The 54,986-nt window shown below is 65.7% G+C and carries 56 protein-coding genes and 1 tRNA gene (2 of these 57 running past the window's edge); 40 read left to right on the top strand and 17 right to left on the bottom strand.

The features are described 5' to 3' along the window. A protein-coding gene (gene rpsB, locus QFZ41_RS05115; RefSeq protein WP_426287013.1) for a 30S ribosomal protein S2 crosses the window boundary here: on the bottom strand, positions 1-621 show its 5' portion. 228 nt of this gene lie to the left of the window's left edge; 621 of the gene's 849 nt are visible here — the first part of the coding sequence; the start codon lies at positions 619-621; the stop codon falls past the left edge of the window. A 376-nt stretch (positions 622-997) separates the two neighbouring features. On the opposite strand from rpsB, the gene map reads away from it, so the two are divergent. The 4 genes from map (at position 998) to QFZ41_RS05095 (ending at position 5,660) form a co-directional block, all read left to right on the top strand. Beyond that, positions 998-1,765: a type I methionyl aminopeptidase gene (gene map, locus QFZ41_RS05110; RefSeq protein ID WP_429197752.1), complete on the top strand. Its 768-nt coding sequence runs from the start codon at positions 998-1,000 to the stop codon at positions 1,763-1,765. Positions 1,766-1,831: 66 nt separating this feature from the next. After that, positions 1,832-4,489: a [protein-PII] uridylyltransferase gene (gene glnD, locus QFZ41_RS05105; protein ID WP_429197751.1), complete on the top strand. Its 2,658-nt coding sequence runs from the start codon at positions 1,832-1,834 to the stop codon at positions 4,487-4,489. Beyond that, positions 4,476-5,303, top strand: coding sequence for a 2,3,4,5-tetrahydropyridine-2,6-dicarboxylate N-succinyltransferase (dapD, locus tag QFZ41_RS05100; protein WP_429200185.1), 828 nt, complete (start codon positions 4,476-4,478; stop codon positions 5,301-5,303). Before glnD ends, dapD begins: the two co-directional genes overlap by 14 nt. 3 nt (positions 5,304-5,306) lie before the next feature. Next, positions 5,307-5,660, top strand: coding sequence for a Spx/MgsR family RNA polymerase-binding regulatory protein (locus QFZ41_RS05095; RefSeq protein ID WP_429197750.1), 354 nt, complete (start codon positions 5,307-5,309; stop codon positions 5,658-5,660). A gap of 21 nt (positions 5,661-5,681) precedes the next feature. Here QFZ41_RS05095 and QFZ41_RS05090 read toward each other — a convergent pair whose 3' ends face one another. Both QFZ41_RS05090 and QFZ41_RS05085 read right to left on the bottom strand, forming a co-directional pair. Beyond that, on the bottom strand, positions 5,682-6,989 hold the full coding sequence (locus QFZ41_RS05090; protein WP_429197749.1) for a hypothetical protein: 1,308 nt from the start codon (positions 6,987-6,989) through the stop codon (positions 5,682-5,684). Beyond that, positions 6,986-9,373 carry a hypothetical protein gene (locus QFZ41_RS05085; protein ID WP_429197748.1) on the bottom strand — a complete coding sequence of 796 codons (2,388 nt, stop codon included), beginning with the start codon at positions 9,371-9,373 and terminating at the stop codon, positions 6,986-6,988. Before QFZ41_RS05085 ends, QFZ41_RS05090 begins: the two co-directional genes overlap by 4 nt. Before the next feature lie 233 nt (positions 9,374-9,606). On the opposite strand from QFZ41_RS05085, the gene dapE reads away from it, so the two are divergent. Both dapE and QFZ41_RS05075 read left to right on the top strand, forming a co-directional pair. Next, the gene (gene dapE, locus QFZ41_RS05080) at positions 9,607-10,737 is read left to right on the top strand and encodes a succinyl-diaminopimelate desuccinylase (RefSeq protein ID WP_429197747.1); all 1,131 of its coding nucleotides are present in this window, start codon (positions 9,607-9,609) and stop codon (positions 10,735-10,737) included. 122 nt (positions 10,738-10,859) lie between these two features. Next, the gene (locus tag QFZ41_RS05075; protein WP_429197746.1) at positions 10,860-12,386 is read left to right on the top strand and encodes a hypothetical protein; all 1,527 of its coding nucleotides are present in this window, start codon (positions 10,860-10,862) and stop codon (positions 12,384-12,386) included. A 6-nt stretch (positions 12,387-12,392) separates the two neighbouring features. On the opposite strand, the gene QFZ41_RS05070 is transcribed toward QFZ41_RS05075, so the two are convergent. Beyond that, positions 12,393-13,205 carry a phosphodiester glycosidase family protein gene (locus QFZ41_RS05070; protein ID WP_429197745.1) on the bottom strand — a complete coding sequence of 271 codons (813 nt, stop codon included), beginning with the start codon at positions 13,203-13,205 and terminating at the stop codon, positions 12,393-12,395. A 103-nt stretch (positions 13,206-13,308) separates the two neighbouring features. On the opposite strand from QFZ41_RS05070, the gene QFZ41_RS05065 reads away from it, so the two are divergent. Beyond that, complete coding sequence (locus tag QFZ41_RS05065; protein WP_429197744.1) at positions 13,309-13,797, top strand: NUDIX hydrolase; 489 nt, start codon at positions 13,309-13,311, stop codon at positions 13,795-13,797. Between the two features lie 236 nt (positions 13,798-14,033). Here the strand turns inward: QFZ41_RS05065 and parC are convergent, their stop codons facing one another. Both parC and QFZ41_RS05055 read right to left on the bottom strand, forming a co-directional pair. Further along, the gene (gene parC / locus QFZ41_RS05060) at positions 14,034-16,274 is read right to left on the bottom strand and encodes a DNA topoisomerase IV subunit A (RefSeq protein WP_429197743.1); all 2,241 of its coding nucleotides are present in this window, start codon (positions 16,272-16,274) and stop codon (positions 14,034-14,036) included. 97 nt (positions 16,275-16,371) lie between these two features. Then, positions 16,372-17,409 (bottom strand): proline iminopeptidase-family hydrolase, encoded by a 1,038-nt coding sequence (locus tag QFZ41_RS05055; protein WP_429197742.1) that lies wholly within the window; start codon positions 17,407-17,409, stop codon positions 16,372-16,374. A 165-nt stretch (positions 17,410-17,574) separates the two neighbouring features. Here QFZ41_RS05055 and QFZ41_RS05050 point away from each other — a divergent pair, with 165 nt between their 5' ends. The 4 genes from QFZ41_RS05050 (at position 17,575) to QFZ41_RS05035 (ending at position 21,006) form a co-directional block, all read left to right on the top strand. Further along, positions 17,575-18,822 (top strand): acyltransferase family protein, encoded by a 1,248-nt coding sequence (locus tag QFZ41_RS05050; protein WP_429197741.1) that lies wholly within the window; start codon positions 17,575-17,577, stop codon positions 18,820-18,822. Positions 18,823-18,891: 69 nt separating this feature from the next. Continuing rightward, a complete protein-coding gene (locus tag QFZ41_RS05045) occupies positions 18,892-19,383 on the top strand; it encodes a nuclear transport factor 2 family protein (protein WP_429197740.1) in 492 nt (163 codons plus the stop codon). Between the two features lie 130 nt (positions 19,384-19,513). Beyond that, entirely contained in the window at positions 19,514-20,467 is a 954-nt protein-coding gene (locus tag QFZ41_RS05040; RefSeq protein ID WP_429197739.1) for an RHS repeat domain-containing protein, read from the top strand. Between the two features lie 11 nt (positions 20,468-20,478). Further along, positions 20,479-21,006 (top strand): hypothetical protein, encoded by a 528-nt coding sequence (locus tag QFZ41_RS05035; RefSeq protein ID WP_429197738.1) that lies wholly within the window; start codon positions 20,479-20,481, stop codon positions 21,004-21,006. Here QFZ41_RS05035 and QFZ41_RS05030 read toward each other — a convergent pair. Then, entirely contained in the window at positions 21,003-21,878 is an 876-nt protein-coding gene (locus QFZ41_RS05030) for an endonuclease/exonuclease/phosphatase family protein (protein WP_429197737.1), read from the bottom strand. The genes QFZ41_RS05035 and QFZ41_RS05030 overlap by 4 nt on opposite strands. Before the next feature lie 80 nt (positions 21,879-21,958). On the opposite strand from QFZ41_RS05030, the gene QFZ41_RS05025 reads away from it, so the two are divergent. Beyond that, positions 21,959-22,441 carry a hypothetical protein gene (locus QFZ41_RS05025; protein WP_429200300.1) on the top strand — a complete coding sequence of 161 codons (483 nt, stop codon included), beginning with the start codon at positions 21,959-21,961 and terminating at the stop codon, positions 22,439-22,441. A 17-nt stretch (positions 22,442-22,458) separates the two neighbouring features. Here the strand turns inward: QFZ41_RS05025 and QFZ41_RS05020 are convergent. From QFZ41_RS05020 to ftsY, 5 genes are all read right to left on the bottom strand, one after another. Next, positions 22,459-22,534, bottom strand: a tRNA-Phe gene (locus tag QFZ41_RS05020). 66 nt (positions 22,535-22,600) lie between these two features. Next, the gene (locus tag QFZ41_RS05015; protein ID WP_429197736.1) at positions 22,601-22,879 is read right to left on the bottom strand and encodes an oxidative damage protection protein; all 279 of its coding nucleotides are present in this window, start codon (positions 22,877-22,879) and stop codon (positions 22,601-22,603) included. Further along, positions 22,876-23,922, bottom strand: coding sequence for an A/G-specific adenine glycosylase (gene mutY, locus QFZ41_RS05010; protein WP_429197735.1), 1,047 nt, complete (start codon positions 23,920-23,922; stop codon positions 22,876-22,878). Before mutY ends, QFZ41_RS05015 begins: the two co-directional genes overlap by 4 nt. Then, complete coding sequence (locus QFZ41_RS05005; protein WP_429197734.1) at positions 23,919-24,968, bottom strand: membrane assembly protein AsmA; 1,050 nt, start codon at positions 24,966-24,968, stop codon at positions 23,919-23,921. Before QFZ41_RS05005 ends, mutY begins: the two co-directional genes overlap by 4 nt. A gap of 29 nt (positions 24,969-24,997) precedes the next feature. Continuing rightward, positions 24,998-26,149 (bottom strand): signal recognition particle-docking protein FtsY, encoded by a 1,152-nt coding sequence (gene ftsY, locus QFZ41_RS05000; protein ID WP_429197733.1) that lies wholly within the window; start codon positions 26,147-26,149, stop codon positions 24,998-25,000. Between the two features lie 64 nt (positions 26,150-26,213). Here ftsY and rsmD point away from each other — a divergent pair, with 64 nt between their 5' ends. The 8 genes from rsmD (at position 26,214) to QFZ41_RS04960 (ending at position 32,494) form a co-directional block, all read left to right on the top strand. Further along, positions 26,214-26,783 (top strand): 16S rRNA (guanine(966)-N(2))-methyltransferase RsmD, encoded by a 570-nt coding sequence (gene rsmD, locus QFZ41_RS04995; protein WP_429197732.1) that lies wholly within the window; start codon positions 26,214-26,216, stop codon positions 26,781-26,783. Positions 26,784-26,810: 27 nt separating this feature from the next. Next, on the top strand, positions 26,811-27,314 hold the full coding sequence (gene coaD / locus QFZ41_RS04990; protein WP_306851747.1) for a pantetheine-phosphate adenylyltransferase: 504 nt from the start codon (positions 26,811-26,813) through the stop codon (positions 27,312-27,314). 17 nt (positions 27,315-27,331) lie between these two features. Next, positions 27,332-27,835 (top strand): hypothetical protein, encoded by a 504-nt coding sequence (locus tag QFZ41_RS04985; protein ID WP_429197731.1) that lies wholly within the window; start codon positions 27,332-27,334, stop codon positions 27,833-27,835. A gap of 281 nt (positions 27,836-28,116) precedes the next feature. Then, positions 28,117-28,374 (top strand): YfhL family 4Fe-4S dicluster ferredoxin, encoded by a 258-nt coding sequence (locus tag QFZ41_RS04980; protein WP_429197730.1) that lies wholly within the window; start codon positions 28,117-28,119, stop codon positions 28,372-28,374. 64 nt (positions 28,375-28,438) lie between these two features. Beyond that, positions 28,439-30,154 carry a gamma-glutamyltransferase gene (ggt, locus tag QFZ41_RS04975; RefSeq protein ID WP_429197729.1) on the top strand — a complete coding sequence of 572 codons (1,716 nt, stop codon included), beginning with the start codon at positions 28,439-28,441 and terminating at the stop codon, positions 30,152-30,154. Beyond that, positions 30,151-31,002 (top strand): MBL fold metallo-hydrolase, encoded by an 852-nt coding sequence (locus tag QFZ41_RS04970; protein WP_429197728.1) that lies wholly within the window; start codon positions 30,151-30,153, stop codon positions 31,000-31,002. Before ggt ends, QFZ41_RS04970 begins: the two co-directional genes overlap by 4 nt. Positions 31,003-31,024: 22 nt before the next feature. Next, entirely contained in the window at positions 31,025-32,077 is a 1,053-nt protein-coding gene (locus QFZ41_RS04965) for a TMEM43 family protein (RefSeq protein ID WP_429197727.1), read from the top strand. 18 nt (positions 32,078-32,095) lie between these two features. Then, positions 32,096-32,494, top strand: coding sequence for an MAPEG family protein (locus QFZ41_RS04960; protein WP_429197726.1), 399 nt, complete (start codon positions 32,096-32,098; stop codon positions 32,492-32,494). A 7-nt stretch (positions 32,495-32,501) separates the two neighbouring features. Here the strand turns inward: QFZ41_RS04960 and QFZ41_RS04955 are convergent, their stop codons facing one another. The 5 genes from QFZ41_RS04955 to QFZ41_RS04935 all read right to left on the bottom strand — a co-directional run bounded on the left by QFZ41_RS04955 (position 32,502) and on the right by QFZ41_RS04935 (position 36,696). Continuing rightward, entirely contained in the window at positions 32,502-33,782 is a 1,281-nt protein-coding gene (locus QFZ41_RS04955; protein ID WP_429197725.1) for an EAL and HDOD domain-containing protein, read from the bottom strand. Between the two features lie 54 nt (positions 33,783-33,836). Further along, a complete protein-coding gene (locus tag QFZ41_RS04950) occupies positions 33,837-34,280 on the bottom strand; it encodes a flagella synthesis protein FlgN (RefSeq protein WP_429197724.1) in 444 nt (147 codons plus the stop codon). Beyond that, entirely contained in the window at positions 34,277-34,585 is a 309-nt protein-coding gene (flgM, locus tag QFZ41_RS04945; protein ID WP_429197723.1) for a flagellar biosynthesis anti-sigma factor FlgM, read from the bottom strand. The genes QFZ41_RS04950 and flgM overlap by 4 nt, the downstream gene beginning before the upstream one ends. Positions 34,586-34,690: 105 nt before the next feature. Next, positions 34,691-35,392: a flagellar basal body P-ring formation chaperone FlgA gene (gene flgA / locus QFZ41_RS04940; protein WP_429197722.1), complete on the bottom strand. Its 702-nt coding sequence runs from the start codon at positions 35,390-35,392 to the stop codon at positions 34,691-34,693. Further along, positions 35,389-36,696: a methyl-accepting chemotaxis protein gene (locus tag QFZ41_RS04935; RefSeq protein ID WP_429197721.1), complete on the bottom strand. Its 1,308-nt coding sequence runs from the start codon at positions 36,694-36,696 to the stop codon at positions 35,389-35,391. The genes flgA and QFZ41_RS04935 overlap by 4 nt, the downstream gene beginning before the upstream one ends. A 157-nt stretch (positions 36,697-36,853) precedes the next feature. Here QFZ41_RS04935 and QFZ41_RS04930 point away from each other — a divergent pair, with 157 nt between their 5' ends. From QFZ41_RS04930 to fliF, 20 genes are all read left to right on the top strand, one after another. Beyond that, on the top strand, positions 36,854-37,771 hold the full coding sequence (locus tag QFZ41_RS04930) for a chemotaxis protein (protein WP_429197720.1): 918 nt from the start codon (positions 36,854-36,856) through the stop codon (positions 37,769-37,771). A gap of 187 nt (positions 37,772-37,958) precedes the next feature. Continuing rightward, complete coding sequence (flgB, locus tag QFZ41_RS04925; protein WP_429197719.1) at positions 37,959-38,378, top strand: flagellar basal body rod protein FlgB; 420 nt, start codon at positions 37,959-37,961, stop codon at positions 38,376-38,378. Further along, positions 38,375-38,788 carry a flagellar basal body rod protein FlgC gene (gene flgC / locus QFZ41_RS04920; RefSeq protein ID WP_306851719.1) on the top strand — a complete coding sequence of 138 codons (414 nt, stop codon included), beginning with the start codon at positions 38,375-38,377 and terminating at the stop codon, positions 38,786-38,788. Before flgB ends, flgC begins: the two co-directional genes overlap by 4 nt. 8 nt (positions 38,789-38,796) lie before the next feature. Beyond that, positions 38,797-39,447: a flagellar hook assembly protein FlgD gene (locus tag QFZ41_RS04915; RefSeq protein WP_429197718.1), complete on the top strand. Its 651-nt coding sequence runs from the start codon at positions 38,797-38,799 to the stop codon at positions 39,445-39,447. A 20-nt stretch (positions 39,448-39,467) separates the two neighbouring features. Next, positions 39,468-40,694 (top strand): flagellar hook protein FlgE, encoded by a 1,227-nt coding sequence (flgE, locus tag QFZ41_RS04910; RefSeq protein WP_429197717.1) that lies wholly within the window; start codon positions 39,468-39,470, stop codon positions 40,692-40,694. Between the two features lie 30 nt (positions 40,695-40,724). After that, entirely contained in the window at positions 40,725-41,465 is a 741-nt protein-coding gene (gene flgF / locus QFZ41_RS04905) for a flagellar basal-body rod protein FlgF (protein WP_429197716.1), read from the top strand. A gap of 62 nt (positions 41,466-41,527) precedes the next feature. Continuing rightward, positions 41,528-42,313, top strand: coding sequence for a flagellar basal-body rod protein FlgG (flgG, locus tag QFZ41_RS04900; protein WP_371022166.1), 786 nt, complete (start codon positions 41,528-41,530; stop codon positions 42,311-42,313). Positions 42,314-42,321: 8 nt separating this feature from the next. Continuing rightward, complete coding sequence (gene flgH, locus QFZ41_RS04895) at positions 42,322-43,002, top strand: flagellar basal body L-ring protein FlgH (protein WP_429197715.1); 681 nt, start codon at positions 42,322-42,324, stop codon at positions 43,000-43,002. A 23-nt stretch (positions 43,003-43,025) separates the two neighbouring features. Continuing rightward, positions 43,026-44,126 carry a flagellar basal body P-ring protein FlgI gene (locus QFZ41_RS04890; RefSeq protein ID WP_429200184.1) on the top strand — a complete coding sequence of 367 codons (1,101 nt, stop codon included), beginning with the start codon at positions 43,026-43,028 and terminating at the stop codon, positions 44,124-44,126. 1 nt (position 44,127) lies between these two features. Beyond that, a complete protein-coding gene (flgJ, locus tag QFZ41_RS04885) occupies positions 44,128-45,129 on the top strand; it encodes a flagellar assembly peptidoglycan hydrolase FlgJ (protein ID WP_429197714.1) in 1,002 nt (333 codons plus the stop codon). A gap of 37 nt (positions 45,130-45,166) precedes the next feature. Beyond that, positions 45,167-47,041, top strand: coding sequence for a flagellar hook-associated protein FlgK (gene flgK / locus QFZ41_RS04880; RefSeq protein ID WP_429197713.1), 1,875 nt, complete (start codon positions 45,167-45,169; stop codon positions 47,039-47,041). A 5-nt stretch (positions 47,042-47,046) separates the two neighbouring features. Next, the gene (gene flgL, locus QFZ41_RS04875; RefSeq protein WP_429197712.1) at positions 47,047-48,243 is read left to right on the top strand and encodes a flagellar hook-associated protein FlgL; all 1,197 of its coding nucleotides are present in this window, start codon (positions 47,047-47,049) and stop codon (positions 48,241-48,243) included. A gap of 294 nt (positions 48,244-48,537) precedes the next feature. Then, entirely contained in the window at positions 48,538-49,980 is a 1,443-nt protein-coding gene (locus QFZ41_RS04870) for a flagellin (RefSeq protein WP_429197711.1), read from the top strand. 139 nt (positions 49,981-50,119) lie between these two features. Next, positions 50,120-51,478, top strand: coding sequence for a flagellar filament capping protein FliD (fliD, locus tag QFZ41_RS04865; protein ID WP_429197710.1), 1,359 nt, complete (start codon positions 50,120-50,122; stop codon positions 51,476-51,478). Between the two features lie 23 nt (positions 51,479-51,501). Continuing rightward, positions 51,502-51,918 (top strand): flagellar export chaperone FliS, encoded by a 417-nt coding sequence (fliS, locus tag QFZ41_RS04860; RefSeq protein WP_429197709.1) that lies wholly within the window; start codon positions 51,502-51,504, stop codon positions 51,916-51,918. Then, positions 51,915-52,211 carry a flagellar protein FliT gene (locus tag QFZ41_RS04855; protein WP_429197708.1) on the top strand — a complete coding sequence of 99 codons (297 nt, stop codon included), beginning with the start codon at positions 51,915-51,917 and terminating at the stop codon, positions 52,209-52,211. The genes fliS and QFZ41_RS04855 overlap by 4 nt, the downstream gene beginning before the upstream one ends. Positions 52,212-52,239: 28 nt before the next feature. Next, complete coding sequence (locus QFZ41_RS04850) at positions 52,240-52,821, top strand: PilZ domain-containing protein (RefSeq protein ID WP_429197707.1); 582 nt, start codon at positions 52,240-52,242, stop codon at positions 52,819-52,821. Between the two features lie 285 nt (positions 52,822-53,106). After that, on the top strand, positions 53,107-54,525 hold the full coding sequence (locus QFZ41_RS04845; RefSeq protein WP_429197706.1) for a sigma-54 dependent transcriptional regulator: 1,419 nt from the start codon (positions 53,107-53,109) through the stop codon (positions 54,523-54,525). Between the two features lie 67 nt (positions 54,526-54,592). Further along, positions 54,593-54,922: a flagellar hook-basal body complex protein FliE gene (gene fliE / locus QFZ41_RS04840; protein WP_429197705.1), complete on the top strand. Its 330-nt coding sequence runs from the start codon at positions 54,593-54,595 to the stop codon at positions 54,920-54,922. 37 nt (positions 54,923-54,959) lie between these two features. After that, on the top strand, positions 54,960-54,986 hold the start of the coding sequence (fliF, locus tag QFZ41_RS04835) for a flagellar basal-body MS-ring/collar protein FliF (RefSeq protein ID WP_429197704.1). The gene runs 1,680 nt beyond the window's last position; 27 of the gene's 1,707 nt are visible here — the first part of the coding sequence; its start codon is at positions 54,960-54,962; its stop codon lies off the right edge, out of view.

Below are 54,986 nucleotides of genomic sequence, written 5' to 3'. Positions count from 1 at the left end.
GATGGCGTCGTCGTTACCCGGGATGGCGTAGTCGACGAGGGCCGGGTCGTAGTTGGTATCGACGACGGCGACGACCGGGATGCCGAGCTTGCGGGCTTCCTGGACGGCGATGTCTTCGTGGCCGATGTCCACGATGAAGAGGGCGTCCGGCAGGCGGTTCATGTCCTTGATGCCGCCCAGCGAGTTCTGCAGCTTGTCGCGCTCGCGGCGGCGGGCCAGCACTTCGTGCTTGACCAGGCGCTCGAACGAACCGTCGGTCTCGGCGGCTTCGAGTTCCTTCAGGCGGGCGACCGATTGCTTGACCGTGCGGAAGTTGGTCAACATGCCACCGAGCCAGCGGGCGGTGACGAACGGCTGGCCGGCGCGCGCGGCTTCCTCGGCGAGGGCTTCACGGGCCGAACGCTTGGTGCCGACGAACAGGATGGTGCCGCCCTTCTGGGCCAGGCCCGAGAGGAAGTTCATCGCGTCGGTGAAGAGCGGAAGCGTCTTCTCGAGGTTGATGATGTGGATCTTGCCGCGGGCGCCGAAGATGTACGGAGCCATCTTGGGGTTCCAGTAGCGGGTCTGGTGGCCGAAATGGACGCCGGCTTCCAGCATCTCGCGCATGGTGACTTGTGCCATGGAATTACTCCTGGGCGAACCGCTCGAGCGGTTCTATGGGGGTTGGGACCTCCACGCATCCCCGGCTTCGACCCGGCCTACCCGCGGCGCCTTTCGCGACGACGGGAGGACGGGCACCCCGAAGGCGGTGCCGATGCGTGTGTGGCGTTAAAAGCGAATGCCTTGCGCCGGGCCAAGGGTGGCTTCGTGCGGTTACAATCGCGCTTCGATTCGCCGCCGCGGTCATCTGAGAATGACTTCGCCGGACAGCAAAACTCGCTAATTGTAGCCCCTGGACCCGCCCGGCCGCAAGCCAAGGGTGGATTTCCAGCGGGGTCGCCGCCACCTCGGGTGGCAGGCCCAATACCCTGAGGGCAAAGGAAAAAGAGAACCCATCATGGCAGTCGTACCGAAGACCCCCGAAGAAATCCAGGCCATGCGCGAGGCCGGCCGCCTGGCCGCCGAGGTGCTGGCCATGCTCGTGCCGCACGTGAAGCCGGGCGTCACCACGGAATACCTCGACCAGCTTGCCCACGATCACATCGTGAACGTACAGAAGGCGATTCCCGCCAACGTCGGCTACCGGGGCTACCCGAAAACCACCTGCACGTCGGTCAACCACGTGATCTGCCACGGCATTCCCAGTCCGAGCAAGGTCCTGAAGGACGGGGACATCGTCAATATCGACGTCACCGTGATCAAGGACGGCTGGCACGGCGACACCAGCCGCATGTACTTCGTGGGCACGCCCAGTGTCCTGGCGAAGCGTCTGGTGGACACCACGTTCGAGGCGATGATGAAGGGTATCGAGGCGGTCAAGCCGGGCGCGACGCTGGGCGACGTGGGCGCCGCGATCCAGAAGCATGCCGAGTCGGCGGGTTTCTCGGTGGTACGCGAGTACTGCGGCCACGGCATCGGCAAGGTTTACCACGACGAGCCCCAGGTGCTGCATTACGGGCGTCCGGGCACGGGTCTGGAATTGAAGCCGGGCATGACCTTCACCATCGAGCCGATGGTCAACGCGGGCAAGCCACAGACCAAGTCCTTGCCTGACGGCTGGACGGTGGTCACCAAGGATCATTCGCTGTCGGCGCAGTGGGAGCACACGATCGCGGTGACCGAGGACGGCTTCGAGATCCTCACGCCTTGGCCGGACGCCGCCTGACGCGCCACCGGCGGAGGCCTGCCTGGCCTTCGTCCGTTCCACCCATCCACCACAGAGGGCCCCGACGTGACGCTGCCATCGCTTCCGCGCCTGCCCGCCGTGGTACCCCGCTCGGGTGTGTCGTCCGAAGCGCGGCGTTCGCTCCGGCAACTGCTCGGCGACGTCGACCGTGCGCTCACCGTCGCCTTCCACGACGGTGAGGATGCGTCCGCGCTGGCCCGCCGCCGGGCCGAGATCGTCGAACGCATCGTCGTCCACACCTGGGGCGCCTGCCTGGGCGACATGGCCGCCGCGGCGCTGTTCGCCGTGGGCGGCTTCGGCCGCGGCATGCTGTTTCCCCGATCGGACGTGGACTTGCTCGCGCTGGTCGGCGAAAGCTCCCCCGCGCTTTACCGCGCCCTGGAAAATTTCTTCGCCTGTCTGTGGGATATCGGCCTGAAGCCAGGGCACGCCGTGCGCACGACGGAACAGTGCCGTGAGCTGGCGGCGCGCGACCTCAGCGTCTTCACCAGTCTCCTGGATGCGCGGCGGCTGGCGGGCTGGCCCATCCTCGGCAACGAACTCCGCGGCATCCTCGACGACCCCGCGGTCTGGCCGCCCCGTCCCTACCTGGCCGCGCGCCTCGCAGAGCGCGATGCGCGGCACGCGCGCTACGACGACACGGCGCAGAACCTCGAGCCCAACCTGAAAGACGGTCCGGGCGGATTACGCACGCTCGACGCCATCCGCTGGCTCGGACGACGATTGGCCGATGCGCCGGATTTCGACGCGATGGTGGCCGAAGGCCTGCTGGAACCGGTGGAGGCGGCCCGGCTGACCCGCGCCGAAGAGACCCTGCGCCGCTATCGCTATGCTCTGCACCTGGAGGCGGGGCGTGCGGAGGAGCGCCTGTTGTTCGATTACCAGCGCGCGCTGGCCGCGCGGCTCGGCTTCGAGGACGAGCATGCGAAGAACCTGGGCGTCGAGCAGTTCATGCAGGGCTACTACCGCGCCGCCACGCAGATCGAGCGCTCCGGGACGCAACTGGTGGAGCGCTTCGAGGAGATGCTCGACCCGGTGATGGAACCCCTGCCGGTCGGCAGTGATTACGTACGCTATGGCGCGCGCATCGCACTGCGCAATCCGCACCTGTTCATACGCCGGCCTTCGGCGCTGGTGGAAATCTTCATCGCGCGCCTCGACGAACCAGGCATCGCCGGGTTCACCGCGGAAACCATGCGGCGCATCCAGCACGCGGTGTCGGCGCATGGTGAATCGTTGGCGGACGATCCGCAGGTGCTCAGCGCCTTCCTCTCGCTGCTCCGCCGCGGCGCGCCCGCCGTGGAAGCATTGTGGCGGATGAACCGTCATGGCCTGCTGGCAGCGGTGCTACCAGCCTTTGGCAAGGTCGTGGGGCGCATGCAGTACGACCTGTTCCATGTCTACACCGTCGACGAACACACGCTGCGCGTGTTGCGTAACGTCGCGCGCTTCGCCGACCCCGGCGCGCGGCGCGAGTTTCCCATCGCGTGCGAAATCTGGCCGCATGTGGAGAAACCGGAACTGTTGCTGTTGGCCGCGCTGTTCCACGACATCGCCAAGGGACGCGGCGGCGATCACTCCGTTCTGGGCGAGGAAGACGCGCGAGCCTTCTGCGCACGGCTAGGGCTTCCCGGGGAACAAGTGGAGCTGGTCGCCTGGCTGGTCCGCCACCATCTGCTGATGAGCACGACGGCGCAGCGCCAGGACATCACCGATCCGGACGTGGTGCACCGCTTCGGTGCCGTGGTGGAAGACTGGGAACACCTCGACCACCTCTACCTGCTGACGATCGCCGACATCATCGGCACCAGTCCCAAGCTGTGGAACGCATGGAAGGACCGCCTGCTCGCGGACCTCTACACGGCCACGCGTTTCGCCTTGCGCAGCGACCTCACGCCGCCCGGACACGCCGGCATGCGGGTGCGCGAATGCCGCGACCGCGCCCTGGGCATGCTGGTGGCCGAGCACGTCGCCGCGGACGACATCGCGAAGGTGTGGGCCGAGTTCCCCGACACGAGCTTCCTGCGCCACCGGCCGGAGCAGATCGCCTGGCAAACCGCGGCCATCCTGCGTGCTCACGGCGCCACCCCGCTGGTGGAGGTACACCCGTTCTCGGTGCGCGGCAGTACGGAACTCTTCATCTATACGCCCGATCGCGATGGCTTGTTCGCCACCGTGACGGCGGTGCTCGACCGCCTGCGTTTCTCCGTGGTGGAAGCGCGCGTTCTCGTGTCCAGCACGGGCAAGGCGCTCGACACCTTCCTCTTGCTCGAATCGGACTCGCAGGCGCCCGCGTCGCTGCAACGGTCCGAAGAGCTTCGCGCACGCATGCTGCGCGCGCTCGAACAACCGGCGGGGCAGGGGCCACCGAAGCGCAGCCTGTCGCGTCACTTGCGTCACTTCCAGATGGCGCCGCGCGTCGAGTTCGTCGATGCGGGCGAACGCACGCAGCTCGCACTGGTGTGCACCGACCGCCCCGGCCTGCTCGCCGCGGTGGCACAGGCGCTGGCCGAGGCTGAAGTGCGCGTGCATGATGCGCGCATTGCCACGTTCGGCGAACGCGTCGAAGATTTCTTCCAACTCACCGATCGCAACAATGCGCCGCTGTCGCCCGAACGCCGGGAGATCCTGCGGGCGTGCCTGTTGCGCCACATCGGTTCCGAAAGCCCCAGGACTCCCCACCATGCAGATGCAAACGCTTGAATCCCTGATCGACAGCGCCTTCGAGCGCCGCGCCGACCTGACCCAGAACGAGATCGAAGGTGACCTCCGTGAAGCCGTGGAGCAGGTGCTCAACCTCCTGGAATCCGGCGAGCGCCGTGTGGCCGAACCCGATGGCAACGGCGGGTGGAAGGTCAACCAGTGGTTGAAGAAGGCTGTGTTGCTTTATTTCCGCATGAACGGCAACCAGGTCGTCGACGGTGGCCCTTCGAGCGCATTCGACAAGGTGCCGTTGCGCTTCACCGAAGGCGACGCGACCGAATACGCGGCGCTCGGCGCGCGCGTGGTGCCGGGCGCGTTGGTGCGGCGTGGGGCGCATGTCGCGAAAGACGTGGTGCTGATGCCGAGCTACACCAACATCGGTGCCTATGTCGGTGCGGGCACGATGGTCGATACCTGGGCCACGGTCGGTTCCTGCGCCCAGATCGGCGCGAACGTGCACCTGTCAGGCGGCGTCGGCATCGGCGGCGTGCTCGAGCCGTTGCAGGCCAACCCGACGATCATCGAGGACAACTGCTTCATCGGCGCACGTTCTGAGGTGGTCGAAGGCGTGGTCGTGGAGAAGGGCTCGGTGATCGGCATGGGCGTGTTCCTGGGCCAGTCCACGCGCATCTACAACCGCGCCACGGGAGAGATCAGCTACGGGCGCGTGCCCGCGGGCAGCGTCGTCGTCTCGGGTAGCCTGCCGGCGAAGGACGGCAGCCATAGCCTCTACGCGGCGGTCATCGTGAAGCAGGTGGATGAGAAGACCCGCTCGAAGACCGGCATCAACGAACTCCTGCGCAGCGGCGACTGATCCATGACGATCACGGTATATGGCTTGCCCAGCTGCGACACCTGCAAGAAGGCGCGAAACTGGCTCGCCCGCTTCGACGTGGCGCACGAATTCGTCGACTACCGCGCGAACCCGGTGCCTCCCGCCATGCTCAAGGCGTGGGCGGTGAAGCTCGGCGGTTGGGAGAAATTGGTCAACAAGGCTTCGACGACATGGCGCACGCTCTTGCCGCAGCGCAAGGACCCGCGGTCCGACCCGGAGTGGACACTCTTGCTGAAGGAATATCCGGCCTTGATCAAGCGCCCGGTAGTGGTGGAGGGCGACGAGGTGACGGTCGGCTTCAGTGACAATGCGTTCAAGAAGCGCTTCGGGAAGTAGCTTTCAGCCGCTCTTCCCACCTTACAAGCGCATGACCGGCCCGCTGCGCTGCATGGCCATCTGCTGGGACTGCTGCATCTCCTGCTGTTGTTGCTGGACCTGCATGGCCTGCTGGTCCAGCTGCATGGCCTGGGCGAGGCTCTCCTCCCTGGGCGGCGCGGGCGTGTCCATCGACACGGCGATCGGGCTGCCGCGGCGCGTGCCGTCGAAGACGATGTGGCGCTCCTCGATCTCCACCGCCGGGAGGCGGTCGGGCCGGTGGATGCCCGCGTGGCGGGCGCGCAGGGCGACCTCGGCGGCCTTGTCGTCGGAGACTTCCATCGGCAACTGGTTGCGGATCGCGGCGTAGAGCGGGTCGTCGCCCGGTTTCGGCAAGGTCGAGCGGGGCCTGTGTGCGGCCAGCGGGTGCGGGGACTCGATGTGCCGGCCGGGGTCATCCGGATGCATGGCCTCGCGGGCGGCGGCGCGTTCCTGGCGTAGCCGGTAGGTGTCTTCCAGGCGCTGCCGCACCGCCGGGTCGGTGACGTCGTCCATCTGGTCCAGGCGCACGCCGATCGTCGGCTGCGCATGGTGGATCTCCACCCAGGCGCCCTCGTGGTCGCGGGCGTAGTAGTGGTCGGTGCGGCCGATGAGGTTCGGCGCGGCGTGCGAGCGTTCGTTGAACGCGCCCAGATAGGCGGCGCCCATGTCGCGCGCGTAGGCGGCGCGTTCGGCCACCGGCATGTCCTGCGCGGTGACGAGGTTCAGCAAGGTGTCCTTGCCGCGGTGCAGGCCGAGCGCGTCGTTGTTGAGCAGGCTCGACCAGACTTCTTCGACGTGGGCTTCGCGAAGGGTTTCGGTATCCACGACGTCGCCCGGGGCGGCGAACTGTTGCCGTCGTACGACCTCCACCTCGCCGGCGTGGCGGGCGGCTTCGAGCAGCTTGCGCGGGGTCCAGGCGTCGGCGTCGACCTCGATGAGGTTGAACGATTGCTCGTGGGCATCCTGGATCTCCTTGGCCGGCAGATTCAACGCAAGATGCGTCTGCCCCTTTTTCATCCATTGGGCGCGGTAAGCCAGGTCGTTCTGGATCAGATCGACACCGAAGTCGTCCCACTCCCGCTCGCTGAGCACCTTTCCGTTGTGCTCGCGGGCGTAGTTCTGCGCGTAGAGGTTCGCCGTCGCCCCGGGCATGTTGTCGTGGCGGACCACGCCCAAAGCGAGACGGCCGTAACCGTCGTTGCCCGGCAGTTCGGCCAGGTAGTTCCAGTACAGCTCGCGGTTCCTCTCTCTTGCGTAATGCTTGAGGATGTCCAGGTCTTTCTGACTCAAGCCCGAGGGCGCACTCATCGATCCATCTCCGCCTCATGCAACAAACGGCGGATGCGCGTCTCGATCCGTTGCCAGTCCGGCATCATCAGGCGCTGGTAGTGCAAGTTGACCATGGCCTTGTACTCGGGGATGAAGAACTCATGGCTACATCCAGCGCGCCGGAACACTCCGGGGATCTTGACCAGACGCCCGTTCTGCAGGCGCACCCCATCGGGGATGACTTGCGGCGAACACTTCAGCACCGTGCGCGGGAGGCCGTCCTCGCCCAGGTCGAGGTACCAGTCGTCGTTCATCGAGCTCTCCGGTTCGGCGGCGCGCGTGGCCGGACCGTACACCTCGATGTAGTAACGTCGCAGCTTGTCGAAATCCGTGTAGTACGGTGTCAACCCATGCACGGGTGCGCCCTTGATGCGCAGGTCGAGGTTGTCCGCCGGATCGGCCCGCTGCGCTGGGTCCGACGGATTGAACGGTTCGATGGATCGCCGTGGAAGCACCCGATACTGCTCGTCGCTCAGCCGGTCCAGGTACGACACGTTGATGCGCAGGGATGCAAGGAACCGATTGTTGTCCTTGTACATGTCGAAGCCATACGGCAGCGGCTCCAATGTCGGCCAATCCAGGACGAAGCCGAGTTCGGTGCGGCTCGCACTTGGCTGATGGTGACCGTTGAACAGCTTCGATAGCAGCCGGAACCGGTAGGGCCCGAGGCAGACGATCTTCGACCCTTCCGGATCTCGATCGGGGTTGCCCAAGCCGCAATCGCGGAATGGCGATGGTTCGGCGGCCACCTTCTGCGCCGGTACGGAGCACCCGGCGACCAACGAAGCCAGCAGCACGGCCAGGGGTTTCGGAAACGGCATGGGCTCTCCTTGAGCGGGAACGGGTGGCGCTGGCGCGATGTCGCGGGTCGCCATGACCCGGCAACGCATGGCATGCGACAGGGAGGGGGCGAACACCGCTTGCTCGCCCGCGCGCAGGGCCAGCAAGGCGTTGGCGTCCGCGCGGGGATAGAGCGGCCGGAACGCGCCGCATCGCGAGGCCGCGTGCCGGTCGATGGCGGTGGCCTCACGCACGGCCAGCGCACGATCGCACGGCGCCTGCACGGCGAGCATGCCGAACCGGTGCATCAGCGCCGCCGCGGTGCGTCCATAGGCGTCGTAGAGCGTGGCGAGGCTCCGGACCGAGGCCAGGCAACGGAAGTGGCCGTCGGTCCGTTGCAGGCACGGCAGCGGAGGAAGCAGGTCCAGGCCATGGATGACGATGACCGCGCGCCCGTCGCGCACCCGGTCGAGCCACTGCGTCACGAAGGCCTCGATCCACGGGACGGCGTCCTGTCGCCGGGCGTAGGGCACGTCCAGGTACACGGTGGTGCTTCCCGCCGAGGACAGCGGCCGCCGGGCACCGCGGGTGCCCGCGTCGAGGTCCGCGCCCGCGAAGGGTTCCAGCGGCGCGCGCAGCCGGGTACCGATGCGGCCCAGGGTGTCGCCGTCCAGCGCCGCCGCCTCGCGCAAGGCGTCCTGTGTCGCTGGCGTCAACGCCGGGTGGTGCGCGAGCACGGTGAGCACGCGGGAATCAAGCGACTCCCCGCTGACGGCGAGCAACCGCCACAGGTCGCCCGGCGCCGGTGGCACGGATTCGCCGGCCGCGCGCAGCACCTCGTCGAGGGCGGTCACCAGCGTACGGAACATGCCGCGCACGTGGCTGGCGTGCGCACGGTCGGTGCGATCGCGCTGCGGGTACCAGCACGCCGCCAGTGCATCGAGCGCCGACCGGTCCAGGCCCCAATCGGTCCAGGCGATCGCCAGCGGATTCCACGGGCGGCCGCCGCCGAACGGGGCGAGGCGATGCACGTCACCGAACGCCGCGCGCCAACCGGCCGTGGCGCCGTGCATCGCGCCGTCAAGGTCGATGACCAGCAGCGGCCCGCGGTTATCACGCACGGCACCCTTCAGCACCGCGTGGGTGGCGCCGTAGGCCGGTGCGGCCAGGAGCAGCGATTCGCCCGGGGGCAGGTGATAACGGCGTAGCCGGTGCGTGGTCAGGACCGGTTGTCCCGGTGCGCCCGGACCGCCGTGCGGCCAGTCCGCCGGCCCGAGGAAGGGCGGTCCGTTGGGCCGCGGGTAGCGCATGCGCGCCAGCCGCCAGAGGCGTACGACCCCGTACAACCAGACGGCCGGTGCCAGCGCCAGCCCGACGCCGCCCGCCCAGCGGATGCGCAGCGCGTACGGTGCGAAGGCGGGCAGGTCCAGCGCCTGCCAGTAGGCGCAGGCCAGGCCGAACCGCAGCGTGGTCAGTGGCAGGCCGAGCACCGCGAGGATGCACACGCCGGCCAGGTAAGGAGCGATCATCACCGCGCCCAGGCCTCCCAGGCCCGCTCCAAGGCGCCACACCAAAGGCATCATGCCGTTTCCAACACCGTCCGAAGCGCGGATGCTGCCACGATCGGTGACGAGAGATCAGGGGAGAGTCACGGAATGGCTTAAAACAAGTGGTTTCGACGCCGCCATGGTGTAGGCGCCGTCTTTTATCGGCTCCGGATTTTCGTAAACAGGCGACCGGTCGCAACTGTCGAAAAGGGTACGCCGCCGCGGTCCTCCGGGTAATCTTGACCGCCTGCCTCCGCGGTCACGGAACCATGTCCCCCGTCATTGCTCTCACTTCCGACCTCATACGCCGCCGTTCCGTGACACCCGACGATGCGGGATGCCTGCCGCTGATCGCGGCCCGCCTTGCTCAACGGGGGTTCCGCATCGAGCATCTCCGATTCGCCGACGTCGACAATCTTTGGGCAACCCACGGAAGTGACGGCCCCGTGCTGGCGTTCCTGGGCCACACGGACGTCGTGCCCACAGGCCCTGAGACGACCTGGCGCTCGCCACCGTTCGAACCGACCGAGCGCGACGGCATGCTCTACGGCCGCGGCGCGGCCGACATGAAGGGTTCCGTGGCGGCCATGGTCGTCGCCCTGGAGCGTTTCGTCACGGCACATCCGGATCATCCCGGCACCGTGGGCCTGCTGCTCACCAGCGACGAAGAAGGCGTGGCGCTGCACGGCGTGCGCGAGGTGGTCGATCATTTCGCCAGGACCGGCCAGCGCATCGACGCCTGTGTCGTCGGAGAACCGTCCGCGAAGGCGAAGCTCGGCGATCTCATTCGCGTGGGGCGTCGGGGTTCGCTATCCGGAACGCTGACGGTGCGTGGCGTGCAGGGGCACGTGGCCTACCCCGAGAAGGCGAAGAACCCGATCCATGCCCTTGCACCAGCGCTGTCGGCGCTGGTCGCGGAGTGCTGGGATGAAGGCAATGCCGACTTCCCTCCGACCTCGTTCCAGGTCTCGAACATCAACGCAGGCACGGGCGCGAACAACGTCATTCCCGGCGAACTGGTGGCCCTGATCAACTTCCGCTTTTCCACTGCGAGCACGGCCGAGGCGTTGCGGGAGCGCACCGAAACGATCCTGCGCGCCCATGGGATCGATTTCTCGATCGACTGGCATCTCTCCGGACATCCGTTCCTGGCCACGCCAGGGGGGCGCTTGCGCGAGGTCGTCGCCGGCGTCTGCCGCGACCTGTGTGGAATCGAGCCCGAGCAGAGCACGGGCGGCGGGACCTCGGACGGCCGCTTCATCGCGCCGATGGGCGCCGAGGTGATCGAACTCGGGCCGGTGAACGCGACGATCCACAAGGTGGACGAATGCGTGTCGGTCGCCGATCTCGAGCGCCTGCCGGATCTTTACGAGGCGATCTGCGAACGCATGCTGCGCTGAGAACCACGCCACGCGCATTCACGCCCATGGCCGACATCCCGCGGCCGTGATTGCCGACAGGCCGGCAAAGCGAGAAAGGCGAAGATCCCCCGGCTCGCTACGAGCGGCCCGAGGAACAGGCGATGGAATCATTCGCACGTAACGTCATGGCAACCTTGATCGCCGTCGGCGCGTGCCCGATGGCGTCGGCCATGACCCGGGATCGCACGAGCGTGGACGGCGTTCTGCTGCTCACCCTGGGCGATGAGGAAGACGTCGCCGAGGTTCGGCGGCTTCTCGGGGAATGGCTGGATGACGGGACACGGATCGCCCTGACCGGACCCGCTCCGGTGTTGGAACATGTCAGGCCAGACAGCGTCTATGCCTGGCCGTCGTCGAACACCATCGTGCTCGATCCCGGCGCCGGCCTCGGCATTTTCGGTGTCGACGCCCACGATACCGATCATCGGCTCGCGATCCTGATGAATTGGACATGGGTCGAGGCGGACATCACGGAACCCACGGCGCGCGTGCGCCGCGTCGTCGATAATTCCCTGCGAAAACTCGACGTGGCCTTCGACTTCTCGGCGGCGTCACCGTCTGCGGCATGCCGCACCGTTCGACGGAAGATGGCCTCGGTGCTGTTCGACGGACGCCTTGTCTCACGCGATGAGCAAAGAGCGTTCGCGAGCGAAATGAGGCGCTGGTGCCAGTACGGCGATCTTTCCGTGCATGTCGCGGCGCCACCCCAGTTCACCATTCAGCCTTTTCGTGGCACGGACGAGCCTTTGCTCACCCTCGTGACCGAATGGGCCTTGTTGCGTAATGAGGATCCGGTCCAGCCGGCGACGACGAGCTACCTCTTCTGGGTAAAGACGGTGAGCGAGGGCGGTGGTAGCGGATTCGGGCGTCGCGACGGCACCGAAGCCTATTTCGATGCCAGCGGCGGAGGACTGCACCGCTTGCTCGACGCATCCATTCACAGCGGGTGGGGCCCTGTCGCGCACGACGAATTGCTTACCGCGTGGCCACTCAACTCGACGTTCCCCAGCACCGGCAATACCCACGTCTTCGTCTGCGACGGCCCCGGTGAAGCGGGGTTGCCGAGTTGTCCGCGAAAGTTGCGGTTACGTACGTTGCGTCCCGCCGACTCCACCGATGGCGTGGTGACGGTATCGCTGGCCGAGCGGTTCATTGTCGGGGGCAACGCACAAGCAGGCATATCGGCCGATACGGCGGGGAAAATCACGCCAAGCATCAATTTCAGTCTTAATCTGGTGCGGGAGAGGATGGACGCGGGGCAATCGGAAATGCGTCTCGTGCAGACGAGGAGCAACACCGATACGGTGTTCTATCGAACCACGCGCTGGACGCCCGATGTTCCCGCGATCTACAGCTGGATCAACGCGCGTGCCCACCTAGGCAGCCTTGTCCAGGCCACGCCGCTGGCCTCGACACTGAACCCGCTCTACGAGATTCTCTGGGAGCTGCCGTTGCAAGATAATGCCGGGCGCAAACTTCCCTATCATGTGATTTACGAGGCCGGTTGGAACACCTGCTTCAATGGTCCCAACTGCGCGAATCACCTGCGTCCACCGGACCCTTCCTTGTCGGCGAAAGCCCGGGTCGCGTGGAAGGACCGCCTGGCGCTGATGATTCCCTACGATTGACGCGGGCTAGGGCCGTTTCGGAAACACCGCGATCATGCCCGCGTACGGCTTGGTCATGAACGCTGGCGCGCCGACGTAGCCGTCATCGGGCGTGTATGCCTGCGAAATCGTACCGTCGAGGAAGAGGGCATCGCGGCATCCGATCTCGTCGCGGAACAGGCGGGCGAAGCCGTGGAAGTTCACGGGCGCCCGGCTGACCACGAATACCACCTCGTGGGACGACTTCGCACAGACGCCGCTACGCCATTTCATGCTGTCCGAACCGTTGTCGAACTGCGTGTTGATCTCACCGTCGATCACCAGCATGGGACCGGACTGCGTGGCCCAGCGCGGTTTGCGGCCGGCGGCCCGGAACGCTTCGCTGGTGCGCACCTCGGCACTGCCGTCCTCGTACACGGCGAACACGCCGTTGGGTAGCAGCGAGAAGTTGCCCGATCGCGGGTTGCCATGGACGAGGTTCAGCGGAACGAGGGTCTTGCCATCTTCGACATACAGCCCGAGCGGCTTGAATTCGCGGTCGTAGATGCCGGCGTTGGTGGCGAACGCCAGATGGCGCCCCTTGGCTTCGGTCCACGCCTTCAGCGTTTCGAGGGTGCTGAAAGGTTGACCATTCTCCGGATTGCGCCAGTGAAGCTCGATGTCCTCGTCGCGCGTGTCCACGGTGACCACGAAATAGGACTGGCTGTCGAACACGACATCGCGGCCGTCGACGGCATCGGCCGGGTCCGCGCAACCGATCGCCAGTCCCGCGAGGGCTGCGAGGGCGAGGATGCGAAGGCCGACATGGCTGAACATTCGGGAGAGGAGAGGATGAAGCATCCACCGATGTTCGCCGGGGCGGCGGGGCAGTGCAAGGGCCGGTGACGCCGCTTTCGTGCGGACGGCGTAAACTTCGGCCTTTTACCCCGATCCCGTCACCGCCATGCCTTATACGCCTATCGTTGCCACGCTCGGCTACGTGTTGTCACCGGACGGCAAACGCGTCCTCATGATCCACCGCAACGCCCGCAAGGACGACCACCACCTGGGCAAGTACAACGGTCTTGGCGGGAAGATGGAGCCAGGCGAGGACATCGCCGCCTGCATGCGCCGCGAGATCAGGGAAGAGGCGGGCATCGAGTGCCTGGAAATGCGCCTGCGCGGCACCCTGAACTGGCCCGGGTTCGGCAAGCACGGCGAGGACTGGCTCGGCTTCATCTTCGTCGTGACCCGCTTCGAGGGAGCGCCGGCGGAGTCGAATCATGAAGGCGCGCTGGAGTGGGTGGCGCTGGAGAGTCTGCACGACCTTCCCATGTGGGAAGGCGACCGGCATTTCCTGCCGCTGGTGTTCGATGACGACCCGCGGCCGTTCCATGGGGTGATGCCGTATAAGGACGGCCGGATGGTGTCCTGGGATTTCACCCGGCTGTAGAAGCATCGCCGCTTAAGCGGCTTCCCACCCAGTCGCTGCACACACCGGATCTCAGTACCCCGAGTCGCTGCACACTGATATCAGCACCCTGAGTCGCGGGGCCCTGAATATCAGCACCCCGAGTCGCGGCACACTGAATATCAGCACCCTGGGTCGCGGCGCCTGGTGGGAAGCCGCTTCAGCGGCGATAGGCCCCGGCAGGGGCCCGTGCGAGGGCACTACCGAAGCCCAACGCCTCAGCCCGTTGTCTCGATCCGCTCCACGCGCCGCAGGCCACGCGGCAACACACCACCGCGGGTGGCGCGATTGCCGCCGTATTCGACCAGGTCGGCCCACCGCAGGGTGAGCTTGCGCTGCCCCGCGTACAAGGTGACCTCGCCCTTGCCTTCGGTGACCACGGCGACGCCGACCACGCGCTCTTCGCCCGAGGCCAGCTTGGTCTTGGGCACCTCGATGAGCTTGTTGCCCTTGCCCTTGTCCAGTTCCGGCAGTTCCGCCACCGAGAACATCAGCAGATGCCCTTCGCTGGTGACGACGACGATGCGGTCGCGCGAGGGATCGGCGGTGATCGCCGGCGCCAATACGCGCGCGCCGTCGCTAAGCGAGATGATCTGCTTGCCTGCCTTCTGGCGGCCCGTGAGCGCCTCGAAGCGGGTGACGAAGCCGTAGCCGAAATCGGTGGACAGGATGACGCGGGTATCGTTGTCCGCGGCGACCACGGCATCGAAGCGCGCGCCCGCCGGCGGACTGAACCGGCCGGTGAGCGGTTCGCCGTTGCCGCGGGCGGAAGGCAGCGTATGCGCCGGCGTGGCGTAGGCGCGGCCGGTGGAGTCGATGAAGGCCACTTGCTGCGTCGTGCGTGCACGCGCCACGCCGAGCAGGCTGTCGCCGTCGCGGTAGGAGAGCGCCTCGCCGTCGATGTCGTGGCCCTTGCCCGCGCGCACCCAGCCCTTCTGCGAGAGCACCACGGTGACCGGCTCGGACACGACCAGGGCGCTTTCGTCCAGTGCCTGGGCGGCGCTGCGCTCGATCAGCGGTGACCGGCGCTCGTCGCCGTACTTCTCGGCGTCGTTGCGCAGTTCGTCCTTGATGAGGCCCTTGAGCTTGGCCGGCGATTTCAGGAACACGTTGATGCGGGCGCGCTCTTCCTCGAGCTTGTCGCGTTCCTCGTTGATCTTGAACTCCTCGAGGCGCGCGAGCTGGCGCAGCTTCGTCTCGAGGATGTAGTCGGCCTGCTCGTCGTCCAGCTTGAAGCGCGACATCAGGATCGGTTTCGGCTCGTCCTCCGTACGGACGATGCGGATCACCTCGTCGATGTTGAGGTAGGCGATGCGCAGCGCTTCCAGCAGGTGGAGACGACGCTCCACGCGGCCGAGGCGGTGATTCAGGCGGCGGGTGACCGTGTCGGTACGGAAACGCAGCCACTCGCTGAGGATGACCTTCAGGTCCTTCACCTGCGGGCGGCCATCCAGGCCGATCATGTTCAGGTTGACGCGGAAGCTCTTCTCCAGGTCGGTCGTGGCGAAGAGGTGCTGCATCATCTCTTCCACGTCAACGCGGTTCGAGCGTGGCACGAGCACCAGGCGGATCGGGTTCTCGTGGTCGGACTCGTCGCGGAGGTCCTCGATCATCGGCAGTTTCTTCGCGCGCATCTGCGCGGCGATCTGCTCGAGGATCTTCGACGGAGAGACCTGGTGCGGCAGGGCGGTGATGACGATATTGCCGTCATCGCGCTCGTACACGGCGCGCGCGCGGATCGAGCCGGTGCCGTTCTGGTACATCGCCAGGATCTCGCGGCGTGGCGTGATGATCTCGGCCGTGGTCGGGTAATCCGGCCCGTGCACGTGTTCGCACAGGTCGGTGATCGTCGCGTCCGGGTCGTCGAGCAGGCGGATGCAGGCGCTGGCGATCTCGCGCAGGTTGTGCGGCGGGATGTCCGTGGCCATGCCCACGGCGATGCCCATGGAACCGTTCAGCAACACGTGCGGTACGCGCGCGGGCAGCCAGGATGGCTCCTCGAGCGTGCCGTCGAAGTTCGGAACCCAGTCGGTCGTGCCGTGGCCGAGCTCGGACAGGAGCACTTCGGCGATCGGCGTCAGGCGCGACTCCGTGTAGCGCATGGCCGCGAAGCTCTTCGGATCGTCCGGCGAGCCGAAGTTGCCGTGGCCATCCACCAGCGGGTAACGGTAGGAGAACGGCTGGGCCATGAGGACCATCGCCTCGTAGCATGCCGAGTCGCCATGCGGGTGGAACTTGCCGATGACGTCGCCGATGGTGCGGGCCGACTTCTTCGGCTTGGCCGTGGCGGCGAGGCTGAGTTCGCTCATCGCATAGATGATGCGGCGCTGCACCGGCTTCAGTCCGTCGCCCACGAAGGGCAGGGCGCGGTCCAGCACCACGTACATCGAATAATCGAGATAGGCCCGCTCGGCGTAGTCCTTGAGCGGGATCTGTTCGTAATTGGCTTGCAAATTCATGGGCTTGAGCATCCGGCTGGCGCGCCACGGCGCGTCGTTAACCGGACGATGGTGCCAGAAAGGCGTCTCAGGAGCGAAGACCGCGCCCGGACGCCCGTCAGTTCAACGGCTTGCCCGCATCCACGTCCTTCAGGAACTTGACCAGCCCGGCGAAATACGTCTTCTGGTCGTCGTACATCGCCATGTGCGAGCCCTGCGGGCAAAGCAGGAAGCGGGCGTCTGGCATCTTCTTCGCCATGGCCTCCATGTAGGCGGGGTCCATGGTGTCGTAGCGGGCGCCGATCACCAGGGTGGGCACCTTGATGGTCTTCAAGGCCTGGCTGCGGTCCCAGTGCAGCAGCTTGCCGCTGGCGCCGAGTTCGCTGGGGCCCTGCATGGTCACGTAGATCTGCTGGTTGAGCCGGGAGAACGCCCGCTCCACCGGGTCGGGCCACTGCGCCGCCGGCATGCGCAGGACGTGCTGCTCGTAGTGCATGGGCATGAGCAGGGCCATGTACGCCGGGTCGGCCGTCTTGTGCCCGGCTTCCAGGCGCTTCACCTCGGCGAGCTTCTTCTGGTCCATCGCGGGCATCAGCACCTTGCTGGCATAGGCGTTGTACGCCGGGATGCTGTCCATCATGTTCGAGATGACCAGGCCCTTGAGGTGCTGCGGGTACTTCAACGCGTACTCGATGGCCAGCACGCCACCCCAGGAATGACCGAGGAGATAGAAGTTGTCCTTGTCCAGGTGCAGGGCCGTGCGCACCTGCTCCACTTCGTCCACGAAACGGGGAATCTCCCAAAGCGACTCGTCCTTGGGGTTGTCGCTGAAGGCCGAGCCGAGCTGGTCGTAGTAGTAATACTCGATGCCCTCACCGGGAAAATAGCTGTCGAAAGCCTCGAAATATTCATGCGTGGCGCCCGGCCCCCCGTGCAGCAAGAGCACCTTGATACGGGGATTGTTGCCGACGCGCTTGGTCCACACGCGGAACTTGCCCTTGGGCGTGTCGATGACGATCGTCTTCACTCCACCCGAGAGGACGTCGTCGCGGCCGGTGTTGTCGAAGTAGGAGGAGGTCGTGGCGGTCGGCGCCGTGCCCGCCTGTGCGCCTAGTGCGACAAGGCAGACCATGAGGGTGACAAGTAGTCGTCGCATCGAAGTACCCCTTGAAGAGTGATGATCGTCATCGGCATATGGCGACGGCCTCCCGGGCCCTCACGCCACGCTCACTTTCCCGAAGCGTACCCGAACGAAATATCCTGCGTTCACCCGTGAGCCAAGACCGGGTTGTTCCCATGGTCGTTTTCGACGGGAAGGGCGATGGTCAAGGACATCTCGGCGGACGGCCTGCGGGGCCTCGCCGCCGCGAACGTATTGTTGTGCCACCTGTTCCTGGCCTTCCTGCCGGGTGGTTTCGCCTATATCTACCCGGATACGACGACGCCTGGGGCCATGCATGGGGTGGTCGACCATGTCATCGCCTTCCCGCCCCTGGCCGTGCTGTGGAACGGCCAGTTCGCCGTGTGCATTTTCTTCGTCCTGAGCGGCTACGTGCTCACCAAGGCGTTCCTGGAAACCGGGGACCTGTGCATCTTCCGCTTGCGTGCGTCGCGTCGTTACCTGCGCCTCGGCGTGCCTATCTTTGGCTCCGTCATGTTCGCCTGGTTCGTCATGCGCATGGGCTGGAGCCATGCCGCGGAGGCGGGCCGGCTGTCCGGTTCCACCTGGATCGCCGACTTCTGGAAGGAGCCGCACGATCTCGCCGAGGCGCTGCGGGACGGCACATACCGGACCATCCTGGGCGGCTGGTCGCATTTTAATCCCACGCTGTGGACGATGAAGATCGAGCTGCTGGGCTCGATGTTCGTCTTCGCCTACCGTTCGCTGAACCTGTCCGGGCGCCGCGGGGTGCTCGGTTTCTTGCTTGCCGTTGCTGGACTCGCCTGGTTCTTCCCGCACGACTGGCCGTACTACGTCGCGTTCCTGGCGGGAAGCCATGTCGGCGAGGCGCGCCTGACGACCTCGAGGCCGCTGATCGCGTCGGCTTTAGTGGTGGCGGTCGTTTGTGGCGGATTCGATGTCTCGTCCTGGTACGACTGGACACGCGTCCTGCCGCTGGCCGACAACGAGCGAAAAGCCTTCTTCAACGTGCTCGGGGGCGTGCTCCTGCTCTACGTGGTGAGGTGCGGCGTGTTCGACCGGATACTGCAAAGCCGCCCGGCGCAGTTCATGGGGCGCATTTCCTATGCGTTCTATCTCGTGCACCTGCCGATCCTGCTCAGCGTCTCGGCGTGGTTCTTCGTGACCATGAGCGAGCGACTTGCGCTCGATCCTGTCGCCGCCGCGATGCTCACCGTGCCGGCGACCTTCGCGATGGTGATCGCCGCGGCGGTGGTGTTCGACCGCAGCTTCGACCGCTGGGGCATCCTTCTGGCCCAGCGGGTCTTCCCGACGCCGCATACGCGCACGAAAACCGTCGCGGTGCTCGGGTCCGCCGGGGTGCGCAGGCGCGTGCGCTACCTGCGCCGCCGCCCGGCCGAGCGGCAGGCACGCCGAAGCGGAGGGTGACGAACGGGCCATGCGTGGGGATCGGCGCCGCCGGATGATCCGGCGACATCCCTGTGACGAGAGACGCTCATGTCGCTTTACAGAACGGCCCTGCTGTCCCTCGCATTCCTTCCCCTGGCCGGAACGGCCGCCGCCGCCGAGGTGACGCCGGAGGCGGCGGTTGCCCGCTACGTGAAGGCGGAACACGATTTCGACCTTCCCGCGCTGCGCGCGATCCTGCTGCCCGATTTCGTCGAGGTGTCGCCGCGCGGGGAAGTGGACGAGCACGATGCCGTGCTCGGTTTCTATGCTCCGGAAAAGAAGGGCGAGATGCCACCGACGTCGCTCGACGACGTGAAGGCGCGCGTCCACGGCAATAGCGCCTTCGTCACCGGCACCGTGGTCTTCACGGTGAAGGGCATGCAGCGGCGCCTGTCCCTCGGCGCGAGCGTCGTCAAGGGCGCCGACGGTTGGCGCATGGCATCGGCGCAGTACACGCCCGTGCCGCCGAAGACGCCGCCGTTGCCTCCCGTGGCGCCGCAACCGCCGGCGGCACCGCAGGCGCCGGTTCCTGGTGGGTGAGCCTAGTTATGTCCTTTCCAGGCCTGAAAGGTGTCCGAATAGCAATCTGCTATAGAAAAGGTTGATTGGGCGCAGCGGCACGGACAACAAATTTTATGTAACGATACCCAGACAAGGAACAGGGGGAGATATGGGTATCTCAAGGTCAAATTATTCAAGCGCATGTTGTTTGATTGTTGCACTGACGGTCGCGACGCCCGCATGGAGCGGAAAATCAGTTTCGTACTATTACTCCGATCCACAAGGAACCGTTCTGGCGGTCACCGATTCGAACGGCAACATAGTCTCTACTACGGACTATGCGCCCTATGGCGCTTCCGTGATGGGTTCAGTGTCAGATGGCCCAGGTTACACAGGGCATGTTGCCGATACTGATAGCGGCCTAATTTATGCGCAAGCTCGTTATTACGATCCCATCGTCGGTCGATTTATCAGTGTTGATCCAAGTCAGCCTACTCCGGGCGATGCTTTCTTGTTCAATCGCTTCAACTATGCGAACAACAGTCCGCTGGTGCATATTGATCCTGATGGCCGAACTGCGATCATTACATATAAGCAGGATGGGAGTATTTCCATCGCAGTCCCCGTCCAATTTTCCGGTCCGGCTTCAGCGAACTCGCAAGTAGTTTCAAATATAAAATCAAGCGTCGCCGCAAAATGGTCAGGCCTCTATAATGTCGCCGGCGCGATTACTTTGGTAAAAGTCGCCATAGTCGACGTTGACGCTACTACGCCCAAGAAGGCAATAAACAACATTACGCTAGTAAATGGTCCAACATCAGATTTGAATAGTTCGGGCGCTTCTTTTGTAAGTCAAGGTAATAAGGGTGAATGGAATGTCACATCCTCGGGTTGGTCCCAAGGGGAGGCAGAGCATGAGACGGGACACCTTATGATGGAGAGCGATCATTACTCCGAGACAAAGGATGCAAGTGGAAACCGTATGACGGTGGCAGACCCGGGGTATAAATCCAACTTGATGGGTGCACTCGGTAATAACGTGATTACGGGAAGTCAGAATATGGATGCAATCCTTAAAAGTAGGCAAAACATCACCATTAAAGAACCCCCTGCGAACCCATAGGAGGTATGCGCATGTTCAACTTCTCGAGCTCTTTGAAAATCTATTTAGGGTTCTTGCTTTTTATGGTATGCGGAATTGTTGTGGCGGCAAGTAATCAGGAGCAATCAGCCCAGGTAAAAGCGTCACGTTATATATATTGCAACGTGTACGCAGGCACGGTCTGCTTCGGCATCAGCGGAGGTGATGAACTGACGATGTCGTTGCCTATCGACTTTACGATATATGACCTGACTCTCCCGCATTCCGTGAAGGTTCGCGTTTATCTCGGCTACAACCCCAAAATGGACATCTTTGAATCAGCTAAGCCCTGCGGTTCCGAGGTAGAGGCGACTCAGTGTCGCTATGTGACTTCGACCTCTAAGTGGGACATCCTATATGCAGGGAAGGGTACTCAGCCTTTCGTTCATATTCATATCGAGGGGGAAGGTAACGACGCCAGGCAAGTCGTCCATGACTTCCTGGGCAACTTCCGCCCGTGTAGCCGCGAAGGCGCGAGTATTAAATGCACCGATAAGCGTATCTTCGCTGCGATCGATTAGAAGTTGAAATCAGCCTGCACCGGGAAATGATCCGAGGGATAGCGCCCATCCTTCGATGAGGTGACGGTCTTGACCGACGTCGCCTCGACACCGCGATAGAGAATCCAGTCGATCCGCTTGGTCGCCTTGCCGGTGAAATCGTGGAACGTCTCCGCGGGGCCTTCCTGCTTCGGCGCGGTGTTCCATGCATCCTTCAGCGACGCGGTGAGTGACTTGTGCGTTTCGCTCTCCGGGCCGGTGTTGAAGTCGCCGGTGAGGATCACCGGCACGTTGGCCGGCAGCTTCGCGATCCACGCGGCGATCTCGCGCGCGCTGCGCGAACGGGCGTCTTCGTCCTGGTCGCGATAGGGGAAATGCGTGTCCAGCAGGTAGAAGCGCTTATGGTCGCTGGTACGTTCGAACAGCGCCCAGTTCACCATGCGCGGGAAGACGTTGCCCCAGGTGATGCTTGCGACCTTGTCCGGTGTGTCCGAGAGCCAGAAGTCGCCGGACTCGACCACCTTCAGGCTGTCCTTCCGGTAGAAGAGGCCCATGTGCTCGTCGCCGTGCGCGCCGAAGCGGTCGCGACCGAACCATGCGTATTCCGGCAGGCGCTCGACGGTGTCGTCGCCTTGCTGCTTGTATAGCTCCTGCGTGCCGATGATGTCGGGATGCAATTGGCGGATGGTGTCGGCGAACAGGTCGCGACGCTTGTCCCAACCATTGGGGCCATCCTTGCCAGTCATCGTGCGGACGTTGAACGTCATCACTTTCAGGTCGGCCGCCGCGGCGGGGAAGACGGCCGCAGCGATGGAAAGGGCGAGGGCGATGCGGGGGAGAAGGGTCATGGCTACCTGCTTCTGCGGGACGATCGCCCGACTATAACGGGGCATCCGCGTCGGTGTCGTGACCTGTGTCGATAACGGGCGGGTGAGGCACAATGAGCGGCACCAGACGATTGGCAGAGACGCGCATGACCACGCAAGGCGACAACGCATCCGAAGGCGGACGCAATGGCCGCATGATCGCATTGATCGTGATCGCCGTGGCATTCATCGCCTCGGCGACGACCGCGATGCTCGCATTCACGGCGTCGCACCGTGCGCGCGAGGCCGATGCCAGGGCGTTGGAGGCCGACGGCAGCGACCTGCGTGAGATGGTTACCGATTGGCGATCGCTCCGGATCGACGCGGAGAAGGCGGCCCCCGAGGATCGCCAGCCGCGTGTCGATCGCCTGGTCATTCGCATCAACGCACTGTCCGATTGGAAACCGCGCACTCCCTGCGGACAGGAAACGCGCGATCGCTTGCGCGGTGTCATGGAAGATCGTGCGCGGCGATTGATGCGCGACGAGAGCGGGCAGGATGCAGGCACGCTACCCGTCGATGAAACGGACATATTGGCGTCGGCATGGCGACAATGCGCGGTCGAGCCGGGCAAGGACGTGAAGATCTGATGGGATAGAAAACGAGATGGTGGCCGAGGACGGAATCGAACCGCCGACACGGGGATTTTCAATCCCCTGCTCTACCAACTGAGCTACTCGGCCACGAGTGCCTGCAACGAGCGTTGCGGCGAGTGGAGCCGCGTATTAAATCCGCTGGGAGCGTCTGCGTCAAGCGTCCCGTTCGGGCGGAACATAGCCGGCCGGCTGGACCACGTCGCCGCCGAAGAAGTATTTCTCCATCTCGCCGCTGAGGAAGCTGCGCGTCTTCGGATCGAGCGGGGAGAGACGCATCTCGTTGATCAGCATGGTCTGGTGGGCGAGCCACTGGGCCCACGCTTCCTTCGAGACGTTCTCGTAGATGCGTTTGCCGAGATCGCCGGGCCAGGGGGCGAAATCGAGGCCTTCGGCGTCGCGGCCGAGTTTCACGCAGTGGACCGTGCGCGTCATGGGGATATCTCCGGAAGGTTGTCGAGCAGCGTGCGCACCGGGGCCGGCAGGCCGAGCGCCGCGATCTCGTCGCGGCCGCACCAGCGGCGGTCGGCCCGGTCCGCCACGGCGGCGAGTGGGGCCGCATGGTCGAACAGGATGGGCGAGACGTCCAGCTTGTAGTGGCTGAACACGTGGGTGAAGGCCGGCAACGGGTCCGCATTGCCGACGCGGGCGAAGGCGGCCGCCACACTCCCTGCCGCGTCGGAGTCCGTTGCCTCGGGAAGGCTCCAGAGGCCGGACCAGACGCCTTGCGAGCCGCGTTTCTCCAGCAGGATGCGTCCGTTCGCGTCGCGTAACAGCAGCATGGCGAGCGAGCGCGTCGGCACCTTCTTTCCAGGCTTGGCGGTGGGCAACACGGCGGTGAGGCCATCACGATGGGCGACGCACGAGGCGGCGTGCGGGCATAGCAGGCACAGTGGCTTGCTGCGCACGCAGACCGTGGCGCCGAGATCCATGATGGCCTGCGTGTAGTCGGCCGTCCGTTCCTCCGGCGTGTGGGTGTCGGCATGCCGCCAGAGTTGTTTCTCGACGGCGCTTTCGCCGGGGAAGCCGGCGACGCCGTGGTAGCGCGAGAGCACGCGCTTCACGTTGCCGTCGAGGATGGGAAACCGCAGGCCATGCGCCTGGGCGAGGATCGCGCCCGCCGTGGAGCGGCCGATGCCGGGCAGGGCCACCAAGGCGTCGAGGTCGCGTGGCAGTTCGCCGCCATGCCTTTCCACGCACAGCTGCGCCGCTCGATGCAGGAACCGTGCACGACGGTAGTAACCAAGGCCGGACCACAGGGCGAGCACCGTGTCTTCGTCGGCTTCGGCCAGGTCCAGGAGGGTCGGCAGGCGATCCACGAAACGCTGGAAATAACCGATGACGGTGACCACCTGGGTCTGCTGCAACATGATCTCGGAAAGCCACACGCGATACGCCTCGCGCGGATGTTGCCAAGGCAGGTCTTTGCGCCCGTGGTGGTCGTACCAACGGAGCAGTTCGCGGGCGAACGTGTTCATGGCGTCACGCCGGGCCTGGTCGCGCTGGACGACGCGGCGGCGGGCACGCCCGGCGTCGCCCGGATGCGCAGGCCTTTCACGTGCACCGGGCCGGCATCGACGGCTTTCGCCTCGACGGTTCCGAGCAACGGGGGCAGCGCCGGTGATCCCCCCGCGCTTATGCCGCCCCACCATTCGGCGAAGGCGATGGGCGGAATGCGCAGGTCGGTGTGGTCGTTGTCGCCGTCGAGCTTGAGTGCGATATACAGCGGATCCCGCTGGTTGGCGGGCGTGACATTGAGTACGACCTCGTAAGGCCGGCCCGATGCGCGTGTCATGCGGCCTGCCAGCGAAGCGCCGACGTCCGCGCCGCCACGCCAGGTGGCATCGCCACGCAGCGTGGTGGAGAAGGCGGGTTTTCCGGACACTTCGAGCGCGAGCTCGCCGAGCGTGAGCACGCCATGAGCCAGGGTCGGCGTCGTTTCCAGGTCGAGTGTGTATGCCGAATCGCCCGCCGTGCTGGCCGCGAGCGAAAGATGGAATGGACGTCCATTGGCCAGGCGGCCCGCGTCGATATCCACGTTCGATAGGAACAGTTCATTGCCGCGGGTCAGCGTGCCGCGCGTGACGCGAAATCCGGCGTCGATCGTCGGCAGGATCGCCCCGGCGGTGGATGGACGCGAGGGGAGGCTGTCGAGGTAGGCGGATACCGCGTCGAGGTCGATACGCGCGCCTTCGACCTCGAGCCGGGAGATCCGCGTGCCGCCGCCCGTCAAGGTGCGCCACGGCAGCACGAGCTTTCCGCGCGAAGCGACGATCATCGGCGTGCCTGCGCCGTGGGCTCGCAGCGTGAGCCCTTCCAGTTCCAGGGCGGGCTTCGGCCAGAGGGTGGGGCTGGCGGGACTGGACAAGGTCAGGTCGAGGCCGGCGGCCCGCGCGCGGGATTGCAACAGGGCGGTGAAGCGCTCGGGCTGGAGCACCACGTAGGTGGCGATAAACGCAGCGAGCACGAGCACCACGACCGTTCCGCCAGCCGCGTAGAGCCCTATCCGCAGCCGACGGTTCATCGCCGCGTGCCCTGCGCCATCGACGTCACTCAGCCGCCGAGGCTCGCCGGGAGCAAGCCGTCCACGAAGGCCTCCGCGTCGAACACGCGCAGGTCGGTGGCCGTTTCGCCCAGGCCGACGTAACGGATCGGCAGCCCGAATTCGCGGGCGAGCGCGAACATCACCCCGCCCTTGGCGGTGCCGTCGAGCTTGGTCACGACAAGGCCGGTGACACCCGCGGTGTCGCGGAACTGGCGCAACTGGCTGATCGCGTTCTGCCCGGTGGTGCCGTCGATCACCATCAGCACTTCGTGTGGCGCCGCGGCGTCGAGCTTCTTCATGACGCGGGCGATCTTGCCCAGTTCGTCCATGAGGCCGCCCTGCGTATGCAGGCGTCCCGCGGTGTCCGCGATCAACACCTGTGTGCCCCGTGAACGGGCGGCCTGCAAGGCGTCGAAAATCACGCTGGCCGAATCGGCGTCCTGGCCTTGCGAGACCACGGGCACCTTGTTGCGCTCGCCCCACGTCTTCAGTTGCTCGACGGCGGCCGCACGGAAGGTATCGCCGGCCGCGAGCATCACGCTGCGGCCCTCGTCGGTGTAGCGCCGCGCCAGCTTGCCGATCGTCGTGGTCTTGCCGACGCCATTGATGCCGACGGTGAGGATCACGAACGGCGCGGCCGTGGATACGTCGAGCGGTTTTTCGACGGGCTTCAGCAGGGAGACCAGTTCGTCGCGCAGCGCCTTGAGCAGTTCGCCGGAATCGGCGAATTCGCGCTTGTGCATGCGCTTGCGCAGGTCTTCCACCAGGTTCGTGCTGGCCTCGACGCCCACGTCCGCCGTGATCAACGAGGTTTCCAGTTCATCGAGCAGGTCGTCGTCGAGCTTGGGGTGGCGCACGAACAGCGACGTGAGGCTCTTGGCGAAACCGCTGCCCGAGAGGCGCTCGCGCCAGCTGCGCCGGGACGGCGACGACTCGGGCTGGGCGGCTTCGCGTGCGGCCTCGACGACGGCGGTTTCTTCCGCCTCGGGTTCGATCTCGGGAGCCTGGGGTTCCGGCGCGGCCGTCTCGGCGAGGGTCTCGGCGATGGCGGAGCCGACCTCGGCCGACGCGGGGTCGGCGGTCCGGTCGACGTGCTCTTCCGGAGCCGGAGACTCGGCGGTCGCGGGTTCGGCGGGCTTCTTCTTCCAGAACTTGAGCATTGCGCGAGGGATTCAAAGACAATAGGCGAATGCTATCACCCCCGCCCTCACTGGCCGCTGAGCGATGAGCACTCCCGGCCGCATCCGCGTCATCGGCGGAACCCTGCGCAATTCGCGGATCGAAGTGCCCGACCTGCCGGGCCTGAGGCCCACGTCGGAGCGCGTCCGCGAGACCCTGTTCAACTGGCTCCAGCCCGTGGTGGGCGGGGCACGCTGCCTCGACCTGTTCGCCGGTACCGGCGCTCTGGGCATCGAAGCGCTCTCGCGCGGTGCCGCGACGGTCACGTTCGTCGAGCGCGAACCTCGCCTGGCGACAGCCTTGAAGGCGAACCTGGCGCGTTTCAAGGTATCCGGGGAGGTCGTGGGCGACGATGCCGACCGCTGGCTGCGCGGGCCCGCGCAGCCGTTCGACCTCGTCCTGCTCGATCCGCCGTTCGCCCTCGACGCGTGGACGGATACGGCGCGGGCGCTGGAAAGCGGAGGCTGGCTCACGGCCCACGCGTGGATCTACGTGGAGTCTCCGCGCGGGGTCGCCTTCGCCTTGCCTGACAACTGGCTGCCGCACCGCCAGGGGCAGGCCGGGGAGGTGGCCTACGCCCTCTATCGCCGCACACCTGCCGATCCGTTAAGCTAGCCCGCGTTTTCTCTCGACCCGCCATTCATGACCCCTCTGCCGGCCAATCCGCGTCTCGCCGTTTATCCCGGCACGTTCGATCCCATCACGAACGGCCATGCCGACCTCGTGTCGCGGGCCGCACCGCTGTTCGACCGCATCGTGGTCGCCGTCGCGGAAAGCCGGAACAAGGGCCCGGGTTTCAGCCTGGGCGAGCGCATCGCGCTGGCCCGCCTGGCCCTCGCCGACCTGCCGAACGTGGAGGTGCGCGGTTTCGACTGCCTGCTCGCCCACTTCGTCACGGAGATCGGCGCGGGCGTGATCCTCCGCGGCCTTCGCGCCGTGTCGGACTTCGAATACGAATTCCAGCTCGCCAGCATGAACCGTCACCTGATTCCCCAGGCCGAGACGCTGTTCCTGACACCGGCCGAGCAATACAGCTTTATCTCCTCCTCGCTCGTGCGTGAAATCGGTCGCCTGGGTGGCGATATTTCCGGCTTCGTGCATCCGGCGGTGCAGCAGGCCATGCGCCAGCGCTGGCGCAACTCTTGAAACCAAAGGTGATCATCATGCGTAAGTTCGTCCTCGCCGCGTCCGTGGCCCTGACCGCCGCCCTGGCCCTCTCGGCCTGCAACAAGTCCGAAGATACCGACCAGGCTGCCACGCAGCAGGAAGCCGCCGTCGCCAAGCCGACCAATCCGACCGATACCAAGGCGTGGAGCCAGTACTTCGGCCAGATCGTCCGGAAGAACATGCAGGGCATGACGGCCGACCGTCCGTTCCCGTACTTCGTGCCGGCCGGCGACGACCAGGCAGGGCAGGACGGCCGTGCCCGTCAGCTCGAGAACGTGCAGGGCACCGTCGCCCGTGGCGTCACCCCGGGCAACATGCTCGTTTTCGGTGGCCCCGAGTCGGCCAAGACCGCCGACCTGATGGTCGAGGCCTTCAAGGGTGCGAACCCGGGCTCGTTCAAGAACGTGATCGTGCTGTTCATCGGCGATCAGGCCGACCAGCAGCGCGTCGCGGACGCCGTGGGCCCGAGCGGCGCGACGTTCCGCTTCGTCGCGATGTAATCGAGCCGGGTAACCGGCCCGAACGAAGGGCGCCGCTTGCGGCGCCCTTTTTTTTCTGCGCCCCGTGGCAGCCGCGCCCTGATGGGAGCCACATCCTGGTGGGAGCCGACCCTGTCGGCGATCCCGCGGCAGCGGGCCAGTTCGAGGCATGCACCATCGCCGACAAGGTCGGCTCCACAAAGGGCTTGGGCAAGCACCCATCGCCGACAAGGTCGGCTCCCACCAAGCACGGCTTCCGCCGGCGGCCGGCCGGGAGGGCGCAGGTAGGGTAAAATGGCCGCATGTCCCTGCTTATCCTCGATACCTGCGTCAATTGCGACGTCTGCGAGCCGGTGTGCCCGAACAAGGCCATCTCGCTGGGCGAGCAGTACTACGTGATCGACCCGAACCTGTGCACGGAGTGCGTCGGCCACTTCGATAATCCGCAATGCGTCGAGGTGTGCCCGGTGGAGTGCATCCCGCACGATCCCGACCATGTGGAGACGCGCGAGCAGCTCATGCTCAAGTACGAGCACCTGATGGCGAAGTCCGCTTCGTAAACGCTTCACGGGCGTCATGGGTTAATCTCAGGGATAGCGATATCCCTTCCGGAGAGAATTCCCCATGGTCCATGCTCCGTCGTGGCGCGTACTTGCCGCGAGCCTGTTCCTCGTCGCCGGCACCGGCCAGGCTGCCGCCAAAGATGCTCCCGCTTCACGGGGCCCCGGCCAGGCCGCCATCGCCAGCGCCAATTTCCTGGCCACCAATGCGGGTTTCGAAGTGCTCGCCAAGGGCGGCAACGCGTTCGACGCGGCCGTCGCGGTGTCCTCGACGCTAGCCGTGGTCGAGCAACAGAGTTCCGGTATCGGCGGTGGCTTCATGGCCCTGCTTCACAAGGCGTCCGATGGGCGCAATGTTTTCATCGATGCCCGCGAAACGGCACCGAAGGCCGTGGACATGAAGGCCTACGTCGGCAAGGACGGCAAGCCGAACCGCGACGTGTCGACCAACGGTCCGCTGTCGGCGGGCATTCCGGGTGAGCCCGCGGGTCTGGCCTGGATGGCCGGGCATTACGGAAAGCTTCCCCTGTCCGCGTCTCTGGCTCCGGCGATCCGGATCGCGAAGGACGGCTTCCAGCCCGACGCCCGCTTCATCGGAACCATCGAAGACCGCAAGGATGTCCTGGCGCGCTACCCCGCATCGGCAGCGATCTACTTGCCCGATGGCAAGGTGCCCGCGCAGGGCTGGACCTTGCGCCAGCCCGACCTGGCCAGGACGCTCGAACGCCTCGCGGCAAAAGGCGCCGATGGCTTCTACAAGGGCGAGACCGCGAAGCTGCTGGTCTCCGCCTCGCGCGGTGCCGGTGGCAACTGGACGGCCGCCGACCTGGAGGCTTACCAGGTGAAAGAGCGCGAGCCGCTGAGTGTCGATTACAAGGGCTACCGCATCGTCACCGCGCCGCCGCCGTCGTCGGGTGGCGTGGCGATCGCCGAGGTGCTCAACATCCTTTCCGGTTTCGATCTCGGCAAGCTCGACGTGGCCCATGCCACGCACCTGACCATCGAGGCGATGCGGCGCGCCTTCCGCGATCACAACGAATACCTCGGCGACCCGGACTTCGTGAAGATGCCGCTCGACATGCTGCTATCGAAGTACTACGCGGACGGTTTGCGCGCGACCATCTCGCCGGACAAGGCGACGCCGTCCGATTTGCTGCCGGCGGCCATGGCGGCCGAGCCGGGCATGCACACGACACATTTTTCCGTCATCGACGCCGACGGCAACATGGTGGCTTCCACGCTCACCGTGAACCTGGAATTCGGGTCGGGCTTCGTCGCCGAAGGCACGGGCGTCGTGCTGAACGACGAAATGGACGATTTCGCGCTGGTTCCCGGACAGCCGAATGCCTTCGGGCTGCGTGGCGCCCTGGCCAATGCCCCCGAGCCGGGCAAGCGCATGCTTTCCTCGATGTCGCCCAGCTTCGTCTTCGGTGCCGACCGTACCGCCGTGATCGGCTCGCCCGGTGGCTCGACCATCATCACGCAGGTGCTCGAGGGCATCCTCGCCTTCATCGACGGCAAGAGCGCTTCCCAGATCACGGCGCAGAAACGCTATCACCACCAGTACCTGCCCGATCGCGTGGACGTGGAAGCCGGGGCCTTCGACGAGGCCACGGCCAAGGCGCTCACGGACATGGGCCACGTCTTGAGGAACCGCTCGCCCTGGGGTTTCATGAACGTGGTTACCTGGGACCACCGGACCAACGTGCTGGATGCCGCCACCGATCCGCGCCGTCCGTCGGGCCTGGGCAAGGTCGGTGCAGTAAAGTCCGTGCCATGAAGCTCTGGTCACTGATCGGCAATTCGCAGAAGCTCGACGGCGGTGCCATGTTCGGCAACGCGCCGCGCGCCATGTGGGCGCGCTGGATCGAACCCGACGAACAGAACCGCATTCCGCTCGCCTGTCGTTGCCTGCTCGTGACCGGTCTGGAGGGCCGCAACGTGCTCTTCGAGACGGGCATCGGCGCCTTCTTCGAGCCCGCGATGCGCGCACGCTACGGCGTCGTGGAAGAGCGGCACGTGCTGCTCGATTCACTGGCCGAGGCTGGCATGAGCCATGAAGACATCGACGCGGTGGTGCTCTCGCACCTGCATTTCGACCATGCCGGCGGCTTGCTCGCTCCCTGGGCGGAGGGCGAACCGGCGCGTCTGTTGTTTCCGAACGCGCGCTTCCTCGTCGGCGCGGCGCACTGGGAGCGCGCGCGGGACCCGCACCCGCGTGATCGTGCCTCCTTCATCCCGGACCTCGTCAGGCTGCTGGAAGAGAGCGGGCGGCTGGAACTGGTGGAAGAGGGCAAGCCATCCTCGCTGGGGGCGACGGTTCGTTTCGACTTTTCCGAGGGGCACACGCCGGGCTTGATGCTCGCCGAGGTGGGTGGCGTGGCATTCTGCGCCGACCTCATTCCCGGACGTGCCTGGGTTCACCTGCCGGTGACGATGGGATACGACCGCTGGCCGGAAAAACTCATCGACGAGAAGAAAGCGTTCCTCGACGACAAGATCGCCCGTGGCGTGAAGCTGTTCTTCACTCATGACCACGGCTGCGCGATGGCGGCGGTGGAGAAGGACGATAAAGGCCGCTATAAGGCGGCCGATACGCTTGAGCGACTGGCTGGACTCGATGTCTAGACGGGCAGGGGATGGAGGCGGGATGGCATCGAAGCAGATGAAGCAGGCGGGCATGGCGCTGGGCACGCGGTTGGCGGGGGCGGTCTTGCTCCTGGCCGGCCTCGGGCTCATTGCATGGAACGAACGCCGCGTGATGGATTACGCCGCCGCGCTGGCACGGCATGGCTCCCCGGTGCTCGACCTCGGCGCCGAGGGGCGCCCCACCTCCGGACAATATGGTGCGCTCACCCGCGTCAGCGGCATGCCGCAGATCGTCGAGGCGCCGCGCGATCCGGAATTCGATGTCCGTGCGGAATCGCCGATCCTCATCCGCCATGTGGAGATGTTCCAGTGGCGCGAGATCACGGTGGGCGGCGTCTCCCATTACGAGCTCGACTGGGTGGACCGTCCGATCGACGCGACGAATTTCGCGAAGCCCGCGGGTCACGTGAATCCAGGCGCCTTCCCGATCCAGGGCAGGCAATTCGAAGCGGGCGAAGTGAAACTGGGTAACTTCAAGTTGTCCGAGACGATCCTGCGCGCCTTCCCGGGCCGGGTGACCGTTCCGCCCGACGAGAAGAAACTGCCACCGAACCTGGCAGCCACCTTCCAGCGTGCTGGCGACGCCCTCGTCACCAGCGCCAAGCCTGCCAACCCGCGTCTGGGCGACTTGCGTGTCAGTTGGGAAGCGGTGCCGCTGCAGTCGATGACCGTGCTGGCACGCATCGATGGCGACACGCTGGTACCGGCACCCAGCCGCGATGGCGACAACGGCTTCGACGTGCAGGTGGGCGAGCGCAGCCTGCTCGACGTTCTGCCCGCGTTGCCGGAACCGCCCGACGCTGTCCTGCTCGCTCGCATCGGCGCCTTCGTGCTGGCGATGGTGGGTTCGCTGCTGCTCGCCTGCACCAGCCGTCTGCGCAACGACGTCCTCTTCGCCATCGGCATCGGCGCGGTGGTGGTTTCCGCCGTCGCCGGAGTCATGTGGCTGGCTGGCGACGCGATGGCCGCCAGCGTATGGTTGCTCGTCGCCGTGCTGGGCGCGGGCCTCGCCATATGGCGGGTGCAACAGCGAACGGCACCAGGCACCCACTGACACCACGGAGAGCGGGCTATGCGTATCACGGGACTCTATGCGGCCTTGCTTGCCCTTCTCACCCTTTGCTTAGCGGCGCGGGTGATGTGGCTGCGGCGGCGCACACGGATCGGCCTGGGCGATGGCGGCGACCGCGCCGTGGCCTGCGCCGTGCGCAGTCATGGCAATGCCACGGAATACGTTCCGCTGGCGCTGCTGCTGTTGCTGGTGCTCGAGCTCAACCAGACCCTGCCGGCGTTACTGCACGCCTTCGGCATCGCCCTGGTGCTGGCGCGTATCGTCCACGCTATCGGCTTGTCGCGTACGCCGGGCTATTCAGCGGGCCGCGCCGCGGGTGCGGCGATCACCTTGCTGGTGATCGCCGCCATGGCCTTGATGCTGCTGTGGCAGTACGTGGTCATCCACGTGCTGCTATAGCGAGGACTCAGGCCTCGGCTTCGACGGCCGCCGTGCCGTCGGCGAACGCGTAGACGTGGTCGGCCCAGCTCGCGGCCTCCACGTAGATGGCGGCCATGGTGTGCACGTGTTGCTCGCGCAGAGCCGTATCGCTTTCCAGTTCGCCCTGTTCCCAGTGGCGGATCTGGTCGAGGATCGACGCGAACGGACCGGTACCTTCCAGCAGCGCCTCACGGATCTCGATCGCGAGCGGAAGGTGCTCGAGCACGTAGGCCATCGACACGTTCATGAGCGTGTCGAGCAGCGAGAACAGCCCGGCCGTGAAGGCCATTTCCTGCAGTTCCGGCTTGATGGCGCGCGCAAGCTTCTCGCACATGTGGGCGCGGATAAGGGCCAGGCGAAGCAGTTCCGGCGGACGTTCGTCCATGCCCGACACGGCCATGGTGAAGATCCAGTTGCGCATGCGGTTGACGCCGAAGAACACCGCCGCCTGCTCCACCGACTTCAGCTGGCGGGGCAGGGCGAAATAGGCGGAATTCACGCAACCCAGGAGCTTGTAACTGAGGATGGCGTCGTCACGGATGATCTTGCCGAGTTCCACCGGGCCGTTCTCGGGATCTTGCAACGCGCCCATGAGGCGAAGCACGCCGAGCTTGCTCGGGCTCAGGCGTGGCATGTCGACGCGTTCCGGGCGGAGCAGGTACTTGCCCTGGAAGCCGTCGACATCCTGGTCGGCGTAATCGACGAAGGTTTCGTGGGTGTCGACACCGGTGACGATGACCTTCACGCCGAACGCGTGCACGTAATCCATGTGCGCACGGGCTGCCACGGGATGGCGGTGATCCACCGCCACCTTGGCGAACTGCACGATGCGCAGCAAGGCGTCCACGCCGGCCCGGTGTTCGGGATCGGCGGGGAGATTGAAGTCTTCCAGCATGAAGAGACAGCCGTGGCTCTTCAGTTCGCGAAGCTTGACCAGCAACTGGTCATCGGTGCCGACGTCGGCACCGATGCTGGCGCCCAGCCGTGCGTTGTGGCGAAGGATGTCCGCATGCTGCAGGAGCAGGTCGCGCGACATGTGCAGGAACGCGCGGTTATCTCGGACGAGGCGCTTGAGGCTGCCATCGGCGATCGCACTGAGCGTGGCCTGCGTATGGGCGAGGGATGCCGCATCGATATCGCTGCCGATGGGCCGGGGAAAGAGCAGTTCGTAAGCGAACAGGGACTGCTTCTTGTCCAGGATGGGCACGCGGACGATGGGGAGGATACCGTCGTCGTTCACCGCCGCCGGCTGGGGATGTGCTGCCATTGCTTCCTTCTTGCGCCGCTGGGGTGAGCCTGGAGTATCGCTGCTTCGTTACGGTCAAACCTGTGCAAGGGTCGCGGAACGAAGATTCACTTTCGCCACGCCGTTGCGGCCGTAGGTGGAGCCGCCCGGCGATTCGCCGGAGATCACGGCCAGCGCCTGGCGGATATGGCCCATGCGCTGGGCGACGATGCGGCCGTTCACTTCATTCATTTGCCTGCATTCGCCCAGGCGCTCGAGGGTGTGGACCCAGCGCGGATCCAGCAGGCTGTCGATGCCGGCGGCGTCGCCCAACTGGCGGCGTTCCACGTCGAGCTTCTCGATGCGGTCGAGCAGTTTGCCTTTCGCGCGGCCGGCGGCTTCCAGCGCCTGCGGGTCGGCCTGGCCGAGCGCCATGCGCTCTTCGATCAAGCTGGCATGCAGGGCATCGATCTCGCGGGCGAGATCGCCCATCACCGCGACGAGCGCGGCATCGAAGTCGGGGCCGAGCGAGCCGCTCATGCCTTGCTACCGCCCATCTGGCCTTCCAGCGCGAGGAACTTGCTGGCGATGGCCTGGGCATCCGGCTTGTAGGTGCCATCGGCGAGGCGGGCGCGGATTTCGTCCACGCGCTTCGTGTCGATGCCGTCGCCACGGCTCGCGGCGTCGAGCGCCTTGGCCGAGTCGGTGATCTTGACGCTGTCGTCGCTCGGGCGGACCGCACCGGTGCCCTGGGTGGAACCGGCGGAACCGGCGGCCGGGTTCTGGGTGCGGAGCTGCACCTGCGGCTGGGGGGCCTGGATGCCGGGTTTGATAGTCGTCGTCATGGGTGTATCCCTCGGATCATTTTTCCGTCAGACCCTTTATCGGCGGCCCGCGGGCGAACTTTAGCCGGCCTCAGGCCGCGAAGTGTGACCTGGTTCGAATTTCGTTCAAGGTAGCACCGCGACCGTGCCGGGGCCGCTGACGATGGCGTCGAGCACCTTGCCGGACGAGGCGTTGCGGACCTTCAGGCGCGCGCCGGTGTCCCCGGCGCCCATGGCCACGCCCTCGGCCCGGATGGTCACGCCGTCGACGCTGGCTTCCATGCTCACGGCGTCGCCGATCCGCACGGCCTGGCGTCCGGCGAGCATGCCGGGGGTGAGCACGGTGCCCGCGTTGAGCGGGCGGGCCAGCGAACGGCCGCCGATCTGCTCGAGATCGGCCACGTAGCCGTAAGCGAGCGTGGCGACGTCGCGCTCCTCGGCGTGGACATCGCTGGCGCCGATGCCGTCGCCCCGGGCCAGGGGCTTGCTGGTGACCAGCACGTTGGCAAGCATCGTCACCCGCACGGGTACGCGCACCGTCCAGCCGCCGGGCACGGGACAACGAACGGTCACGCTGGCCCGGGCGCCCAGCGGACGGTTGCCGGGCAGGGAGACATCGAGCGGAGCGCCGCAGTCGGCCAGTCGAAGGCGGCTGTCGAGCGGAGCGGCCTCGGCCGTCATCCGCGCGCCGGGCAGGCTGCGATGCTGTTGCAGCCAGTCGACGGCGGTGGCACGGATCGAATCCAGCGACTGCCCGGCCTTCGCGGACAGCGGAAGCACGAGCGGCGCCGCGAAAGCGAGACCGGCGGCGAGAACGCGGTGAATCACGCGGCGCGTTCCGCCAGGGAAGTGGAAAGGCCCTGGGCGATGGCGTCGAGTTCCTTCACGAGGCCCGGCAGCATGTGACCGGCGTCGGCGTGGCGACCTTCGCCCAACGTGATGGCGTACTGAGAGGCCAGTACCGAGAAGCGCTCGCCTGCGGCGCGAATCGCATCGGCGGAGTCGTCGGGCCTGCGTGCGCGGAACTGGTCGATGCAACGCATCATCGGCGTGGTGTCGAGCCAGCGCCGGTCGAGGCTGGACGGATCGCGCGACGCCAGTTCCAACGCGTAGCGCAAACCTTGGCTGGCTTCACGGATCATCTGGCTGAGGCTGGCGGCATCGAGGTTGCCTTCGGTCTCCAGCTTCGCGAGGCTGAGCCGGTGGGCCAGCACGGCGGCGCGCGCGGCCGCGTCGGCCTGGCGGCGTGCGTCGTTGCCGATGCGGCTGAGCGTGCCCTGTGTCGCCTGGATGGCGGCGATGCGGCCTTGCAATGCGCCCATGCCTTCGCGCGCGGCCTCGAGGCTGCCGCGCGCGCCGCGCACGGCGTCGTCGACACGCCCGAGCGAGGCCTGCATTCCGGCGATACCGGAGTGGGACTGGTCCAGGCGGCGCAGGCTGGTTTGCACCGCCTCGTCGAGGTGGCCGGAGAATTCACCGACGGCCTGCGTGACCTGGTCGATCTCGGCCGTCGCCTGGGTGGTCTTTTCCGCCAGTTGCTTCACTTCGTCGGCCACCACCGCGAAGCCACGGCCGGCTTCTCCGGCACGAGCCGCCTCGATCGCCGCGTTCAATGCAACGAGGTTGGTCTGGTGGGCGATGTCCTGCACGGTCGCCGTGAGCTTGCGGATCGCGGTGAAATAGTCGGCGAACTGCGCGTGGTTGCGGCTCATGCCCGACAAGGCGCTGCGCAGCAGGCGCAACTGGCCATCGAGCTCGGCTGACGTCGCCTGGCCCTGGCTGCCTGCATCGGCCATCCCGGCGACGCCCGCATGGGCCTGGTCGATCGCCGTCGAAATCCTGGCGCTGGCTTCCGTCAAACGACCGGCGGTGTCGCGCGCGCCTTCGACGGCGGTGCCTAGCTCCTGCAAGGTGGTGCCGAGCGCCTGCGCGTTCGTCAGCACCATGCCTTGTTGCTCGATCGCCTGGATCGTGGTCGCCGCCGCGGTACGCGGTTCGGCAGGCTTGAGCAGGGCGCCGAGCGCGCTGGCGGCCGCCGGATACTGGGCGGCGAGCGCCCGCACGCGCGCGGCGTCACCGCTAGCGGCGGCGTGGGCTAGAAGGCGTACGTGCTGGCTCCAGAGGAGGGTCATGATTTCGCTTTCGCTTTGTTCGGGTGGTCGCCTTACTACATCGGTAGGAAGGCCTGCTTCTTGAGCCAAGCAATCGCCGTGCCACGACCCGCCTCAAGCTCGCCCGCCTCCGGCCGATACGTTCCGGGACACCTTTTGTAGAACGCATGCGCAGCCCATGGCCCGACCGCTCCTCGATACCGTGGAAACCTTCACCCGCCTCGCGGGCCACAATCGCGTGGCGATGCTGCTGTTCCGGCTGGGCGACGCCCAGGCGTTCGGCATCAACGTGTTCAAGGTGCGCGAGGTACTGCGCCGGCCACGGCTGGAGCGGATGCCCAGCATGCACGAGCTCGTCGCGGGCAGCTTCGACTACCGCGGCAGCACGATTCCGGTGGTCGACCTCGCCGCGGCCATGGGCTATCCAGCCCTCGCTTCGGCGGAAGGCGCCCACCTGATCGTGACCGAGTTCAACCGCTCGGTGCAGGGTTTCCTCGTTTCCGACGTGGACCGCATCGTCCATGTGGACGGCGGCAACCTGGCGGCGCCGCCGCCCGCGCTGGGCTACGGCCCGCGGGTGAACGCGGTGACGCGCCTGGACGGCAACCTCATGGCGGTGGTCGACGTCGAGCAGATCCTCGCCAGCGTCGATCCCCGCGTGGCGGAACTGTCCGAACGTGTGCGGCAGGCCGCCCACGTGCAGCAGGCGGCGAATCGCCGCGTGCTGGTGGTGGATGACTCCCTCGTGGCGCGGACGCAGCTGGTCGACCTCTTCCGCAAGATGGACCTCGAATGCGTCGTGGCCAAGGACGGCAGTGAAGGTCTCGACATGCTCCGCAGCCTGGCCATGGGCCCGGCGGCCGAGCGGGTCGCCCTGGTGGTTTCCGATATCGAGATGCCGGCGATGGACGGCTACGCGCTCACGCGGGCCATCCGCGAGGACGCCCAGCTGCGTCACCTGAAGGTCCTGCTGCATAGTTCCCTGAGCGGCGTGTTCAACGAGGCCATGGTGGAACGCGTCGGCGCCGACCGCTTCATCGCGAAGTTCCAGCCCGATGTGCTCGCCACGGCCGTGCTGGAGCTGTTGCCCGCCTGATCGGATCCCGCCGCCGCCCACCGTCAGCGATGTGACGCGGGCGAGCGCCGGAATTCCGACACGGCCTGGCGCCGCCCTGGCCGCCCGTCGCTGAAACGGCGCCACGACGCCGTTTCACCCGCACCTTCCCCGCGTGGCACGCGAATTGCTCAACCCCTCGGGCCAAGGTCACGAGAGGGGAGAGCCCATGATCGACAAACCCGATGCGCTGTTCGGCGTTCACGCCCAGGCCCTTGGCCTGTGGCAGAGCCGTGCCGAGGTGATTTCCTCGAACCTCGCCAACGCCGACACGCCCGGCTTTCTCGCCCGCGATCTCGATTTTCGCAAGGTCATGACCGCCGCCACCGGCGCCGTCGACGGCAATACGTTGCCGATGACCGCGACCGAGGCCGGTCATATCGGTGGCAACCCGGCAGCGGCCCTCGCCGATGCGCAGAAGCTCGCCTATCGCGCCGAGGCCCAGCCGACGATGGACGGCAACACCGTCGACACCCAGGTCGAGCAGGCGCAGTTCGCCGCCAACGCCATCCACTACCAGGCGTCGCTCGGCTTCATTAACGCGCAGATCCATACCATGCGCCTCGCCATCACAGGGTCCAGCTCATGAGCCTGCTCAAGATCTTCGACGTCGCCGGTTCGGGCATGGCCGCGCAGTCGGCGCGCCTCAACACCACGGCCAGCAACATGGCCAACGCCGACAGCCTCGCGAGCAGCGAAGCGGGAGCCTATCGCGCGAAGCAACCCTTGTTCTCGGCGGTGCAGCGCCAGGTGAACGGGCAGATGGAAAACGAAGGCGTGCGCACGCTCGGCGTCACCGAAAGCCAGGCGCCGGTGCAGTCGCGCTTCGAACCCTCCAACCCGCTGGCCGATGCCAATGGCTACGTGTATTCGAGCAACGTCAACCCGGTCGACGAGCTGGTCAACATGATCTCCGCGTCGCGCTCCTACCAGAACAACGTCGAAGTCATGAACAGCGCCAAGCAGCTCATGCAGAAGACGCTCGACCTCGGCAAGTAAGGATTCCCATGGCAGTCGATACCGTCAACGGCAGCTCAACGTCCACCGCCCAGTCGTCTTCCGGCCAGCTTCAGCAACAGACGCTGAGCCAGTCGGATTTCCTGAAGCTGATGGTCACCCAGATGACCAACCAGGACCCGACCAAGCCGATGGATTCCACCCAGATGGTGGCCCAGATGGCGCAGTTCTCCCAGGTGGCCGCCACCCAGGAACTGCAGCAGTCGTTCGACTCGCTGGCTACCAACCTCAGCGGCGATCAGTTCGTGCGCGCCGCGGCGCTGGTGGGCCAGGAAGTGCTGGTGCCGTCCACGGCGGGCAAGCTTACCGATGGCAGCTTCAACGGCGCCGTGAACGTCGGTACCTCGGGCACCTACGTGAACGTGCAGGTCAAGGATTCGGCCGGGAACACCGTCCGCACGATATCGCTGGGCCAGCCCGATGCCGGCCTCGTCCCCTTTACCTGGGATGGCAAGTCCGACGACGGCACTCAGCTCGACGACGGCGTCTACAAGATATCCGCTACTTCCGGCGGGACCGCGATCGATACCTTCGTTCGCGGCAAGGTGGAAGGCGTCGGTGCCTCGGGTACCGACGGAACCTACGTGCAGGTGGCCGGCTACGGCGGTGCCCTGCTCAGCCAGATCGCACAAATCCTGTAATTCCAGCGAGGAAACCCACCATGCCATTCGACATCGCCCTCAGCGGCATCAACGCGGCGTCTTCCGACCTGGAAGTCACCGCCAACAACATCGCCAACGTGAACACGGTCGGCTTCAAGGGCTCGCGCGCCGAGTTCTCGCAGGTTTATTCCGTGGCCGGCGAGAACCTCTCGGCCACGGCGGCCGGCAGCGGCGTGCGCCTGACCAACATCGCCCAGCAGTTCGGTGACGGCAACGTCACGCAGACCGGCAACTCCTACGATTTCGCCCTCAGCGGAGCGGGCTTCTTCACGCTCCGCGACGGCGCGGGCTATTCGTATTCGCGCGCGGGCAACTTCCACCCGGACGAGAACGGCAACATCATCAACGGCACGGGCCAGTTCGTGCAGGCCTACCCACCAACCGCCACGGGCGGCTTCGACATCAGCAGCCTCACCGACCTGAAGATCACCAACGGCTCCAGCCCGGCCAAGGCCAGCGCCGCCATCGGCATCACGGCGAACCTTCCGTCCAACGCCACGGCGCCAACGGGCGGCGCGTTCGACCCGACGAACGACAAGACCTACAACAACCTGTCGACCTTCCAGGCTTACGACTCGCTCGGTGCCCCGCACACGGTCAACCTCTACTACGTGAAGGACGCGACCGCCGCGAACACGTGGAACGTGAGCATGACGGTCGACGGAACGCAGGTCGGCACGTCGCAGCCGATGGCCTTCAGCTCGGGTGGTGCGCTGGTCCCGACCAACGGAGGCAAGCTGGCCTTCGGCGCGGTGTCGCCGAACCCGGGCGCCGATCCGATGAACCTGACCATCGACATGAACAAGGTCACCCAGTTCGGCAATACCTTCGCCACCACGGCGGTGGCCAACGACGGTTACGCGGCCGGCACGTTCTCCAAGATCGACGTGGCCAAGGACGGTACCGTCTCGGCCATCTATTCCAACGGCGTCTCCACGCCGCTGGGCCAGCTGGCGATCGCCACCTTCGCCAACAACCAGGGGTTGCGCCAGCTCAACGACACCAACTGGGTGCCATCGTCGGAATCGGGCCAGCCGATCCGTGGCGTCGCCAACTCCGGTGACGTCGGCACCATCCAGGCCGGTTCGCTCGAGTCGTCGAACACCGCCGACCTGACCGCCCAACTGGTCAACATGATCAAGGCGCAGCGCAACTACCAGGCGAACGCGCAGGTCATCTCGACCGACGACAAGCTGACCCAGACCATCATCAACATCCGCAACTAAGCGCGCCCGACGGCTCCCGAGGATTCCGCCATGGACCGCTCCGTATATGTCGCGATGACCGGCGCCACGCAGATCATGCGTGCGCAGGCCGAGGTGGCACACAACCTGGCGAACGCCAACACCGCCGGATTCAAGGCGGAACTGTCGGCCTTCCAGAGCCTGCCCGTGCAGGGCGACGGCCTGCAGACGCGCGTCAACGGCGTGGCCCAGGGCACCGGTTGGGACATGACCGCCGGCAACCAGATGCAGACGGGCAACGACCTCGACATCTCGGTACGGGGCGATGGCTGGATCGCGGTGCAGACCCCGGACGGCACGGAAGGCTATACCCGTGCCGGAAACCTGCGCATCGATGCCGACGGTTTGTTGACGGACATGCGCGGCAACGCGGTGCTTGGTGGCGGTGGCCCGATCACGATCCCGCAGGCATCCAGCGTGAAGATCGGCGCCGACGGCACGATCTCGGTCGTGCCCCTCGGCGAGACGCCGGCCACCGTCGCCACCACCGACCGGATCAAGCTGGTCAACCCGGGCAACGACCAGTTGGCGTACGCCAGCGACGGCCTCATGCACATGAAGGACGGTACCCAGGCGCCCGCCGATGCCAACGTGCGCGTCGACGCCGGCGCGCTGGAATCGAGCAACGTCAATCCTTCCGACGTGCTGGTGAAGATGATCTCGCTGTCCCGCGAGTTCGAAATGCAGGTCCGTTCGATCAAGACCGCCGACGACAACGCCCAGTCGGCATCGAAATTGCTACAGGTGGGTTAACCACCGCCGCGCGACGCAAAACCGTCGCCGGCACGTAAAGCGCCCGCGCGCAGGAGTCAACGATGTTCACGTCCCTCTGGATCGCCAAGACCGGCCTCGATGCGCAGCAGACGCGCATGGACGTCGTATCGAACAACCTGGCCAACACCAACACGACCGCGTTCAAGCGTTCGCGTGCCGAGTTCGAGGACCTGTCCTACCAGAACCGCGGCCAGGCCGGTGCGCAGACGACCGAACAGACGCAGTCCCCCACCGGCTTCATGCTCGGTACGGGCGTGCGCGTGGTCGGCACGCAGAAGATGTTCGAGCAGGGTGGCGTGCAGCAGTCCGACAATCCGCTGGACATGCGCATCGAAGGCCGTGGTTTCCTGCAGGTGACCCTGCCCGACGGCACTGTCGGCTATACCCGCGACGGCGGTCTCAAGCAGGACCAGGACGGCCAGATCGTCACCAACGACGGCTATCCGCTCGAACCCGCGATCACCATTCCCGCCAACGCGAAGACCATCAGCATCGGCACCGACGGCACCGTCAGCGTGACGACCGCCGCCAGTGCCGCTTCACAGCAGATCGGCACGATCCAGCTCGCCGATTTCGTCAACCCGGCGGGCCTCGAACCGCGCGGCGACAACCTCTACCTGGAAACGGCCGCCAGCGGCGCGCCGCAGACCGGTACCGCGGGCCTCAACGGCCTGGGCACCATCGAGCAGAACTCCCTGGAAACCTCGAACGTCAACGTGGTCGAGGAAATGGTGAACATGATCGAGACGCAGCGCGCCTACGAGATGAACTCGAAGGCGATCTCCGCGGCCGACCAGATGCTCCAGTTCATCTCCAACAAGACCTGAGAAACGTCATGAACCGTTCCCTCGTCCGCCTTCTCGTCGCCGCGCTGCCGTTCGCCATGCTCGGTGGCTGCGCGATCGTTCCGCCGACGCCCAGGCCCATGTACACCGCCACCCTGCCGGTCGAACCGGCGGCGCAGCCGCAGGCCACGGGTTCCATCTACGCCGACCAGCAGTCGATGGAACTGTTCGCCGATCCGCGCGCGCACCGTATCGGCGACATCCTGACGATCACCCTGGTCGAGTCGACGCAAGCCAGCAAGAAGGCGGCGACCAGCACGAACAAGAAGAACGGCAACACCATCGCGTCACCGACCCTGCTCGGCCAGGGCCTGCGGATCGGTGGCAAGGCCGCCGACAGCTCGTTGTCCAGCAGCAACGCGTTCGCCGGCGACGGCTCCAGCGAGCAGAGCAATCAGCTCACCGGCGAGATCACCGTCACGGTGGCGCAGCGCCTGTCCAACGGCGCACTGGTGGTGCGCGGCGAGAAGTGGCTGACGATCAACCAGGGCGAGGAACTGGTGCGCATCTCCGGCATCGTCCGTCCGCAGGACATCGGCAACGACAATATCGTCGCTTCCAGCCGTGTCGCCGACGCGCGCATCGAGTACGTGGGCAAGGGCACCCTGGCCGATGCGAACACGCGCGGCTGGTTGTCACGCTTCTTCGATTCGAAGTGGATGCCGTTCTGATGAAGACCTCGCAGCGCCTCCGCATGCTCGTTCGCAGCACCGCCGCCGTGCTGGCCCTGGGTATCGTCGTGCCCGTGCAGGCAGATCGCATCCGCGACCTCGTGCAGGTGGGCGGCGTGCGTAGCAACCAGTTGATCGGCTACGGGCTCGTCGTCGGTCTCGACGGCAGTGGCGACCAGACCAGCCAGGCGCCTTTCACGACGCAGAGCCTGGAGAACATGCTGCAGCAGTTCGGTGTCAACGTGCCTGCCAATGTCCGCCCGCAGCTGAAGAATGCGGCGGCCGTGACGATCACGGCCGAACTGCCGCCGTTCGCCAAGCCCGGCCAGCGCATCGACGTGACGGTGGCCTCGATCGGCAATGCGAAGAGCATCCGTGGCGGCGAGTTGCTGATGTCGCCGCTGAAGGGCGCCGACGGCCAGGTCTATGCCATCGCGCAGGGCAGCGTGGTCGTGGGCGGTGTCAGCGCCCAGGGCAAGAGCGGCTCCAGCGTGCAGGTCAATATCTCCGCCAGCGGCCGCATTCCTGGTGGCGCCAGTATCGAACGCAGTGTCGCCTCGTCCTTCGACAAGGGCGGCGATCTCATGCTCAACCTCAACACCGCCGATTTCACGACGGCCGCCCGCATCGCCCAGGCGGTGAACCAGAGTTTCGGCGCGGGAACGGCCAACGCCATCGATTCGGCGTCGGTCGCCGTGCGCGCACCGCTTGATCCTTCGCAACGCGTGTCGTGGTTGTCCACCATCCAGGCGCTGGAGGTCACCCCCGGCGACGCACCCGCCCGCATCATCGTCAACTCGCGTACCGGCACGGTCGTGATCGGTTCCGATGTGAAGGTGGGTGCGGCCGCGGTCGCGCATGGTTCCATCCAGGTCACCATCAGTGAACAACCGCAGGTCAGCCAGCCCGGCGCGTTCAGCCGCGGCCAGACCGCCGTGGTGCCGAGCAGCCAGGTCGCCGTGAGCGAGGAAGGCGGCCACATGTTCAAGTTCGGCCCGGGTACCAGCCTGGACGCCATCGTGCGTGCCGTGAACCAGGTGGGTGCGTCGCCGAGCGACCTCATTTCGATCCTGCAGGCGCTGAAGCAGTCCGGCGCGCTGCACGCGGAACTGGTGGTGATCTGACATGGCCGCCGCCGTCGACACCCAGAGGCTCGGCACCTACACGGACATGTCCGCGTTCGCCGGATTGCGGTCGGCTGCGCAGAAGGATTCCAAGGCGGCCTTGCCGACCGTCGCGAAACAGTTCGAATCCATCTTCACCCAGATGATGCTGAAGTCCATGCGCGACGCCAGCGCCGCGATGGGCGACGACATCATGGGCTCGCAGGCGGCCGACGCCTATCGGGACATGTTCGACCACCAGTTGTCGCTCACGCTGTCGCAGGGCAAGGGTATCGGCATCGCCGACATGCTTATCCGCCAGTTGGGCGGCAGTACGTCGAAGGCCGGTTCGCCGGACGACCTGTTCGCCGGTGTCACCGGCGACGCCAGCACCGCCGCCGCCGTCTCGTCGCCTTCCGACCAGGACAGCGGCCTCATGGATTCGCTTGAGCGCATGCTCGGCCGTGCCGGGAAGGCCGTGGGCGACGGCGCGAATGCCGTGGTGGATGCCGTCGGCAAGCTGTCGATCGCCGGTCCAGAGGATTTCGTGAAGAAGCTCGCGCCACACGCCATCGAGGCAGCGAAGAAGCTGGGTGTCTCCGTGCGCGCACTGCTGGCGCAGGCCGCGCTGGAGACGGGCTGGGGCAAGCACCTTCCCGCGCAGGGTGGCACCACCAGCTTCAACATGTTCGGCATCAAGGCGGGCAGCAGCTGGGATGGCAAACGAGTGAACGTGCCGACGCTCGAGTACGAGGACGGCGTGGCCGTTCGCCGGAAAGACAGTTTTCGCGCCTACGATTCGCCGTCCGACTCGTTCGAGGACTACGCCGACCTGGTCGCCAACAGCCCTCGCTATGCGGGTGCCGTGGGACGTGGCGACGACGTGGCGGGTTTTGCTCACGCCCTCGTCAAGGGTGGCTATGCCACCGATCCCAGCTACGCGCAAAAGCTCACCGATATCGCCAACGGCCCGGTCATGAAGCAGGCGCTTGCCGCGCTGAAGCACATCGCCGAGGACCTGTGAGACACGGGCCCATGAAAGTTCACAAGGAATAACTGCGATGGCCGACCTGCTATCCACCGGTGTCTCAGGGTTGCTTGCCTCGCAAGTCGGCCTGTCCACCGTTGGTCACAACATCAGCAACGTCAACACGGCCGGATATACGCGCCAGACGACGTCGTTCAATGCCCGTGCGCCGCAGTACAACGGCGGGTACTACGTGGGGCAGGGTGCCGATGCGGTCAGCGTCCAGCGCGCCTACAGCCAGTTCCTCACCCAGTCCGTGTGGTCCGCGAACTCCGGCCAGAGCCGCGCCGCGCAGTACGCCAGCCTGACTGCCTCGGTGAATAACGCGGTCAGTGGTTCGGCCAACCTGCAGACTGCGCTCGACGGCTTCTTCGGCGCGGTGAGCGACCTGGCCAACGCGCCGGTCGACACGGCGAGCCGCCAGGCCCTGATCGGCAAGGCGAGCACCCTGGTTTCCACCTTCCGTTCGCTGTCGTCGCAGTTCCAGCAGATCGACCAGCAGACCAACCAGGAAATCAGCAACTCCGTCGATAGCATCAACAGCCTCGCGCGGAGCATCGCGGACCTCAACGGGCAGATCCAGAAAGCCTATGCGGGAGGCGCGGCGCCCAACGACCTGCTCGATGCGCGCGACCAGGCTATCTCGCAGCTCTCGCAGGTGGTCGGCGTGAACGTCACCCAGGGCAGCGACCACATGGTCACGGTGTCCGTCGGCAACGGGCAGCCGCTGGTCAATGGCACCGATGCGACCAAGCTGAGCACCGCCGCCAACCCCTACGATTCCTCGCGCATGGAAGTGATGGGGCCGGGCGGCTCCATCATCAGTGGCCAGCTCGGTTCGGGATCGCTGGGGGCGACGTTCGATTTCCGGACCAACGTGCTCGATCCGGCGCGTAACCAGCTGGGCCGTTCAGCTATCGCCCTCACCGATGCCTTCAACAAGCAGCATGCACAAGGCATCGACCTCAACGGGGCTGCGGGCGGGGACTTCTTCACGATCGGCGATCCCGCGGTTTTCAACAACACCGCCAATACGGGTAACGCCCAGGTAACGGCCACCGTGACCGACGTGGGCAAGCTCGGCGGTTCCGACTACATCATGCGTTACAACGGCAGCGGCTGGTCGGTGACGACATCCGCCGGCGTCACCGTGCCTTCGACGGGAACGGGCGCCGCAGGCGATCCGATCCTCATCGACGGGCTGGCGATCACGGTGCCCAGCGGCACGCCGCAGGCCGGCGACAGCTTCCAGATCCAGCCGACGCGCAACGCCGCCTCCACCATGAGCGTGGCGATCAGCGACACCAACAAAATTGCCGCATCGGGTCCCTTGGCCGCGACCAAGGCTTCCGGCAATACCGGCAAGGCCATCCTGGGCGCCCTCACGGTCACGAATGTCGCCGATCCGGCGTTCAACACCCCGGTCAATATCGTCTTCACCTCGCCGACCACGTACACCGTCAATGGCGGCGCACCGCAAACCTATGCGGATGGCGACACGATCACCGGCAACGGGTGGACGCTCAAGCTTTCCGGTGTCCCGGCCGCTAACGATTCGTTCACCGTGAAGCCGGCGGGTTCGGCCAGCGGTGATAACGGCAATGCGCTCGCGCTCGCGAACGTGGCCAACAAGGGTGTTCTCGACAACGGTGTCACCACCGTGGGCAAGTCCTATAGCCAGCTGATCGCCCAGGTGGGCACGGCCGGCGCGCAGGCGAACACCGCGCTGGACGCGCAACAGAGCATCCTCGACCAGGCCATGGCGTCGCAGCAGAGTCTTTCCGGAGTGAACATGGACGAAGAAGCGGCGAACCTCCTGCGGTTCCAGCAGGCGTATGCGGCATCGGCCCAGGTGATCAACGCGGCGAACACCATCTTCGATTCCCTTATGACCGCCGTGCGGGGCTGACGACCATGCGTATTTCCACCTCCTGGGGCCAGCAGCAAGCCGTCGACTCGATGCTCGACCGGCAGTACCAGATGTCGCAGACCCAGCTTTCGCTGGGCAACGGCAAGGCGATCCAGACCCCCGCCGACAATCCCGCGGCCGCGGCGCGCGCCGTCGACACCAATTCCGCCAGTGCGCAGAATGACCAGTACACACGCAACATCCAGTCGGCCACCACCCGGTTGTCCGTCGAAGAACAGGCGCTTTCGTCGGCGGGCGACATCCTCGATCGCATCCGTTCGCTCACGCTGGAAGGCATGAACGGCACGCAGACGGACGAATCGCGGCAATCCATCGCGACGGAGCTGCGCCAGACGCTTCAACAACTCGTGGCGCTGGGCAACACCAAGGACGGGCAGGGCGAATACATCTTCGCGGGCAGCCGCACCACCACCCAGCCCTTCACGATCGACGGGCTGAGCGTGAGCTATGGCGGCGACCAGAGCCAGCGGATGGTCGCCGCGGCGGCCGGCCTGCAGGTCGCCACGGGCGACAGCGGCGCCGATGTCTTCATGTCGATCCGTGGCGGCAACGGAACCTTCGTCACCAGCGCGGGCGCCACGAATACCGGGACGGCCGTGGTAGGCGCCACCTCGGTGACCGATGCGAGCGCCTGGGACGGCGGCAGCTACAGCATCACTTTCACCTCGCCGACCGCGTACGAGATCCGCGACGTCAACGATCCCACCAATACGGTCATCTCCACGGGGACGTATACCGGCGATACCGGCACCATCGCGTTCAAGGGCGCGCAGCTCAACCTCACGGGCAATCCCGCCACGGGCGACACCTTCGCCGTGGGCCCCTCGTCGTCGCAGGATGTCTTCTCCTCGGTGGCCGGCATCATCAATGCCTTCGAGGCACCGGGTGGCGGCGCGGCGATGAACAACCAGATCAACGCGCAGCTGCAGAACCTCGACCAGGCCGCCACCAGCTTCCTCGATACGCGTACGAAGATCGGCGCACGCATGAACACGCTCGACCAGCAGACGCAGATCGGTGCGGACGTGAAGCTGCAATACGCCAGCACGCTCACCGACCTGCAGGACCTCGACTACGCCAGCGCGATCAGCAAGTTCACGCAGCAGCAATCCGCCCTCGACGCGGCGCAGCAGTCGTACGTGAAGATGCAGAACCTGAGTTTGTTCAATTACCTCAAATAAGAAACGCGTCGATTTACTTGCAGTGCATTGGAGGCGGCCGCGAGGCCGCTTTTTTTCTTGCAATGAGCCCTAAACCCGGGACTGGACCTGCCGATAAGGAACCCTGACAGCGGCCGGCGAGGCGTCATTGGCGGGTGCTGATCAAGAAAGTGGTTGACAGGTAGAAAAAGTTCTCAAGTTTCTTCCCGGCGTGCCGTAAACCTCTCTGAGGCGGAAGGCTTCCCTAACGGAACCCCGCCGGACTACGCCGCACAACCTCCGGCATTTCGGTTCCGCTTACAAAGGATCAATCCCATGGCTCTGACCATCAACACCAACATCATGTCGCTGAATGCTCAGCGTAACCTGAGCACCTCGCAGACGAAGCTGTCCTCGGCCATCGAGCGCCTGTCTTCCGGTATGCGCATCAACAGCGCGAAGGACGACGCCGCCGGCCTCGCCATCTCCACCCGCTTCACCACGCAGATCAACGGCCTGAACCGCGCCGTGCAGAACGCCAACGACGGTATCTCGCTGTCGCAGACGACCGAATCGGCGCTGGACGAAGTCACGAACAACCTGCAGCGCATCCGCGAACTGGCCGTCCAGTCGACCAACGCTTCGAATTCGGACAGCGACCGCGCCGCGCTCGACGCCGAAGTCCAGCAGCGTCTGTCGGAAGTCACGCGTATCGCCACGCAGACCAACTTCAACGGCATGAAGGTTCTCGACGGTTCAGCGAACCAGCTGAGCTTCCAGGTCGGTGCCAACGTCGGTGAAGTGATCACCGTCGGCCTGAACCAGGGTATGAAGGCCAACCAGGTCGGCCAGCTGGCCACCGGTTCCGCCTCGCTGTCGTTCGCCGCGACCGCCGCGACCGCCGGTACGACCGTCGTCGCCGGTACCAAGACCGACTACTCCGGCGCCAACGCCGCGACGTTCTCGGTGGGTGGCACCGCCATCACGCTGAACACCGACCTGACCAACCTGACCGGTGTCGCTGGTGCGATCAACACCCAGCTGACCGCTGCGGGCAACACGGGCGTCACTGCTTCGGTCAACGCCGACGGCAAGCTCCAGTTCACCAGCGCCACCACCGGCAACACCTCGGCTGCTCCGGCCCTGGGCGGCGCGGACGTGGCCGATCTCGGCACGGCCACCAGCACCGCTGGCGTCAGCATCGGCGACAAGACCCCGGTCACGCTCGCCGCCGGCGCCGTCACCCTGCAGGTCGGTGACAACGCCTCGTTCGACCTCGCCGGCACGTACAACACGGCGCAGGACCTGGCCGACGCCATCAACGCCAAGTCGGGTCAGGGCATCAACGCCTACGTCGGTTCCGACGGCGCGGTGAAGTTCGCTTCGGCGAAGGCGATCACGGTGGGTGGCACGGCTCCGGCCGACGCTGGCCTGACGGCCGGTACCCTGGCGGTCTCCACGACCGATACCCTGGCCAACTCCTCGGTCAAGACGGTCGACGGCGCCAACCAGACGATCAACCGCATCGACGCGGCCCTGCAGTCGGTCTCGGACCTCCGTTCGGACCTCGGTGCGGTGCAGAACCGCTTCGAGTCGACGATCTCCAACCTGCAGAACATCTCGCAGAACCTGACCTCGTCGAAGTCCGCCATTACGGACGCCGACTTCGCCCAGGAAACGGCGAACATGTCCTCGGCCCAGATCCTGCAGCAGGCCGGCGTGTCGGTCCTCGCCCAGGCGAACCAGGCACAGCAGATCGTCTCCAAGCTGCTCCAGTAACAGGCGTCACACCGCCAAACCCGGTTAACGCCGGGTTTGGCAGGGTAATTGCTTAGTTGTCGGCGGTTGGCACTCGAAAGGGAGCCAGCCGCCGACAAATTGGCGCCCAGGGCAGTGAGGCGTCCTCCAGGAGAGCTTCATGGCGACGAATCCCATCACCCTCGGTTCCAGTTCCATCGACGTCGCGAGCATCGTCACCAACCTGACGAACAACAAGCGCTCGGCGACGGATAGCGCCCTGGCTGCCCAGGTCAGCGCGAACACCACCCAGATTTCCGCGATCGGCAACTTCACCTCGTCGCTGACGAGCTTGCAGAACGCGATGAAGGCACTGACGGACGGCAGCGCGTTCACGACGCAGAAGACCTCCATCGACGATCCGACGATCCTTTCCGCGACAGCAGACGCGGATGCCCAGCCGAACTCGTACAACATCGTCGTCAGTAAGCTGGCCACCCCGCAAAAGACTACTTCCACGGCTTTCGCCACCAGCAAGGCGCTGGTAGGCACCGGCACGCTCACGATCGCCATCGGCACCAAGTCGATGAACCTGAATGTGGCTTCCGGCGCGAATTCTCTGGAGAACATCCGCGATGCCATCAACAAGGCTTCGGACAACCCCGGCGTTACCGCCAGCATCGTCACGGGTACCGATGGCGCGCACCTCGTTCTGACGTCCACCTCGACGGGCGCGGCCAATGCCTTCACAGTGAGTTCCAGTGGCGGTGATGGGAACCTGTCGCAGCTGAACTTCGACCCGGCGACCGGTTCCGCGACGGGCAAGGCGCAGGATGCCGAGTTCACGATCGACGGCCTCCCCGCCACCAGTTCGTCGAATACCGTCGCAAACGCCATCGACGGCGTCACGTTGACCTTGTCCAAGGTGGGACCCGCCAAAGTAACGATCGCCAACGACCCCTCCGCGGTGTCCACGGCCGTCACCTCCTTCGTCGCGGCCTACAACGCCTTCGTTTCCACCTACCAGACGCTGACCAAGTACGACGCAACCAACCAGCAGGTCGGCGCCCTCATCGGCGACGCCACGCTGACCTCGATCAAGAGCCAGATCACCTCGCTGGTCGGCTCGCAGTCCACGGGCAGCGGCGCCGGCCCGAAATCGCTGAGCGACCTCGGCGTGGCGTTCCAGATCGACGGCACGCTGAAGTTCGATTCGACCAAGCTGGCCAAGGCCCTCGCGATCAACCCCAAGGAAACCCAGGGGTTGCTCAGTGGCAGCGACGGCATCGCGCCGAAACTGGACAAGCTCATCACGAGCTGGACCTCATCCAGCGGCATCCTGACCCAGCGCACGGCCAACCTGAACAAGAAGGCCAAGGATCTCACCCAGCAGCAAACGGACTTCAACGTCACGATGAAGGCCTATTCCGATCGCCTGACCAAGCAATACACGGCGCTCGACACGATGATGACCAAGCTCAGCAATACCAGCAGCTTCCTCCAGCAGCAGTTCGACGCGCTGACCACCAGCAAGAGCTGACGGTTCTCCCAGGAAAAAGACTCATGGCACTCGGATATTCCCAGGGCGCAGGCGCCTACAAGCAGGTCCGTACGCAAGGCGGCATCGAAACCGCCGACCCGCACGGCCTCATCACCATGCTGATGGACGGCGCGCTCGAGCGGATCCGTTTCGCCCTCGGCTGCATGGTGACCGGGAATGTCGCAGGGAAGGGCGAGGCCATTTCGAAGGCGATCGAAATCGTCGGCGCCTTGCAGGCGGGGCTGAACCACGACGTGGCATCGCCGCTGGTGGGTCAGCTCGACAGCCTTTACGACTACATGAGCCGCCGCCTGCTGCACGCCAACCTGCACAACGACGGCGACGCCCTCGATGAAGTCACCCGCCTGCTCGGGCAGATCCGCGAGAGCTGGGTCGCGATTCCCGTCGAAGCGCGCCAGGTCGCCGGAGCGGGAGCGTGACCGGCGTCGTCTGGTGCGACCTCGACCGTGTGCTGGGGCTGACCGAGGCTATGCACGCCGCCGCCAGCGAAGGACGCTGGGATGAACTGGCCGAACTGGAGGCCGAGCGCGATCCGATCCTCAGGGCCGGCACCATGCGCCCTTCGCCGGAGACGCTGGAATCGCTGAAGTCCATCATGTTGCTCGACGGGCTCATCAAGGACCTCGTCTCGGTAGCCCGTGACGAGGTTTCCATCGCGTGGGATGCCTCGCGCAGGGTGCGGCGCGCCGTGGCCGCGTATAATTCCTTCTGAGCGTTGATCTTCGGCAGGGGTGGGGCGGATGAACGGCGAAGACTGGCAGGCATTTTCCGACCGGGTGGCCTGGGATGCGGTATTCCACGCCACCTGTGATGCCGTCGAGCGTCCCGATGCTCCCGCGCTTTCGCTCATCAACGACCGCAACGCCAGTGTCCTGGTCGCAGTGTCGGCCTTGATGGACCGCCGCAGCGATACCGCCGAGGACGACAGCACGCTTTCCCAGGAAGTGGCCAGGCTCGACGCCAAGCTCAATGTCCTGATGGAGATCGTGAACCGGCTCCTGCTTCCCCAGTCGGGATTGCCGCCGCGGATGCCGCTGCGCTTCAACGCCGCCGGTGCCGTGCTCCCCTGGAGCGTCTTGCCGCCGGTGGGACACTCCGTGCTGCTCAAGATCCACTTCGACGTCTGCCGCGCGTTGCCGCTCGAACTCCCCGGCGTACGTCTGGCCGGTCCGTTGGACGGCAAGGGTTTCATCGCCTTCGAAGGCTTGTCCGAAGCCGTTCGGGACGGCCTGGAGCGGCTGGTTTTCCGCCAGCACCGCCGTCAGGTGGCCGAGGCGCGGGCCCAGGCGCGGCCTGCGGAAGGCGCGGCGGACGCGATGTGACCTTTTACGTCACGTGACGTCAGAACGTCGCGTGGCATCCAGCGTCACATTCGTGACGCCTGTCGTCACGGTTGACGCCAAGCGCCTTCCCTCCTCGCCGAAGCCGATCCCGAGGATGTAATCCGACAACCGGAAGGGCCGCGGAAGTACGCGCATTTGAGCCGTCATGCGCCGGAATTCCGGCGTTGGCACGCTCTTTGATTGATACCTTGCAACGGGGCTGACGGGATTCCATCGCGGAACCCATCCACGGCCTACGACCACACGTCATGCGAGGTATCCCAGGTGAAGTCTTCCAACTTTCTCGTCGTCGAATCCGACGCCGCGCGCGCCGACAGCATCGTCTCCGCACTGGCCTTCCTCGGCTATCGTCCGGTGCTCGCCAACCGCATGCAGCCGCTCGAGTCGTCCGAGAGCTGGCGCGGCGCCTACGTCGGCATGGTGGAAGACGAAAACGAACTGGAAAGCTACCTGTCCTCGCTCGGTCGCGGCGGTCGTCAGTTGCCTCTCCTGGTCGCGGCGGACTCCCCGATGGCTACTTCGCTGATCGCCGACGACGTGCGTAGCCAGCATGTGGAACTGGTGGACATGCCGCTGCGGTACGAGCGTCTGTCCGAAGCCTTGCGCGCCTTGCAGTCGCGCATGGAACCGATACCGTCCAGCCGCCGTTTCGTAGGCCAGTCCGGACCGATGCAGCGCGTGAACGCGCTGATCCGCCAGGTCGCACCGTTCGATTCCAGCGTGCTGGTGCTCGGTGAGTCCGGCAGCGGCAAGGAACTCGTTGCCCGCACCATCCACGATTGTTCGCCGCGGCGCGACAAGCCGTTCGTCGCGATCAACTGCGGCGCGATTCCCGCCGAACTGCTCGAAAGCGAGCTGTTCGGCCACGAGAAGGGCGCCTTCACCGGCGCGATCAGCACCCGCAAGGGCCGTTTCGAGATGGCCGAGGGCGGCACGCTGTTCCTCGACGAGATCGGGGACATGAGCCTGCCGATGCAGGTGAAGCTGCTGCGCGTGTTGCAGGAGCGCGTCTTCGAGCGCGTGGGCGGCAATCGCCCCCAGCGCTGCGACGTACGCATCATCGCCGCCACCCACCGCGACCTCGAGGACGCCATCGAGCGCGGCGGTTTCCGCGAGGACCTTTTCTATCGTCTGAGCGTGTTCCCGCTGGAAATGCCGCCGCTGCGCCAGCGCCTCGAAGACCTGCCGGCCTTGATCTCCGAGTTCAACCAGCGGCTCGTCCAGCGTGGCCTCTCGTCGATCCGCTTCTCACCGAGCGCGATGGGTGCCCTGTGCCGCTACGGCTGGCCCGGCAATGTGCGTGAACTGTCGAACCTGGTCGAGCGGATGGCGATCCTCATGCCGCACGGTGAAGTTCGTGCGGCCGATCTGCCGGAAAAATACCGTGGCGTGCTGCCCGTCGAGGAGGTGTCGGGTGCCGCGCTCATCGCCATGATGGAAGCCGATCCGGAAGTGACCGAGAGTTTCGGTTACGCCGGCGAAGGTGACCCCTCGGTGCTCCCGCAGGGTGGCCTGGACCTCAAGGACCACCTCGCCGGCATCGAAATCGGCCTGATCCGCCAGGCGCTGAACTCCGCGAACGGGGTGGTGGCCCACGCCGCCAAGCTGCTTCGTGTCCAGCGCACCACGCTGGTGGAAAAGCTGCGCAAGTACGGTTTGTCCGAGACGGTCCAGGCGGGCTGATCGCTCGACGCTTGGCACAGGTCGTGCATCGGGTGACGCAAAGCCGATAACGCGTTGGAAAACCGTCATGACCACGATCGACGTCAACAGCCTCCTGCTCCAGATGCGCCGTATCAGTGCGCAGACGGAGATGCCCACCCTGCGCGGCGTAGGCGAAACCGCGGGAGCGGCGAAGAGTTCGTTCGGCGACTTGCTCAAGCAATCGATCGATGGCGTGGCGCAGAGCCAGGACAAAGCCAAAAAAATGGCGACGGCTTTCGAACGCGGTGATCCGGGCGTCGACCTCGCCCAGGTGATGATCCAGGGGCAGAAAGCCGACCTCTCGTTCCGCGCGATGACCGAAGTGCGCAACAAGATGGTCGATGCCTACAAAGAAATCATGAACATGTCGATCTGATTCGGCATGAGCGCAATGACAGGATTCGAGTCGAACCATGGCAGATAACGGCGTAGCCACCACG

The organism is Luteibacter sp. W1I16 (assembly GCF_050434905.1).
GTDB lineage: Bacteria > Pseudomonadota > Gammaproteobacteria > Xanthomonadales > Rhodanobacteraceae > Luteibacter.
Note: the sequence above shows the minus strand (reverse complement) of the source record. Positions and strands in the feature narration are given on the sequence as shown.

What these genes read in the sequence shown, in the direction of transcription:
- fliS (WP_429197709.1), top strand. Translation starts at nt 51,502, where the DNA reads ATGGCACTCGGATATTCCCAGGGCGCAGGCGCCTACAAGCAGGTCCGT.
- QFZ41_RS04980 (WP_429197730.1), top strand. Translation starts at nt 28,117, where the DNA reads ATGTCCCTGCTTATCCTCGATACCTGCGTCAATTGCGACGTCTGCGAG.
- flgG (WP_371022166.1), top strand. Translation starts at nt 41,528, where the DNA reads ATGTTCACGTCCCTCTGGATCGCCAAGACCGGCCTCGATGCGCAGCAG.
- dapD (WP_429200185.1), top strand. Translation starts at nt 4,476, where the DNA reads ATGCAAACGCTTGAATCCCTGATCGACAGCGCCTTCGAGCGCCGCGCC.
- dapE (WP_429197747.1), top strand. Translation starts at nt 9,607, where the DNA reads ATGTCCCCCGTCATTGCTCTCACTTCCGACCTCATACGCCGCCGTTCC.
- rsmD (WP_429197732.1), top strand. Translation starts at nt 26,214, where the DNA reads ATGAGCACTCCCGGCCGCATCCGCGTCATCGGCGGAACCCTGCGCAAT.
- QFZ41_RS05095 (WP_429197750.1), top strand. Translation starts at nt 5,307, where the DNA reads ATGACGATCACGGTATATGGCTTGCCCAGCTGCGACACCTGCAAGAAG.
- QFZ41_RS04960 (WP_429197726.1), top strand. Translation starts at nt 32,096, where the DNA reads ATGCGTATCACGGGACTCTATGCGGCCTTGCTTGCCCTTCTCACCCTT.
- mutY (WP_429197735.1), bottom strand. Translation starts at nt 23,922, where the DNA reads ATGAACACGTTCGCCCGCGAACTGCTCCGTTGGTACGACCACCACGGG.
- QFZ41_RS05035 (WP_429197738.1), top strand. Translation starts at nt 20,479, where the DNA reads ATGTTCAACTTCTCGAGCTCTTTGAAAATCTATTTAGGGTTCTTGCTT.
- QFZ41_RS04965 (WP_429197727.1), top strand. Translation starts at nt 31,025, where the DNA reads ATGGCATCGAAGCAGATGAAGCAGGCGGGCATGGCGCTGGGCACGCGG.
- QFZ41_RS05005 (WP_429197734.1), bottom strand. Translation starts at nt 24,968, where the DNA reads ATGAACCGTCGGCTGCGGATAGGGCTCTACGCGGCTGGCGGAACGGTC.
- QFZ41_RS05050 (WP_429197741.1), top strand. Translation starts at nt 17,575, where the DNA reads ATGGTCAAGGACATCTCGGCGGACGGCCTGCGGGGCCTCGCCGCCGCG.
- QFZ41_RS04950 (WP_429197724.1), bottom strand. Translation starts at nt 34,280, where the DNA reads ATGAGCGGCTCGCTCGGCCCCGACTTCGATGCCGCGCTCGTCGCGGTG.
- flgE (WP_429197717.1), top strand. Translation starts at nt 39,468, where the DNA reads ATGCCATTCGACATCGCCCTCAGCGGCATCAACGCGGCGTCTTCCGAC.
- QFZ41_RS05030 (WP_429197737.1), bottom strand. Translation starts at nt 21,878, where the DNA reads ATGCCCCGTTATAGTCGGGCGATCGTCCCGCAGAAGCAGGTAGCCATG.
- flgJ (WP_429197714.1), top strand. Translation starts at nt 44,128, where the DNA reads ATGGCCGCCGCCGTCGACACCCAGAGGCTCGGCACCTACACGGACATG.
- flgM (WP_429197723.1), bottom strand. Translation starts at nt 34,585, where the DNA reads ATGACGACGACTATCAAACCCGGCATCCAGGCCCCCCAGCCGCAGGTG.
- QFZ41_RS04890 (WP_429200184.1), top strand. Translation starts at nt 43,026, where the DNA reads ATGCTCGTTCGCAGCACCGCCGCCGTGCTGGCCCTGGGTATCGTCGTG.
- flgL (WP_429197712.1), top strand. Translation starts at nt 47,047, where the DNA reads ATGCGTATTTCCACCTCCTGGGGCCAGCAGCAAGCCGTCGACTCGATG.
- ftsY (WP_429197733.1), bottom strand. Translation starts at nt 26,149, where the DNA reads ATGCTCAAGTTCTGGAAGAAGAAGCCCGCCGAACCCGCGACCGCCGAG.
- flgK (WP_429197713.1), top strand. Translation starts at nt 45,167, where the DNA reads ATGGCCGACCTGCTATCCACCGGTGTCTCAGGGTTGCTTGCCTCGCAA.
- flgB (WP_429197719.1), top strand. Translation starts at nt 37,959, where the DNA reads ATGATCGACAAACCCGATGCGCTGTTCGGCGTTCACGCCCAGGCCCTT.
- parC (WP_429197743.1), bottom strand. Translation starts at nt 16,274, where the DNA reads ATGAATTTGCAAGCCAATTACGAACAGATCCCGCTCAAGGACTACGCC.
- fliD (WP_429197710.1), top strand. Translation starts at nt 50,120, where the DNA reads ATGGCGACGAATCCCATCACCCTCGGTTCCAGTTCCATCGACGTCGCG.
- QFZ41_RS04985 (WP_429197731.1), top strand. Translation starts at nt 27,332, where the DNA reads ATGCGTAAGTTCGTCCTCGCCGCGTCCGTGGCCCTGACCGCCGCCCTG.
- QFZ41_RS05040 (WP_429197739.1), top strand. Translation starts at nt 19,514, where the DNA reads ATGGGTATCTCAAGGTCAAATTATTCAAGCGCATGTTGTTTGATTGTT.
- QFZ41_RS04915 (WP_429197718.1), top strand. Translation starts at nt 38,797, where the DNA reads ATGGCAGTCGATACCGTCAACGGCAGCTCAACGTCCACCGCCCAGTCG.
- QFZ41_RS05090 (WP_429197749.1), bottom strand. Translation starts at nt 6,989, where the DNA reads ATGAGTGCGCCCTCGGGCTTGAGTCAGAAAGACCTGGACATCCTCAAG.
- flgF (WP_429197716.1), top strand. Translation starts at nt 40,725, where the DNA reads ATGGACCGCTCCGTATATGTCGCGATGACCGGCGCCACGCAGATCATG.
- QFZ41_RS05025 (WP_429200300.1), top strand. Translation starts at nt 21,959, where the DNA reads ATGACCACGCAAGGCGACAACGCATCCGAAGGCGGACGCAATGGCCGC.
- map (WP_429197752.1), top strand. Translation starts at nt 998, where the DNA reads ATGGCAGTCGTACCGAAGACCCCCGAAGAAATCCAGGCCATGCGCGAG.
- QFZ41_RS04970 (WP_429197728.1), top strand. Translation starts at nt 30,151, where the DNA reads ATGAAGCTCTGGTCACTGATCGGCAATTCGCAGAAGCTCGACGGCGGT.
- QFZ41_RS05075 (WP_429197746.1), top strand. Translation starts at nt 10,860, where the DNA reads ATGGAATCATTCGCACGTAACGTCATGGCAACCTTGATCGCCGTCGGC.
- QFZ41_RS04930 (WP_429197720.1), top strand. Translation starts at nt 36,854, where the DNA reads ATGGCCCGACCGCTCCTCGATACCGTGGAAACCTTCACCCGCCTCGCG.
- flgC (WP_306851719.1), top strand. Translation starts at nt 38,375, where the DNA reads ATGAGCCTGCTCAAGATCTTCGACGTCGCCGGTTCGGGCATGGCCGCG.
- QFZ41_RS04955 (WP_429197725.1), bottom strand. Translation starts at nt 33,782, where the DNA reads ATGGCAGCACATCCCCAGCCGGCGGCGGTGAACGACGACGGTATCCTC.
- QFZ41_RS04935 (WP_429197721.1), bottom strand. Translation starts at nt 36,696, where the DNA reads ATGACCCTCCTCTGGAGCCAGCACGTACGCCTTCTAGCCCACGCCGCC.
- QFZ41_RS05070 (WP_429197745.1), bottom strand. Translation starts at nt 13,205, where the DNA reads ATGCTTCATCCTCTCCTCTCCCGAATGTTCAGCCATGTCGGCCTTCGC.
- QFZ41_RS05015 (WP_429197736.1), bottom strand. Translation starts at nt 22,879, where the DNA reads ATGACGCGCACGGTCCACTGCGTGAAACTCGGCCGCGACGCCGAAGGC.
- QFZ41_RS04870 (WP_429197711.1), top strand. Translation starts at nt 48,538, where the DNA reads ATGGCTCTGACCATCAACACCAACATCATGTCGCTGAATGCTCAGCGT.
- QFZ41_RS04850 (WP_429197707.1), top strand. Translation starts at nt 52,240, where the DNA reads ATGAACGGCGAAGACTGGCAGGCATTTTCCGACCGGGTGGCCTGGGAT.
- coaD (WP_306851747.1), top strand. Translation starts at nt 26,811, where the DNA reads ATGACCCCTCTGCCGGCCAATCCGCGTCTCGCCGTTTATCCCGGCACG.
- QFZ41_RS05065 (WP_429197744.1), top strand. Translation starts at nt 13,309, where the DNA reads ATGCCTTATACGCCTATCGTTGCCACGCTCGGCTACGTGTTGTCACCG.
- QFZ41_RS05045 (WP_429197740.1), top strand. Translation starts at nt 18,892, where the DNA reads ATGTCGCTTTACAGAACGGCCCTGCTGTCCCTCGCATTCCTTCCCCTG.
- flgH (WP_429197715.1), top strand. Translation starts at nt 42,322, where the DNA reads ATGAACCGTTCCCTCGTCCGCCTTCTCGTCGCCGCGCTGCCGTTCGCC.
- QFZ41_RS05085 (WP_429197748.1), bottom strand. Translation starts at nt 9,373, where the DNA reads ATGATGCCTTTGGTGTGGCGCCTTGGAGCGGGCCTGGGAGGCCTGGGC.
- ggt (WP_429197729.1), top strand. Translation starts at nt 28,439, where the DNA reads ATGGTCCATGCTCCGTCGTGGCGCGTACTTGCCGCGAGCCTGTTCCTC.
- fliE (WP_429197705.1), top strand. Translation starts at nt 54,593, where the DNA reads ATGACCACGATCGACGTCAACAGCCTCCTGCTCCAGATGCGCCGTATC.
- QFZ41_RS05055 (WP_429197742.1), bottom strand. Translation starts at nt 17,409, where the DNA reads ATGCGACGACTACTTGTCACCCTCATGGTCTGCCTTGTCGCACTAGGC.